A 57,671-nucleotide genomic window follows, 5' to 3' on the forward strand; every position below is an offset into this window, starting at 1 on the left:
TAAATCGAGCTCTGCCCGAGTCACAGCAACAACATGGCCAAGGGCATTGAGCATGGGCAACAGCTCGCTGCCAACCTGGCCATTCGCTCCGATAAGCAGGATAGGAGCATCGATCATGTCTGTCAGTAGACCCTCTCCGAGAGCAATGCCCGCAGGTATTGCCCATAGGAACTCTTTGAGATTTTGTTGGAGAGTGCTTCCAACTGATCGGCGGATATATATCCAAGACGAAATGCGATCTCTTCAGGACATGCGATCTTCAGCCCCTGACGGTGCTCAATCGTTCGAACAAAGTTGGCCGCATCCAGCAAGGAGTCGTGTGTTCCGGTATCGAGCCAGGCCATGCCTCGTCCCAGCAACTCGGTATGCAGTTGACCGCGCTCCAGGTACCAACGATTGACGTCAGTAATCTCCAGTTCGCCACGAGGCGAGGGCTTGATCTGTTCGGCCACCGACACTACCTGCGAGTCGTAAAAGTAGATGCCCGTAACCGCATAGCGAGACTTCGGCTTTAACGGCTTCTCTTCAAGCGAGATGACTTTACGATCGGAGTCAAAGGCAACGACGCCATAACGTTCCGGATCGGTTACCGGATAAGCGAATACGGTCGCGCCCTCCGACTGGCGGCGTGCGTTTTGCAAGGCCTTGACGAAATCGTGGCCAAAAAAGATGTTGTCTCCCAATGCGAGACAGCAGCCATCACCAGCAAGAAACTCCTTGCCGATGAGAAAAGCCTGAGCGATGCCATCGGGGGATGACTGCACCGCATATTGCAGATGAATTCCCCACTGCTCGCCTGAACCAAAAAGCTCCTGGAACCGCGGTATGTCCTGTGGGGTAGAGATAAGAAGGATCTCGCGAATTCCCGCCAACATCAGCGTGGAAAGCGGGTAGTAGATCATCGGCTTATCGTAGATCGGTAAGAGTTGTTTCGAAACGGCTTGAGTCACCGGATGCAGTCGCGTTCCGGCGCCTCCTGCAAGAATAATCCCCTTCATTGAACCTCAGCTTTGGGACTTGCGGTCAGCATAGTTAAGTGAAACCCATTGTTGATAAGCGGTGCCTGTTACAGCTTCAATCCAGCGGCCATTAGCAAGATACCACTCTACAGTCTTGCGGATTCCAGTCTCAAAACTTTCCTCCGGCTTCCATTTGAGCTCTCGCTCAATCTTATCTGCATCGATCGCATAACGGCGATCATGGCCCGGGCGGTCCTTGACGTACGTGATGAGTTGGTTATGAGGCTTATGGGGCGACGAGGGGACCAACTCGTCGAGCAAAGCACAGATCGTTTTCACGACCTCAAGATTGCTGCGCTGATTGCGGCCACCGATATTATAGGTTTGACCGAGGCGGCCCTTTTCAAGCACATCAATAATGGCTCTGCAGTGATCTTTGACAAACAGCCAGTCGCGTACCTGCAAGCCGTCACCATAGATCGGAAGCGACTTGCCGGCAAGAGCGTTGGCAATGATCAAAGGAATGAGCTTCTCTGGAAACTGGCAGGGACCGTAATTATTGGAGCAGTTCGTTACCAGCACGGGCAGATTGTAGGTGTGAAACCAGGCACGGGCCAGAAAGTCCGAAGCTGCCTTCGAAGCTGCGTAAGGACTATTAGGAGCGTACGGTGTCGATTCGGAGAATGCGGGATCGTCAGGACCAAGTGTGCCGTACACCTCATCGGTCGAAACATGAACGAAACGGAATGCTTTCTTCTCATCCTCGCTGAGCGTCGCCATATAAGTGCGGGCCGCCTGCAGCAGTGTGAATGTGCCATCAATATTCGTCTTCAGAAACGCATCTGGTCCCACAATGGAGCGGTCAACGTGGCTTTCGGCCGCGAAGTGTATGACCGCTTTAGGCTTATGAGTAGCGAAGATATTAGCGACAAACTCAGCATCGCAGATATTTCCCTGCACGAAGGTATGATCCGGATTGCCTGCAAGCGAGTCCAGATTTCCAAGATGGCTTGCATACGTGAGTGCATCGAGGTTAATGACGCGCCCTTTGCCTGAGTGGACCCAATGCAAGACAAAATTGGAGCCAATAAAACCTGCACCGCCAGTAACTAAAATTTCCGTATTCATCAACTCTCGAACCACTCGCCTTTCCTGCGAACAAAACGCTCTTTGTTAGTGAAGCACAGGAAGCGGTTCAATAGTCGCCTCCGAAGATGAGGAAACGATTACAGACATGTAGCCTGCCTGACCGCTAGCGGTGCGTCGGATCTGTCGGTGTGTAGTGGGGCCGGGGGGGGGGAGACACGATGTGAGATTTATCCGCAGGAGAGAATGTGAACTTCTCATCCTGCCAGAAGTTCTTTTGCGCTGAAAGAGCCTGCTTTAGAGCTAACGGAAGATATTTTTCGTGAAGGCCAAGCTGATAGCTGCACCACTTGCTTGCATTGCGCAGAGTCGCCAGGGGAATCAGAGAGGGCTTGGTCTTCAAAAGAAATTGCATCTGCGAAAGGACAAAGGTACGCCCCTCGCCACCCGCTCCACCGAAAGCATCCAGCATCCACTGTTCTCTTCCATGGTGCACCCCGATATCGAAGTAACGAGAGAACTCCTGCAACAGGGTTAACGGATGGGAGTGAATCACAGTGGCATCCGATTGATAGGCAACCTTCCAGTCCGCCAACAGCATGCGTGCGACTACCGTCACCTCTTCAGAGACGATGGTGTTCGAGGGGAAGCCACCGACCTCATCAAAGGCCGCACGCCGATAGGCAGCGAAACTGTTGGAAAAGAACGCTGTCTTTATCCCAAGCCGCTCATGGCTGGCAAAAGTCCGTACATCGGAAAGGTCAGGGTAGTTGAACAGGCGCGCATGCTGTTCGATTGGATCTGCCTGTTCGCGCGGCAATTGCCTGCCGTAAGCAGCTCCAACTGCCGGATCATTAAAGGCACACAGCAATGTTTCGATCGAATGATCCCCACAAGGAATGGCGTCCTGTGTCAAAAGAACAAGGAACTCAGCCCACGGCATCGATTCGACCGCCATCTGGCGTGTTGCGCCATGACGGAAACTTTCTTTGGAAACGTTCATTAGCCGATAACCGGCATGGCGAACCAACTCCTGGGTCTTATCCGAGGAGGACGAATCGACGATCAGAACCTGCTCCCTGGCAATGCCCTGCGTCTCCAAGGCGGTTTGCAGGCGCTCCCAATGACGGTTGGCGTTATACGTCGGGATGACGATGCCAGCCCGCTGAAGACAAGTTCCATTCGGAGAAGCATCGTGCAAAGTCTTATCAACAGACATCATCGTGAGCAGCTGGCCCTTCATTCACGCTCAGCATCATGTACAAACAGACTAAGATCCGAGTCGGGCCGAAGAGTTACGATTCTAAGGAGCGGGATCGTTATAGAAGCTCTTCAACAGCGGCAATGTTACGATATCTCGTAAGCGAAATCAAACTGCGGGTTCTGCATCATTGCAGTTCGATGAAGACACATCACAATGGAATTCCTCTACTCGCATCTCCGTCGTGATGTGTAAACACCGTGGAGTACCCAATTGGGGGAAACCGCTAGTTTTGCCTGCTCGTTCAAACGATAAGACCTTTTGAACGTACTCTTTGTGACGACAGCTCTGGAGATGAGCCAATGTCTACACTAGGGAGTTTTCGACGGCTTGTGTCGCTACCAAGTACATATTTCAGTAACTGAGCGTAACGTTGACACAACCTGCGATTTCGACCAGGCTCTCCTGTCAGGAATCAAGGAAGATTCCCCTGCAACATACGGCCAAAATGATCTTTGATGTTGGAAGTAACCGACCATTATCGTCCTACGTCTGATAAAAGGAAGGGATTCCCTCCTCATCCATAGATTTATGAAAAACACGCACAAGAATCCATTTAGTCTGGTTAGAAGCACATCGTTGATGCGTCTAAGAGGCGTTCAGACATCTCATGATGCTGTTGTGCCGGCACTTTCCCTAAAGCCGAGGTCTGGAATTTTGTTTCGCATCAGCACATTTCGATTTATCCCGCTTCTGTCTGTCGTTCTCCTGTTCCCTGCGTTGTCTGCTTTGGCACAAAACTCACAACCCTGTGCCAACCCGTCTTCTCCGGATTGCAGCAACAACTCCTCGAGCCAATACGGAGACACCGTAAATCCCGCGCAGAATGGATCGATTGTTCCTGACAACTCACAAACGCTGCAGACACAGAGGCAGTCCCAACTCCAAAACAATCAGCTCTATATCGATTCGGCCGGCAATACCCGAAACCGGCAGTCCTCTGATCTGAACCGCCAGAACAACTTCTTCCCGCCCGACAGACCAACAGACATGCAGAGGCTGACACAGGCTTCTACGGGTGAACAGCTGTCGATCTTCGGTCGCGATCTGTTTCAAAGAGCGCCCTCTACCTTCGCTCCGGTCGACCAGATCCCCGCCATGTCCGACTACATTGTCGGCCCGGGTGATGAGATTCTCTTGCGTCTTTGGGGACCCGAATCTTTCAATGGACAGTTGACGGTCGACAGCTCCGGTTCGATTTATGTACCCGAGGTCGGAGCCATTCACGTCGCAGGTCTCCGTATCGACCAGCTCCAGAGTCAGATCAGCTCCGATATTCGGCACACTTTCCGCAATTTCAATTTGTCTGTCGATCTGGGTCACCTCCGGTCCATCCAGGTCTACGTGGTGGGTGAGGCCAGGCGTCCGGGCGTTTACACCGTCAGTTCCCTCAGTACCGTACTCAATGTACTTTTCGTAGCTGGCGGACCGAACGTCCAAGGTTCCCTACGACACATTGAGGTGCGGCGTGATGGAAAGGTTGCCGGCGAACTCGATCTATACGACCTTTTATTAAAGGGCGATAAAACACAGGATCTTCGTCTTCAACCCAACGACACAATCTTTATCCCCCCCGTAGGACCACAGGCCGCACTGGCGGGCAGCGTGCATCATCCTGCTATCTACGAGCTTCGCGGCGAAACGACTATCGGGGATCTGCTGAAACTTGCTGGCGGTCTTACGCCCACCGGATCGACGACACAACTCTCTCTGGAGCGTGTCGAAAACGACCACTCGCGCGCTGCGGTGACCGTGAATATCGACGACGCAGGCCGAGCGATGGCACTTCGTGACGGAGACGTGCTATTCGTCAACCACATTACCTCCGCCTACCAGCAATCGGTAACCATCAGGGGCAACCTGGCGAACCCGGGACGATTCCCCTGGCATCCTGGCATGCGGTTGAGCGACATCATTCCAGACCGTAAGTCGCTACTAACGAATAATTACTGGCGGCAACGCAATCGTCTCGGCGTCCCGACGCCACTCTTCGAACCTCTGCGCCCCTCACAAGAGTATTCATGGGGGAAACCGCAACTCCCCACGAGACAAAATCGTACCTCGACCTCTTCATCCTCATTGTCGTCTTCATCTTCATCTTCTCAACGGCTCAATACAATCAATCAGTTTCCTCCCCTCCCGCAACCTGGGGAAGACGAGGACAGTACGACACTCGATCGTTCGCAAGGTTCAAACGTTGGCAATCAAAATACCGACGATCAAGATGCTGAAGATCAAGAGCTTGCCGGAAACACGAATGTGCAGAACCGGGGCACAGGGTCTAACTCAGGATCCAATGCTTCTCTTCCCTCTTCTGACAGGATGATCACGCGAGGGTCGCTGGCCGAAGAGCAACAGGCCGCTGGAAGTCCGAGCGTGGCTAATGTTGGCCCGATTAATACGATTAAGATACCGGCACCAGAGATCGATTGGTCCTATGCCGTCATTGAACGCCTTAATCCGGATACGCTTAAAAGCTCTCTCGTCCCTTTCAACCTTGAGAAGCTTGTTCAAGGCCACGACCCAGCTCAAAATCTGGAGTTGCAGCCTGGAGACATCGTAACCATCCTGTCTCAGGCCGATGTTCACGTTCCGCAAGACGAACGGACCAAATATGTTCGCCTCGAGGGCGAATTCGCGGGTGCGGGAGTCTATAGTGTCGGCCCCAATGAAACTCTTGATGAATTGGTGCGCCGCGCCGGCGGCCTTACGAGCAAGGCCTATCTTTATGGATCCAGCTTCACCAGAGAATCCGCCCGCATCTTCCAACAGCAACGGTTGGATGAGTATGTCTCTTCGCTAGCCATCAGCATGCAGCGTGCGTCTGCGGTGCGATCTGCTTCTTCGTCGGGTACCGTGGTCGACCCCAATGCACTTTATGAGGAGCGGGACACCATCGCCCAGTTGCGCAAATTGCGCGCCACCGGTCGTGTCGTGCTTGAGTTCCGCCCCGATAGCTCGGGCATAAACAATATCCCGGCCATTCCGCTGGAAGATGGCGATGTTTTCCGCATCCCCTCACGGCCACTCACCGTAAGTGTCATCGGTGCCGTTTATGGGCAGAACGTCTTTCTCTACGACTCCAAACGCAGAGTGGAAGATTACGTGCTCCTCGCTGGAAAACCAAATTCTATTGCGGACAGTAAACACGCCTTCATTATCCGGGCCGATGGTTCAGTATTCAGCCGCCAGCGGGCCAAGGGAACATGGAAGAACAGCTTTGACGCAACCGAGATCAATCCAGGTGACTCTATCGTTATTCCTGAAAAGCCGATCCAGGCTTCTCTGATAAAACAGGTCATCGACTACTCGCAGATCTTCTCCCAATTCGCTCTGGGAGCAGCTGCAGTAACCGTCATCAAACAATAGCGAGCTTCGTACTTTAGGCTCGCGCCTCCAACAGGCCAGTAAGATTTATGGCAGGCACCGTAACACCCTGACGAGGAACTCGTGAGTCCCAGACGTACATTGTTTTGTTTGATGGCGGCATCTTTGATGCTGGCCCTTCCGGGCGCAGGCCTTGCACAGCAAAGCTCCAGCGCCGAGATTTCAGGCTCCAGCAAAGACTTTGCGCTGACCCCGCCGGTCAGTGGATTTTTCCATGCTCCTACCGGCACACAGTCATACATCGCATCGGCACGCTATACAGCTCCGCCATCGACCGCCACGAATGACGTGACCTCAGCAGATGCCGGGAGCCGCGACGGTCGCGTCATTGATCCGGATGCTAACGACAACTACGAAGACAGGATCGGCTCCACCAACGTTCCGATGGATAGCTGGATCTACCCTGCTCTAGAACGGCTTAGCTCCATGGGCCTGATCCCCTTCCAGAGTGTCGCCATCCGTCCTTGGACTCGACAAGAGTGCCGCCGGCAAGTGCAGCAGGCGAAAGATATTCTGCTTGGCATTCATGGACACTATTACGACGTCAGCGACAGCATTAAGCTGGAAGCCGAAAATCTTATTCCTGAACTCGACAGCGCCCTGCAGGAGCCAAATGAGTCCTCAGAGGCTGTATTAGAATCCGGCTATGCTCGTGAGGGCACGATTGCCGGACCTGCGCTGACTGACGGCTTCCATTTCGGGCAAACGTGGCGGAACGATTACGGGCGTCCACTCGGACGCGGCAATAGCACCATTGCGGGTTTCTCTGTACGCGCCGTGCACGGGCATTTTTTCTTCTTCGACCGGCAGGAGTTACAACAGGCTCCCACGACACCGGCAATCACAGCGGCAGATTCAGCGCTCTTTTACAGTTTGGATGATACCCCCTTTGGAGTTATCTCGAATGCTCCTCCCATTCCAGTAAGCCCCGCTCTTCCAGCCTATGTACGTCAGCGGCCACTGGAACTGTATGCCGGGGCTGCCTTCGGTGGATTTGCTCTGTCATTTGGCAAGCAGGAGCTCTTCTGGGGACCAACAACCATGGGTCCCCTGTCCTTTTCGAGCAATGCGGAACCAACCTATAACCTGCAGTTGGTTGCAACCCGTCCCCATCCCTTTCCCATCTTCCCAACCCTGGGCACTTATCGTTTTGACCTGGTCTTTGGAAAGCTTTCCGGACATCACTCTCCAGCGCGCCCCTACTTCAATGGCGAGAAGGCAGACTTCACATTCGGACGTACGTTCGAAATGAGTTTTACGCGTTGGTCCATCTTATGGGGGGTGGGTCACCCTATGACCCTGGGGAGTCTCAAAACAAATCTATTTAGTGAAAACTCAACAGGCTGTGGCTTCGGCTATGGGGACCGATGCGATCCAGGAGATCGGAAATCTGGATTTGATTTTCGGTTGCATGTACCCGGATTACGGAATTATGTGACGCTTTACGCAGATTCCTATGCCGACGACGAACCGAGCCCGATCGACGCCCCACGGCGTGTGGTCTGGCATCCCGGCATTTATCTTCCGCGCCTTCCTTATCTCCCACATATGGATTTTCGTTTCGAAGCAGCCAGCTCTGAGGAACTCAGCCAGGACGAAGGCGGCACTCGCGATTTCATCAATAATCAGTACCGCGACGGCAATACCAACAAAGGATTCCTCCTGGGCAATGCGGTCGGGCGCGATGCGCGCGCACTTGAAGGCCGTACAGGTTACTGGTTTTCAGCTCGCACTCGAGTCGAAGCCGGCTATCGGCAAACAAAAACTGGCACACAGTATCTTTCCGGGGGAGGCACCACCACAGATGGCTTTCTCAATGCCTCTTATGCCTTCAATCGGGAATGGTCCCTCCAGGTATTTACCCAATATGAACGCTTCCTGATTCCCGCTTATATGCCTGGGTCTCAGCACAACACCAGCGGCTGGTTCCAAATTACCTGGGATCCATCGCGTTCTATCTTTTCTCACTAACTCCTAATGAATACCTCAACCCCTGGAGCGTAAATACGCTCGCACGGGCTTGTCGTATGCAACCATGACCAGGCATGCAAATGCCACCATCGTTACGACTCCGCAGGTCACGTCTAACGCCAGCGCCGGCCCGCCCGTCGCCAGTTTGTGCTTCTCGGCAAAGTCTCCCCAGATCCAGATCACCGAGTAATGCGTCATATACAACGGATACGACAAGTCTCCCGAAAACCGGCACAACCGCTCCACCTTCGGGGCTACCGTCGCCCCCGCGCCTAGCGCTACCAGCAGCTGGAAATACACCACAATCACCGCCACCTCCCGTATCCATCCACCGTGCGCATAAGGCATCACCAGTGCCAGCAATAGCAAGACACTCAACGCGCCAAAGCCCAGCCGCGTCCGCAGCCGCCACCCCATCCGGTACACCAGCAGCCCTGCCATAAACGAGAAGGCCACCCGCGCTCCGCCGTCCCAAAAGTTCCGCGCACTCCATCCACCCGCTAAGTTTCCAGCCCGATACCCCGCCCAACATAACAGCACTGCCGCCACGACCGTGAGCACTGCCAGCACTCCACGCTTCACCCGGTACAGCGCCAGAGCAAACACCACGTTGGCCACATACTCCCAAAATAAGGACCACGCCGGAGCATTCAGGCTGAACAGGTTCTGACTCCGCTCCTTCATCACCCCATACGGAATCAGCAGCAGCGACGCCACAAACATTAGTGCCACCTTGCCCAGTCCATATCCCGGCGTAATCCCAAACGGATTGGCATAGAACGCGAGCAGCCCCAGCACCGTCCCTAACACCACCAGTGGATGCAGCCGGATCAGCCGTGCCTTCAGGAAGCTCAGGAGACCCATCGTTTTCAGGCGGTCATCATACGCATACCCCATCACAAAGCCCGAGAGGCAAAAGAAAAAATCCACCGCCAGAAAGCCATGCCCAATCCAAAGCTTGCTGTAGTTCCAAATCACCATTTCCAGAAAGTGGAAGGTCACCACCCCCACAGCCGCCACGCCGCGTAACCCATCCAACACTACAAAATGGGGCTTCGTCCGTTGCACCTCTGACGTCCCCACCGTTACTCCGGAACCTTCTGCCATCCCACCTCTCACGCTTTTCATCTTCGGTTTGTCGCCGCAGGCTAACTTCACTCACCCTAAACTCAATCGCGCGATCTGGTACGACTTCTTTCGATTTCCATAACAATTTGATGGGTCTCAGATCGTAGCCTTTGGCTGGCTCGAGCTCTTACGCTTTATCTAGAAGCTCAGTGCGATACTTCGGGGCAAGCGCCTTTGCCCGCTCCATAAATTCAACCATCTGCTGCTCATCCAGTTCTGGTGGAGGCGTTGTACGAGTCGCCACGGGAACCCCGACTTCGAGGAAGAACTCGTCGTTCCCAGAGGGAGAGCAGATACAGATCATTCGGGCAGGCTTGGAAGATGCGTTATGAAACTGGTGCGGGGAGTTGGACGGAACATTGATCGTGTCCCCTGCCCGCACGGTGGACCTGCTGCCGCGGAAGGTCACTTCCATCTCGCCGTCGAGGAGGATAAAGGTCTCCTCGAACTCGTGACGATGCGGAGGCGGGCCACCGCCGGGCGGTACGTGCATATCGATCACGCAGAATCGATTGCCGGTGTGCTTTCCAGCGACGGTAATGGTGTATGTATCTCCGACCAGACCAACGTGTTGGGCAGTTTCGCCATCTGTCTGGGTGAACCCCAATACGCGATTGAGATCGTCGGGAGGCAGAAGTAGATTTCCGGATATCTTTTCAACCATGTGAGTTCTCCTTGGGTTTGCAATAAGTCTTACTGATGGCTCTATGAACTTATTGGTTGGACACGCTCAGGAAACTCCAAGCGTGAAGACAGTTTTGCCCACGGCAAGTCCAGACGGACGCTATAACCGTAAGCGCAGCAGGTTTTGTAAGGGCTATCTTTGAGCCCCAAACGCTCGTTCGTCGCGTCGCTCGATCATCACTGTCACAACCGCGGCCACGAGGCACAGTGTCATCACGACTGCGCTTGCGATTGGCAAGCGCATATAGCCGTACCCGGCGGCCAACACGATTCCACCAAGACTCGCGCCGAGAGCATTCCCAAGATTGAAAGCGCCCTGATTGAGCGTCGATGCCAGATTTGGCGCACCCTTCGCCTGCTCCACGATCCGCGACTGCAGTGGAGCGATTGCCCCGAAGTGCACCATGCCCCAGACAAACACCAACACCACCGCCGGCACCACATGCGGCATGGCTATCGGCATCGCAAGATGAATGGCAATCAACGCAGCCAGCCCACCCAATACCAGAGGCATTGGCTTCCAATCGCCGAGCCGTCCCCCCAGTAAGTTGCCTACGGTGATGCTTACGCCAAAGAGCACCAGCACCCACGTAACGGCGTGCGGTGTGAGACGTGTTACGGCCTCGAGCATCGGTGCGATGTAGGTAAAGGTGCAGAACAGAGCGACCGAAGATACCGTGCTGAGTGTGAGCACCAACTGCACCTGCGGCCGCACCACCGCACGAAACTCTTGCTTCAATACGATGGATTCCGCCTGCTGTTCGGGCACCATGCGATACAGTGCCGCCATCGCCACCAATCCCACCGGAATCAGCGCGAAGAAGGCCGCGCGCCAACCAAAGGCCTGGCCCAGCGCCGTTCCCGCCGGAACACCGAGCACGTTCGCGATGGTCAGACCGCTGAACATCAGCGTTACAGCCTGTGTTCGCTGCTCGTACGGTACAAGCCTGGTCGCCACGATGCTTCCGATTCCAAAGAAAGCGCCATGACAGAGGGCAGTCAACACTCGTGCGCACAGCAGCAACTCATAGTTCGGAGCAAGCGCGCATAGCAGGTTTCCGGCAACGAAGATTCCCATCAGGATCAGCATGGCGCGCTTGCGCTCTGTCCGAGCCAGCAACAGAGCTACCAGCGGCGAACCGAACGTCACGCTCAGCGCATACGCCGATACGAGCACGCCGGCCTTCGGGATGCTGACATGCAGGCTGTGTGACAGGTCCGGCAGCAGACCCATGATGATGAACTCGGAAGTCCCAATTCCGAAGGCAGCTACCGCGAGTGCAAGAAGCGATTTGCGCATCGTTTCATCATCTCAAAAACGTCGCGCAATCGCGTCAACAGAAATCAGCATTCGACCGTTGAGCTTTATTCATCACGATCAAAAGTTCGGGTCGAAGTTGAAGTAGATGGGATTCGATAGCCCGACCATGTTGCCGTTCAGCGCGGTCGACCCGGGAACCTGCGGGTAGGCTGTCGGCGGCCCTTCCACCTCGACGCGATAGTAGGTTCGACCAAGTTCCTGCGGTGTATCGGTAAACTCTGCCATCGTTGTCTTGCCGCCGGTGGCCTGCAGGGTCTTGAACGGGTTGCCGTCTTTCACCACATGCAGGGTGTATTGAGCTCCCGGAACCGTATTCCCTGTCAACTGAATGCGGAAGGTGGCCGGCTTCCCCGTTGCCTTCGCATCGTCGCCCATCATCATGTCCATCTTGCCATCCTGATCGAGGTCGGCATAGAACTCGACGCGCGGAGCATAGGGGTTCGCGCTGACCGCCACCCGTCCGTTCGTCAGGGCGTCCACGACGGCCTGCAGGGTTCGTTCCTTGGCATACACCCAGGTGGTCGGCGTTCCCACATAGTTAGCCTGACGCTGATAAGTGTTCTTGGTCGCCTGCTCCGGAGTATCCGGGGTACCGTGGTGCGAATCGCTCCCACCTCTGCCGGTCAGCTTGCGTCCCGACGAGAGCATGTCGTCCCAGATCATGATCGCGTTGGCGTTCTTCGACCACACCGCTGAGTTCCAGACCTCGATCGAATCCACCATATCGTAGGAGAAACCGAAATGATCCTTGCCGCTCGGATGGTTGGCGGACAGATGAATCCCGAGTTCCTTCTTCACCGCCCCGATCACAATATCGCGCTGATCGCGGACGTCGTATAGCCGCTGATGATCGTAGGGCCGAGCCGAAAATGCATTGCCGTGGCCGCGCGTCGTCGTCCACTCAGCGCCATACAGCAACAGGACGGAGTTCGACTTGAACTCCGTATCGGTCCAGGTGTTGTGCGCGACATCACCCTGAACATGGTTGTCATGATCCGTGATGGCGAGATAGTCCATGCCAACCGACTCGGCGAAGCCGATGATCTTGGCCTCGGAGTTGTTGCTGGAGTCTTTACTGTGCCGGGAGTGCAGGTGCAGGTCGCCCTTGAGCCACACACCGTCACTGAGACTGGAGATCGGCGGCAACGGAGCGACATTGACCGGTGACCACGGGTTGACATGTTCGGTCTGTGCCAGAGCGGCGGAGCTGAGGCTGGCCGTCAGGACCATCGCGCGAAGAAAGAGAGAGAAACGCATCCTTGATTCCTTTTCAAGTCGTGCAGGGTTGAGCTCTATTCGCCGCGATCCGCCGGAGAAGAGGGATCGCGGCCAGCAAAGGATGACCGGCGCTAGTCGTTGTCTTTCGTAATCATGTCGCCTGCATCGATGAGCGGACGGAAGCGGTGTACCGGCGGCGGCATGGGCGAATCAGCACCCTTGATGCTCTTCCAGATGACCTCGTTGAGAGCATGCATCGGCGCGCGGTCCACGTCGGAGAAGTCCATTTTTTTGCTCTCCTCCGATCCATAGTCTCCCTTCTTGTTCTTCGCGTTCACGTCGATCTTCGGCGGGATCGCATCGAATGGAGCTACCTGCGCCTCGGTTCCGAAGGAGGCGTACATCGGCATCGCAGCCGCATCGTATTGGCTCATCGGCGGCATACCGAGCAGCAGCTCAATCGACCGCACCATCGAACTGGTCGAGTACAAAGTGCTATCGATGACGCCACGTTTTACATAAGGACTCAGCACCAGGCCCACGGTGCGTCGCGCGTCCACATGGTCAGGTCCATCCTGTCCGTCGTCTTCGATGATGAAGATCGCTGTGCTCGACCAGTAACGGCTGTGGCTCACCGCATCGACCAACTGACCGATGGCGTAATCGTTGTTCGCCACCATGGCCTGCGGGGTAAACGCGCCCGGCGCCGTCCCGCGGGTGTGGTCTTCGGGCAGGCTCATGATGACGAAGTTCGGCAGCCGCAGGTTGGCATTCGGACTGTCGAAGTGGCTCTCGTACTCATGGAACTCTTTCAGGAAGACCCCGACGTTCGCGGTGTCTCGTTGTCTGCCTCCGAGATAGTTGGCGGCGACGTGACCTACCAGGCCGCCCGATCCAGGTGCGGCATCCATGCCTTCACCGGTGCTGGCGCGGATCGCATACTCGCCGTAGGACCGGTATGTGAGTCCCTTGCGTGCGGCCAGATCCCAGAGGTGACCGGCCGAAGGCACATAAGCCCGGCTACGTTCCGCATCGCTGCGGCCAGCGTACGTGGGCGGCCAGTAGCGCTCGTTGAAGTCGGTCGCGTAGGCCGAGTCCGACCACGAGTGTCCGTCCACGCTCACTTCGCCATCGCAGTAGAGGTTATCGAGCGTTACGTATTGCCGGGCCAGCGCGTGCTGGTTGGGCGTTACCTGTTCGCCGAAGATGGTCAGCCGCGGATCGCCGTTGGCTCCCTTGATATCGCCGAAGACCTGATCGTAGGTACGGTTCTCCTTGATGATGTAGATCACATGCTGAATAGGAGTGGCGACGCCGACCTCGCGGGGCAGGATCGTAGGTTCCTTGGGAGGCCGTGCCTCTGACAGCAGCGAATCGTTGTAAGGGGTGTTCTCGATCACCTCATGGGTCCATTTCGGCAGATTCTGCCGAAGATTGGCTACCGGCAGCACCTCAATGCTGCTCTTTTGCAGCGTCTTGACCGTCTCATCGCCATTCCACTTCGAGGCCAGCGGGCTGCCCACGCTCTTGAGGTCCGGGTGCCCCTCTTCGCCTTTGGCGTTGCCGATGAAAAGCGTATTGTTGTTCTCCGCCAGCGCCAGAGCCGAAGGATACCAACCGGTCGGAATAAATCCGATGACGGCGCTGTGGTCACGCACCGCAATACGGATCACCGTGATCGAGTTGTTATCCGCATTGGCAACGTAGAGCAGCTTGCGCTGGTTATCGATCTCGATCGCATCGGGCGTGGAGCCTTCGGGTGCGAATGGGGTCAGCGTTGTCGAGAGCCTCTCGACTACTTCCAGCTTGTTCGTATCGATGACATGGATCGTGTTGTCGTTCGAGCAGGCGACAAAGAGTCTTCCATCCGCGGACAACTTCATGTCGTTCGGATTCATGCCTACATGCAGCGTGCGGATCACACGGTTGGTCTCCGTATCGATGACACTTACACTCTCACTCGACCAGTTCGAGACGAATAACCTCCGTCCGTCCCGGCTCAACACCGTGGAATAAGGATTGATCTCGACGGGAATGCGGGTGACGATCTTTCGCGTCTTCGCATCGAAAACGACCACATTGCTGGGACCAAGTCCGGTTCCACGATTGGCGGCATAGATCAGATGCTTGTTTGGCAGATAGACTACGCCGGCCCACCATACGTCCTTGGGATCAATCGTCTCGACCAGGCTGTTGGTCGGAGTATCGCTCAAGCGTCCATTGCGATAGGTGAACTCATAGATCGGAGCCATGGTACGGGCGATGTTCTTTGCGCCGGTCGCATTGCCGCCTGAAACATACAACGTGTGACCGTCCGGAGACCAGGCGAGTCCCAGCCATGTTGTCTTCAACGGAATCTCCTGCACCAGCTTCCGCGTCTTCACGTCGATCACGTCGATGCCGTGCGGCAGATAGCCGGAGTGGCTCGCGACCATGATCTTCCCATCGGGAGAGATCACGGTGTTCAGCACGAGGTCTTCGATCGTGGCGATGGCCTTTCCGGCCGGGGTGATGCGCCATCCATTCGGCAGGTTGAATCCGCCGGGAATGTACTGGGGAGTTTGCCGTGTCGCTTCGCCGATGCTGCCGGGAGCAGGAGCTGTCTGGCCTATAGCCATCAGGGAAAAGCTTGCAGACAACAGGGCAAGAGACAGGCGAGTAATCCTAAGCATAGAGAGGGACCGTTCCGTATCGGAATGAAGCTTTGGTTGTCCGCCTGCCAGGGCTTACAGGCAAGCCCTGGCAGACGGTATTGGAGAGAGCAGCTCGTTAGAAGTTGAACTTCGTCGCGAACTCTACGGTGCGATTTTCATTGACCGTCGACGAGATCACGCCGAAGGAAGAAGGAGTTGTGAGGGAGGAACCGGGCACGCTGAAGTTGGGATGGTTAGCGACGTTGAAGACTTCGGCGCGAAGCTGCAGTCTGTAGCGTCCAGCGAGCACGGTGTTCTTTTCAAGGTTCATGTCCCAGTTCTGGTAGTGCGGCCCCCACAGCATGTCATAGCCGGAGTTGCCGAACTTGTACGCCGGAGGTGGCCCGAAGGCCGGGCTGAGCCTCTCATCTCCAGGCATAGTGGCTGCGCCTGGGATCGCCTTATTGAACCACTGCTGACGGGTCTTGACCTTGGGATAGAGCGGCGCACCGAGAATCCGGTCGGCTCTGCCGCTGGCACCGTAGATCTGGGTTCCAGGAGCGGTATAGCTAACCGAGAACGGCTGTCCAGTCTGAAACGAGGTAACGCCGCCCAGCTGCCAGCCGCCGAGAATCCGGTCGGTGAAAGCGCCTGCATTGCCGAACAACATCTTGCCCTTACCGAACGGAAGCCCATACTGGTAGCTCACCTCGAGCGTCTGCGGGGTGATGCTGGAGATATTGCCGTAGGAGTCGCCGATGTTGGTCGGGTTCTGGTGGTTCTCTACGCCCAGCACCCTGATCCACTGGTACTCGGCGTTGATCAGGAAGCCATGGCTGAAGGCTTTGTGTACGCCCACCTGCAGGGAGTTGCCGGTCGTGTGATAGAGCGGATCGAAGGCCTCGGTGATGGTCGAGAACTGCTGGAAAGGACGCTTCGACTGTTCGGTGTAGTCGCCCGGAGGAGCATAGTTGATGTCCGGCTCGGTATTGCCCGGGCCGCCATGGTTGTTCTGGTGGATCGTGCGCTGGCCAACGTACCCGATGCGCAGATCGATCGATCCGGGCAGTTGGTGCTCCAGGGCCAGGTTGTACTGCTCGGTGTATGGAGCGATGGTTTTGTGCTGCGCGATCACCGACGGATCGGCACCCACCGTGGCGCTGCCGGCGAACGGCGCGTTCATCGTAATTGTGGGTGTGTTGGGAGTGTTGGTGTAGTTGACGCTGGTGATGAAGGGCAGGCTGCTGAATCCTCCGCCCACGTAGGACGAGGGCAGCAGGTTGTAGTACTGGCCTACGGCGCCGCGGATTACGGTCTTGGGACGAATCTCGTACGCGAAGCCGAAGCGTGGCGCGATATTGGTCTTCGCCTGACCGAGATAGGCATACATGCTGCTCGGCAGGCCGACCGAAGGAGCCAGGACCGAGTACTTCGTATACAGCGGGTTCGTGATCGCCGGATAGGAGTTCGCGAAGACCACGACCTTGCCCACGCTGGGAACGAACAGCGACTCGGTTCCATAGGGGTTGTCGTACAAGTGCTGCAGGTCGTAGCGAATACCGTAGTTGAGGGTCAGGTTGTGCAGGATCTTCCAGTCATCCTGAACGTACATGCCGTACTGGCCGGAGTTCCAGCGAACGACGAAATCCTGAGGGTTCGAGGTACCGGTCGAGTTCGGGTAGCCCAGCAGGAAGTCGGCATAGGCAACTCCCGTGTAGTTGCCGTTGAAAGAGAAGGACCCATGCCCGGACGAATCCTGCCACGAGGTGTTGTAGAGATACGAGAAACCCGCTTTGACGGTGTGCTTGGGAAAGACCTTGGTAAGCGCCGTGTTCCCTTGATAGGTCTGCTCGAAGTTCTTCGAGCTCCCTTCGGTGATGCCGGTGATGTTGGTGATGTTGATCGTCGGTGCGGCTGGGAGCAGAATCGGGCCCAGACCGGGGATGATCGACGAGAAGTCAGTCTTGTAGTTCTGCCCAATGCGGAAGAGCGGCATGTGCATGTAAGAGACGTAGCTGTCGAGCAGCAGCGTCGGAGAGAAGGTATGGCTCCAGCCCACGACAAAGATGTCGTTGTGTTCGCCATCCTGTGCCACGCCGCCGGCCAGACTCGAAGTCCCTACATCCGCGAAGGGTCCATAAAAAGCACGCAGCCATGTGCCGCGGAGCTGATCATGGTCGCTAATCTTATGATCGAAGCGCAGGTTCAGGCGCGAGACCTCGGTGGTATGCGGGATCAGTTCCTGTGTGTTGGCGGCGAGCGTCTGAAAGGTCGACTGAGGAATGAGGATATTCTGCAGTTGAATGTCAACCGGGTTGAGGGGGACGTTAATGACGTTGCCCGGAAATGGCTGCTTGGTTAGCGGATTGATGATGCAAATTCCGCCGCTGCCCGGTGCGCAACCGCCATTCACCAGATAGGCACTAAAGTCTCCCTTACGCTCGGCCGCAGTCGGCTGAGTGCTGCTGACAGAAGCCGACTGGGTCAGATGGAAACCTTCATAGCTGGCGAAGAAGAAGCTGCGATTACGACCGTCGTAAAGGTGCGGAATGTAGATGGGACCGCTGAGGTTCCCGCCGTACTCATTACGCTGATAGGGGGCACGCGCAGGTGCTGAGGCGCGAGGGCCATTGAACCACGACTTGGCCGCGGTGCCCTTGCTGCGATTGAATTCAAAGCCTTCCCCATGCAACTGGTTGCCGCCGCTCGCGCTGACGACCACGATCTGATTGGGCTGGTTGAACTCCGCCGGAGCGCCCTGGTCGATCACCTTGAACTGGGAGATCGCATCCAGCGAGGGCACTTCGCCCTGCGCGCGCTGCAGCTCAATCTCCATATTCGTAACGCCGTCAAAGGTATTACCCGCGTCGCCATAAGAGTTACGCTGGTTGGTACCAAAGGCCAGCGTGACTCCGCGTACCGGCACCTGATCCTGCGCGGCGACATCCTGTACGCCCGGCGTCAGATTGATCAGGCCCAGGATGCTGACGTGGCCGTTCAACGGCGTGTTCTGGATCGTCGCGCTGTCGATGACCAGACCCACCGAAGAGGTCTCGGTCTGGATGACCGGCGAATCGCTCGTAACCTCGACCGTCTGTTGATCCGATCCGATCTCCAGTCGCGCGTCGATCTGGGCTACCTGATCGATCACCAGCGTGATGTCGCTCTGTTGGAAGATTTTAAAGCCCTCCTTATCCACCCGGACGCTGTATCTGCCGGGCGCCAACTGGGTGACCGCATACGATCCCACGTGCGAGGTAGTAAGAGTGCGGATTGCATTGGTATCGATCTGGCGCACGGTCACCGTCGCACCCTCGATTGCAGCGCCGCTGGTATCCGTCACAATTCCGTTAATGGCCCCGGTGATTCCCTGAGCCAGGAGATTGTGCGGCGTTGCAAGGGTAAGCAGTAAGACCACGCTGCCCACCAGCATCGCAAACCAACTGACTCTCTGGGAGCTTGCGATGCGCTTTGGCTTCTTAAAGAATGTCTTTCTCATAACTCTCCTCATTACGCCTCTTCGGAATACATCCCGCGAGCGTGTTGCAAAGGCTGTCCCGATAGCCCTGAGTATTGGCGAGCTTTTTCATACGCGATAGGGGTTTTCCTTGTGCTCATTCGCTTTGAACCCGTCCCCACCGATATCTGTTTGCGAATCAGGCGAATTGGCGTGTGTATAGTCGCCCGCGAACCCGGTGTACGATCGCCGCTATACCCGCGCATTTACAGACCATTCATCCTGGCCGCCTAAGATTCGATCTAACGAAGGAGAATTCAACAGGCATCTTGCAGATCCTTGAGCCAACGTCTAAGACCGCAGTAGGGTTGCCCCATCGATTGCCGGACACGGCCGATCGGGGACCGCATCTCTCCGCGGATGACCAACGCTGGCAGCTCGCGCTGCGCATCGCTGTGAGTCGCTCACTAGGCCGCTCGCAACTGCTTTCAGACTTTCTTCTCTATATTGTTGAGCGCAGCATCCAGGGCCGCCGCGGTGAGATCACCGAACAGCAGATTGGCGTCGCGGTTTTTGGCCGGGCCGAAGACTACAACTCGAACGACGACAATATTGTTCGCAGCTATGCGCGCAAGCTGCGCAAACGCATCGACGATTACTACGCGAGCGAAGGCAGAGAGGAGACGCTCCGGCTGGAGATTCCACGCGGTGGCTACACACCCATCTTCGTCGAGCACGTCTCGCCCTCGGCGATTGCTCCCGAGACTTCTCTCGACGTCGGGCCTCTGGAAATTGAGCCTCTGGAAGAGGAAGTAGCCGATGAGTTAAGACGGGAACCCCAATTCGCACGGTCTGCCGAGGTCGTACCTGCCTCCACACTTCATCCCAGCCGTTCGTTCACTCCAGGCATGTTCTTTACGCTTCTCCTGGGAATACTCCTCGGCGTTGGCGCGATGCTGCTGAAACAATCCCACCTCTTCGTCTCTCGCGCGGAAGCCACATCGCACACTTTGTGGGCGGAGCTATTCAGCTCCAGGCGCGACACGTTCATTGTTCCCTCTGACGCAGGTCTGGTCATCATGCAGCGGCTTGTCGATCGGCCCGTCCCTCTGACCAACTACGTCAATGGGACCTATCGCACCAAGCTCAAGGCCAACGATCTACCCAACGCCGACGAGATCCTCAAACTCGGCAGCCGGCGTTATACCAACGTTGTAGATCTGGATCTGGCCGCTCATCTGGCGCAACTGCGCGAGGTCGTGCCGGAGCGAATGTTCCTTCGGTATGCTCGCGATCTGCGCATGGACGACCTGCGCACCGGCAACGCGATCCTGATCGGCTCCGATGAGTCCGATCCGTGGATTCAGCTCTTCAATCCGCAACTCCAGCTCTCCTTTGAGTATGAGCCGAACTCCGACCGGCCTTCGGGCTTTGTCAATTCTTCTCCGCGTCCCGGCGAGCCCGCGCTCTACACCACCAACGGACAGGAAGACCGCACCTTCGGCATCATCGCCTACAGGCCCAACCTCACCGGCACTGGCCACGTGTTGATCGTCGCGGGTCTGAATACAGCGGGCACGCAGGCCGCAGCCGCTTTCCTGCTCGATCCATCGACGATGATGCCGACTCTCCAGCGGGCGAGACTGGCTGACGGAACACTTCAGCCCTTCGAACTGCTGGTCAGTGCCGGCAATGTCGCGACCAACGCCTCCACACCCCACCTGGTGATCGAGCGCATCGGTCTGCCTGCTGCGCATTGAGATAGCCAGTCAGGATCGATGTGCGAATGCGGCAGACGGACCAGCGATTGAATCGGCCTCATCCCCGAGGTCCATGGCTGCGATGAGACCGTTCTTCACGGTGAACACATGAAGAACCTCGCTGTCGGAAAGAACTTCTCCTTGAAGGCTCTTGACGAGTTGGTGCACCCTGAAGCGGGTCTTGCCTCCGTCTTCCTCGGTCATTGCAAGCGGTTCGACATGGGGATCGAACTCACTCCATTGTCGAGTCCAATAGCCGCGGATCTCTTCTTTTCCGACAACCTTGCCGCCCTCCGAAGCCTTAGGCCAGCTCACGTCTTGCGTCATCAGTGCTAATGCACCGTCGATGTCCCGCTTGTTGAATGCGGTGTACGCCTGCTCAATAAGGAGCTTAGTGTCTGCCATTCATCCTCCGATAACGATTGCCATGCATTCGATTATTGTCCTTCAATGCGGTAAGGCTACGTTGCTTCTACGGAGACAGGTGACGATCTTGTCAACAGATCAGTTACGGAAGCCGATCATGGGGACAAGGGCTGTCATCAAACTGATATTCGATAGGAAGGTTGAGCCGTGCAAATATCTTCCTAAGGCAAGGCCCGGAAGGGCCGGGTTTCAGCCGGGCCGCAAGAACTGGGCACAATCTCTTTCCTTCCATTCTGCCGAAGGCCGGAGCAAAGGCGCAGCCGAAGCGACTGAATTGCTTTCTTCTATGCGGACGAGACTGTACAGGAATCACCAAGACTGTATTCCGAGGCTGAGGCGGCCTGTTTCGCCACGACTAAGGAAAGCAATTCAGTCGTTGCGGCTACGCCTTCACTCCGGCCTTCGGCAGAGCGGAAGGGATCTGTGCTCCACTTCTACGGCCTGGCTGAAGCCAGGCCCTTCCGATCCCTGCCTCGACAAACTGTTTGCACCCTTCGTTTCCACGACTAGAACAGTTTGATGACAGGCCCTAGGCAGTGGCGAGGTTAATCGAAGGGTGAAATAGTTCTACAAAAGTCCATGCAGGCGACTGCTCGTCCAGTGGGTACATGCCCTTTTCGCGAACCTCTTCTTTGCATGCAAGTGGCACCTTGAAGATCTTTAGTATTCGAGCTTCAGAGAAAACTGAATCTGACGGGAGTTGCCATTCGTTCGATTGATCTGGCCAAAGCCCGCCCCAAGGATTGTGTTCGACGGAAGCCCCATGTTCACGACGTTGAACAGGTTGAAAAACTCAGCCTTGAACTGCAGGTTGGTAAGTTCAGCGCCAGATCGTCTTCTTCCGATCGGCGTGTCTTTGACCAAAGAAAAGTCATAATCGTAATAGGCTGGCCCCCGGAAAGTATTCCGTCCGAGAGTTCCAAAGCTCCCATGATTAGGCCCCGTTCCTCCCGGAACGTTAATGGGTATTGAGAAAAAAGAAGCGTTATCGCTTCCACGCCCGAAGTAGTCCTCTCTCTTGGACCTCGCAGTGGATAGCGATGGCTTTGCAATCTGATTGGGCCTGTCCGTATTGGCCGACCCTGCACCCGTTTGCTGAATTCCCGAATAAACCGTAAAAGGTGTACCGCCAGACAGCGATGAAATGCTGATCAACTGCCAGCCGCGAGTAAGTTTACGGCTCACGTGATTCAACGGGTGGATCGCATCCACCGGAAGAGACTGCGTGAGACTCAGTGAGAATGAATTCGTTGTGTCGAATACGGACGGACCGCGTTCCGGGTGAGTATCGAAAGGATTTTGAGGCGCTGCCTGCGCTATGGCTCCCACGGTGCTGGTGGCGGAGGTCCCGCCAACACTGCTGGTATCGTCGATCGACTTCGACCAGGTGTAGTTCGCCTGGAAGGCAGGTCCACCATGCGGAGTTCGACCCTGCCCTGAGACCTGTAGAGCGTTGTACGAGGAGTGCGAAGTCGCCGTCATCTCGCCTTCGGTTCCGAACCCGCCTACAGCCTGGCCGGCGGCATTGAAGTTTGTGTAAGGTGCAAATTGCGCTGTCGCGCCAGGATAGGCGTTGGGAAAGGCTACGCGGGGAAGCCTATAAGCGGTTGTGCCTATATAAGTGGCAGAGAGCGTCACTTGTCCCACGGACTGTTCCAGGCCAAGGGACCACGTGCCGAGCCCCGCGTTCCCAAAGTTCCTGCTGATTCCCCCTACGTTGAGCGGGGTTGTTTCTCCTTCAGAAGCATCTGCAATTCCCTGCTCCAGACGATCGATATCAACTTCCGTGTTGGCGGGGACATCGTTGGGCCGTCGATTGGCAAAGATGTCAGTACCGTCCGGCGTATAGACGCGGGGTAACTGGGCTGGAGTGAACTGAAATCCGTAGGGGACCAATGCCGTCGGTCCAGCCGTCACCCTGGGGTAGAACACGAACGGCAGATTGCCCGTTATCATGTTGTCTTGCCAGAGATTGGGCGGAATCGTACTCAAAGCCGCACCGGCATGGAGTACCAGGGTCGGGCGCAAGCGGTAGTCAGCTTGCAGACGTGGCGCCCAATTGTTCATTCGCGTACGGTACCTGGGTTCAGGATTAATCAAGAAAACCTGGCCTCCGCCAGGAGATGGATAAAATCCGGAAGTGCGGTGAGCCCGATCCGATATCGGCGTGTAGAGCTCGAAGCGCAGTCCATAACCGATCGTAAGGCGGCTTGTAGCTTTCCAGGTATCTTCCACGTAGGCGGCGATTGACGTTCGGTTTACCCCGGTGGCACCTATATTTTGGCCATTTGAGAAGTAGCTGGGTGCAACAGCTCGTGTGTACGCGAACGCGCTTCCGGTAAGGAACGCTGACAGGGTATCGGGCAGAGGGTCTCCCCTATTGATCGTGTGAGAACCGCTTGCCGATGCGATTTTAACTGCGGAGTACGCTGTTCCTCCGCCAAAGTCATATTCCCCGTTGGGGCTGGATCCGAAATAGCCGGAGTCGCGGTTCAGTCGAATCTCCGCACCAAGCTTGACCGTATGGACGTTGCGCGAGAACGTTACATTCTCTCGAGCCTGGAATAAGTTTCCGTAGTCTCTGGAGACAGAACCGCCTGGGGCATTGAACGGCTCGAAGAGAGCGTCGTTGAATTTGACGGCGGGGTCCGTTGTATTGGGAGTCGGGAAAGAGGGGGTCGTTCGAATAACACTCAGCGACGACTCGAACATGAGGCTCGGCGATGCAGTGTGTATCCAGGTCAACACGCCATTGCGCTGGTGATCGACATATTCCACACCGAAGCTCGGATCTATCACCGTTTGATCCGGATTCGTCGTTGGGCCGCTGAGATTGTCGAGAGAGAATCGCGCCATCCAGTGGTCCTTCGCACCGCTTTGAAAATCAAGCCTGCCGGAAAACTGATCTGCATCCGTGTTCACCTTGGATGAAGTTGCATAGGTGTTCGCACCAAAGGTTCCGGCTGAATAGTTAGGCAGCGGGTATCGGGCCAGTATCTGGCCGATCGAGGAGTTCACCGGAACAAAGAGCGTGTCGCCTGGGAATGCCGTCGTATCCATGCCCGATCGCTGTTCTGCAGTGGGAACAGAAAGAACCTGGGTCGTTCCCAGGACCTGGCGGAAGCCCTGGTACTCGATGAAGTAAAAGATCTGCTTGCTGTTGCCGAGCCAACGAGAGACCGGAACAGGGCCGCCATTCGTAAATCCAAACTCATTTCTTCTGAAGGGTGGGATGCGCCCCGGACTTACCGGGGAAGGATGATCGAAGTAGTTGCGGGCATCGAGCGAGGAGTTTCGCAGAAACTCGAAGAACGATCCATGCAGGTCGCTTGTTCCGGATCGAGTCAAGATATCGGTATAGCCAGAGGCGCCACGCCCTATTTCGGCCGGCATCACTCCGGACGACGATTTCAGGTCAAGTATCGCGTCGACATTGAAATTAGTGAACGTCCCGCCACCCATTTCGGGGTCACTGATGTCCGCTCCATCAAGAGAGAAAGTTGCCTCCACCCCTCGCTGGCCGTTGATCGCGAACTGCTGGGTGAAGTTTGAGGCTCCATTGGTGTCGCTGGACGTTCCCGCAGCGAGTAGCAGAATTTGGCTGAAGTCTCTTTTATTGAGCGGGATTTCACTCACTCCCTTATTCGTGAGTTGATCGGTGTCAACGACTCTTCCGATCTCCGTGTTGACCATCTCCACCGAGCCGTCGCGGCCCAGCTTGAGCGTTACGCCTACAGCCGCTGAGGGGATAGAGACCTGGGTCACGCTGCGGTAGAAGTTCCCAGCGGAACGAACCGTCACGGAGTAGAGGCCGGCATTTACGCTTTGGAACGAAAAAGCCCCTTCTGTATTTACAGCTGCGGAATAGTGATTCGTGCCCGAGTCGAGCAGCACCGTTCCCTCTTTTGCGGGCAGGAACCGGTCCGTGCGAAGGACACCGTTCCAATTTGAGGTGGGCGCCTGCGCCCAAAGGGCAAACGAGCGAGCGTTATTAAAAGGAAGAAGCATTCTCAAAACGACACAAAGAGAGAAAAGAATGCCGATTCTGTATGAGCTGCTGTTGGCTGACATGGGGAATCTCATGACTACTTTCGTTCCGCGGAATCAGAAAGGATGACTCTATTCACTACGGCGCAACGTCATAAGAGCTATCGGGTAGGAACCAATTCATCGCTGGATAGGTGCCTCTTTTTGAAGGACTTACCGCAGGTAGCCAGGGGATCAAAAGGAATGTATGATACCCCCAAATCCTGGTTGTCAATATGGAATAATCAGGGGTTGCTGTTGGTCCCCGGCTCTATGCCGTCGTTGGTAGGTTTTGCATCCCTGCTTTTGCGTGGCAACGCGTCGAGGTGGACGCAGCGCCCGTCTCCAAACCCGAAAAGCAGGAAGAGAATCAGCAGAACTCACGATGCCATTGTTGCCACAATCCGAAAAAGAGGCTGGACAGAGTCTCGCGCCAGATGCCAGTGCGGTCCGCGATCAGCTTAAACGGCTCCTTGCACACCCGCTATTCGCAAACAGCAAGCGCTACCCCGTGTTTCTGGCTTACACGGTCGAGCAAACGCTGCGTGGCAATGCGGGCGATCTAAAGGAACGGACGATAGGGGTCGAGGCCTTTGGACGTGAGCCAAACTACGATGTAAACCTTGATCCAGTAGTCCGTACGACAGCGGCCGAAGTCCGGAAGAGGCTGATCCAGTACTACTACAACACGGATCATGCCGGAGAGCTGATCGTCGAACTTTCGGCGGGCTCCTACGTTCCCTCGTTCCGGGATCCAACGGTCTCCGTGAACCTCGAATCCGGATCGCTGATCGCGCAGAGGAACGGGACGACACCGCAGGGCTCTCCCGCAACCGAGTCTAAATTTGCCGAGGCAGCCCTACCTCCTCCCGTGCTGAGCGGGCAGCGATGGATATCTACCGCAACCTTATTACTGGTGGCCCTTCTCGCAGGATTCGGAATGGGACGTATCCAAATCCCTCGGAAGCAGTCGAACCTGGAACGCTTTTGGGAGCCGGTGACAGCGGCTTCAGGCAAGGTCACATACTGCCTGGGGCAACCGATCGATGCGGTCGATCGAGAGCGCACAACGCCAAACGGGATGCCCCTCTATGGCCGTCTCGATGTCTCGGACGTGATCACGTTGGCGCGATCCATTGTTCCTCTCGTCCCAAAGGGCGGCGATTTTCGCGTTGTTTCCGATTCAGAGATCGGCTATACGCAGCTACGCGAAGGTCCCGTCGTGCTCATTGGCGCCTTCGATAACATTTGGACCATGCGGATTACCCAGGACCTCCCCTTCGGATTCGAGTACGATTCGCAGGTGCGAAGACTCGTAGACCGCAAGAGTCCCGAGAAGAGGTTTTGGACCCTCCAATGGCAGGTGCCTTACACAAAGCTGGCAAAGGACTATGCCATCATCGCCAGGATTCATGACAGAGTAACGGGGCAGCCAGTCATTATCATTGCGGGGATTCTAGGGGAAGGTACCGAAGCTGCCAGCGAGGTCGTCTTCAAGCCTGCGTATCTCGATGAGATGTTGAAGAAGGCGCCTAAGAACTGGGACCAACTCAATCTGGAAGCGGTGATCGAAACGAATGTCATCGAAGGCCACGCAGGCCCTCCCACGGTGCTCGCTGTCGAGACCTGGCGGTAAGGCACTAGAGCAAATCTCCTGTTGCCAGCAAGTTGAATCGGGCGTGCAGTTTGCGCCTGATCTCACCTTCGCGTATTGTCGCCTCAAGCAATTTTGAAGAACCTGGGCGGAGGTTTTGTACGATGGCAAAGATCGTCTATGGATTGCAACAGTCTTTGGATGGCTACGTCGACCATCTTGCCATGAGGCCAGGTCCTTTGCTCTCTCGTCACTTCATAGAACATGTGCGCGACCTGACGGGCGTTGTGTACGGTCGCCACACGTACGAGATCATGCGTTATTGGGAAGAAGACCTTCCGGATTGGGACGCGGAGGAACGCGACTTCGCGGCGATGTGGCGGAACCTGCCGAAGTGGGTTGCGTCGCGCACGTTGAAGTCGGTCGGACCCAACGCCACACTTGTCGGGGATGACATTGAGGCGACGATACGCAGGCTGAAGGAGCAGCAAGCTGGGGAGATTGACGTTGCCGGACCAGACCTGGCTGGAAGCCTAACCGACCTTGGTCTTATTGATGAGTATCGGCTCTACCTGCGCCCCATCGTGCTTGGTCGCGGCAAGCCATTCTTCTCCGGCCCGCGGCCGCCGCTCCGCCTTGTTGCCAGCGATCTCATTGCCGAGGACGTGATCAGGTTGACGTACATTCCTGCTTAGAGCAACTCGCCCGATGGACTGTGCCGCGGCGTGTCTCGCTGACTTTGCCGTATGATACGTGCCCTGTGACGGTCCACCACTCCAACAGTAACTTCAAGATAAGTATATGGTTACGGGGATAGAGCTGTGCTCCTACCCGTTGGAGCTTTTACATCCTCTCCTTCCCATTAGATTCTGCAATCGTAGTCGCCCCTTCTCGCACCGCCGCGATGTCTTCTGGCCTTATTTTTTGCCATCGCAGCATCGCCGGGGCGACCTGGAGCCACGATGCAGAGGTGCAACTCGCTACTTCTCCTTTTGATTGTTACGGCAGCCATCCTTGGAGTCGCCAGCGCGTCGAGATACCTTGCGTTAGCGATTTATACCAGTCGAGTTGAAATCCGAAAGATAAGGAGACCTCTCAAATGAACGACGTAGCAACCCTGGGTCAGACGGGTAGTGCAGTTCGAGTTGATCGGACAAGCACCGGGAAAGAGCACTTTGAGGTGTTGGATGGATTGAGAGGCAGTGCGGCCATTCTGATTGTGATCTTTCACGTCTTCAATTACTCCTTCGGCTGGGATACTCCTCTGAGCCTGATGCACCATGCCTACCTGGCGGTCGATTTCTTCTTCGGGCTCTCCGGCTTTGTCGTTGCCTATGCCTACGATGACCGATGGACACGAATGTCTACCCTCCAATTCTTTCGCATCCGGCTCATTCGGCTTCATCCGCTGGTGCTGGTGGGCGCAACCTTTGGCCTTCTCGGCTATCTTTTCGATCCCTTCGGCAAGGGGATAAACCATACCTCAGCGCCGATGTTACTGCTGGCCTATGTGACTTCGCTTCTCCTGTTGCCTTCTCCGCCAGTAGGAGGCCGGCAGAACGAAAGCCAGGCACTGAATGGGCCAGCGTGGTCCCTCATGCAGGAGTATCTCGGAAATATTGCGTACGCTCTGATTCTTCGCCGACTGCGTGCGCTCACACTCGGAATCATCTTCGGAGTCTCCGGACTGCTGCTCCTATGGACCGCTAATATGAAAGGTTCGCTGGATGGAGGCTGGGGATATCCGGAGATCTGGATGGCACCCCTGCGGCTGACCGTCTCTTTTGTGATGGGTCTTTGGCTGTACCGTATTCAGGCTCGTATCCGCCGTCCTAAAATTGGCCTCCTGATTCTTTCGATTCTTCTTGTGGTCATCTTTCAGGCGCCGAAGTTTCCCAACGCAGGCGGGCTTTCTTTCAATGGTCTCTATGATGCTGCGTGCGTGCTGTTCTTATTCCCGCTCATCATTATTTGTGGCGCGCACTCTGATGCCGGTGCAGGCATGATGAGGTTGTGCAAGTTCAGCGGCAGGCTCTCCTATCCTCTCTACATCACACATATCGCGTTCGTATATATCATTGCGAACTTCGCTCATACGAGACATCCGTCCAGGTCCGTGCTGCTGACTTATATCTTCTTGCTTCTGCCCTTCGTGATTGCTGTAGCATGGCTAGTTCTTAAGTACTTCGATGAGCCTGTCCGTGCGTGGCTGACCCGCCGCTACGGTATAAAACGAGCAGCAGCATAATGCCCGAAATAATCACAGCATAGAAGCCGATTTATTTTCAGAAAACGGAGGACGAAAACATGATGTTGAAGAAATATTCTGCAATCACTCTTTTTTGTGTCGCAGTCTCTGGTGTCATTGCCGCCGGGGCACAGACAAGTCCCTTCAGTGCTGAAGCCAAACAGAAGGCCGAGTCTCTCCTGAAGCAAATGACTCTCGACGAAAAGGTCGGTCAACTCAATGAATCGTCCGGTCTAGTGGCGCCTGGCATCGCTAAAGAGAAACCAGACGATCTCATTGCCAACGGCGGAGTAGGCTCGATTCTTTGGCAGATGGACGTCAAGGAGATCAATCGCCTGCAGCATATCGCGGTCGAAAAATCACGTCTTCATATTCCAATCATCTTTGGCTTTGACGTGATTCATGGATATCGAACCGTCTTTCCAGTACCGCTGGCGATGGCCTCTTCGTGGGATCCCTCGGTCGAGGAGCAGGCACAACATCTGGCCGCACAGGATGCACGCGCTGCCGGGATTGATTGGACTTTTACGCCGATGGTCGATATTGCGCGTGACGCTCGGTGGGGTCGCATCGTGGAAGGTGCCGGAGAGGATCCAGTTCTCGGTTCCGCAATGGCTCAAGCACAGGTCCGCGGATTTCAAGGCACGAAGCTTGGACAGAACAGCGTACTGGTGACCGTAAAGCATTTTGCCGGCTACGGTGCAGCCGACGGCGGCCGTGACTATGACTCTTCCTATGTGCCGGAAGAACTGCTTCGCAATGTTTACCTGGTTCCTTTTCACGCAGCGGTTCAGGCCGGGGCCGGTGGAATCATGAGTGCCTATATGGATCTGAACGACGTGCCGGCGACTGGCAACCATTGGCTCCTAACCGACGTTCTCCGAAAGGATTGGGGGTTCCAGGGCATTGTGCTTTCGGATGCCTTTGCAGTCGGAAACCTCGTTACCCATGGTTACGCGAGCGATAGCGAAGATGCGGCCTATAAGGCGATCACTGCGGGCCTGAACATGGATATGGCGAGTCTCACCTACACACACAATCTTGCAAAGGTAGTGAAAGAGGGCAAAGTCAGTGAAGCCTATATCGACCAGATGGTGTTGCCGATTCTGGAGGCGAAGTTCGATCTAGGACTCTTCGAGCATCCCTACGTCGACGAAGCTAGTGTCGATGCGGTCCTGGACCGCTCCGAAGGTATCGCGCTCGAGCGCAAACTGGCGGGGCGTTCCATGGTCCTGCTTCGCAATGAGAACCGCACTCTTCCCCTGTCGAAGGGGCTGAAAAAGATTGCTGTGATTGGCCCTCTCGCAGATGCGGCCCATGATATCGAGGGCGGATGGACGGTGGAGGGCCTCTTCGGAAAGGGGTCCAAGAGTCGCCCGGTGACTGTGCTTGCCGGTATCAGGAACAGGCTGGGTTCCGATACGCAGATCACACTTGTCGCCGGGCCGCTGCCGTCGAAGGTTTATACCGGGATGTTGGATCAGTTTCTAGGTACGAAGGCTTTACCTCCACCTACTCCTCAAGAGACCGCCGACTGGATTGCCAAGGCCAAGGCAGCGGCCGCCGACGCTGACCTCGTCGTGGCCGTCATGGGTGAAACGGCGAACATGAGTGGCGAAGCAGCTTCGCGAGCCAGCCTGGATCTGCCAGGAATCCAGGAGCAGATGTTAGAAGCTGCTGTTGGCGTTGGCAAGCCGGTGGTGCTCGTGCTTGAAAATGGCCGCCCTCTCGATATTCACTGGGCCTCTGAACACGTGCCGGCCATCCTCGAGGCCTGGTACCCAGGTACACAAGGTGGCAATGCCGTAGCCGACGTACTCTTCGGAGATGTGAATCCTGGCGGGAAGCTGCCGGTAAGTTGGCCGGGCGCGTCGGGCGTCGAGCCACTCTACTATAACCACACTTTGACCCATGATCCCGAAGATCGCCCTGGCTTCACGTCACGCTATTGGGATGTCGCCTCCAAGCCGCTTTACCCTTTCGGATACGGCCTCAGCTACACGGCGTTCAAATTCTCCAACCTCCATCTCAGCAAGAACAGTATGAGCGTGAGCGATAACAACGAGGTAAGCGTCGACGTCACGAATACGGGCTCTATCGCGGGGGATGCTGTTGCACAGATTTATATTCATCAGCGCTATGGTTCGGCCTCTCGCCCCGTTCGCGAACTCAAGGGATTTGAGCGGGTTCTCCTCCAGGCGGGAGAGACCAAAACTCTCACGTTTCCTCTTGGAACGGAACAACTGCATTTTTGGAGTCCGCAGTCGAAAACCTGGGTGGTGGAACCCACCGATTTCGATGTGTGGGCCGGAGGAGATTCAACGGCAAGTCTTCACGCGGAATTTAAAACCACGCAATAAACGTTCGGTGCACGTTGCTTTGCTACTGCCACCGTGCGTGATCCTCTTCGCGTGGGTTGCAGTGAAGTATTTCGATGAGCCGATCCGCACCAAGCTCCGTCACTACAGCCTTCAGAAGAGGAACGTCCAGCTCTAAAGAGGACACTATGCAAATCCGGTATGCCCTTGTCGACGCCTTCACAGAACGCCCGCCGGGAGGGAGCCCCGTCGCAATTGTTCCTCATGCCGAGACGCTGGATGAACCAACCATGCGGCGAATCGCGGGAGAGCTTAATCAGGTCGCGACGACATTTATTCTTCCGCCCAAAAATGATTTCGCGGATTGGAGGTTGAGATCTTTCACCACAGATGGCCACGAGGTCTTCGGCGCAGGACACAATTCGCTCGGTGCGTGGTGGTGGCTGGCGAAGTCTGGAGATCTTATGCTGGATGAAGGCCGCAATCACTTCATGCAGGAGATTGGCGGGGAGCTCTTGCCTGTGGAAGTTCGCTGCCAGCACAGCCAGCCTGTCACGGTTGCCCTTACGCATATGTCTCCTGTATACGGAGCTGTTTGTGAGGATTTTCCGAAGCTTGCCAATGCCCTTGGAGTAGAGGATGAGGACATCATGTTGTCTTTGCCGGCACAGGTAGTTTCGACGGGAGTAGCTCATCTGCTTGTCCCGGTAATAGATCGAGAGATCGTAGCCAAGGCTCAACCAGACCCTCAACAACTCAAACGCCTCCTTCAAGAAGTAGACGGGGAGGGGTGTTACCTCTATTGTCTGGATGACTCCGAGTTCCCATCCTCCGTCGCGCATGCTAGATTTTTCAATTCAGCACAAGGGATTGTCGAGGAGGCCGCTACTGCGACTGCTGCTGTACCTCTGGCCGGCTTCATGCTGAGATACGGAATCGCCGGGAACAGGAAAACCCTTTTCATTGAACAAGGATATGAGATGAAGCGCCCATGCGTTTTAGAGGTTGAGATTGAAGACGATGTTTTGCGACTGGCAGGTCGAGCTATCACGGTAATGGAAGGGATGCTTCACCTCTAGTCTTGCCTGATGCTGTTCGTCGCAGATTATCGCCCTTTCAAGCGTATGTCTCGCGAGGAGGAGCCCACGTAGGCGGCGGCGTCCGGAATATACCGCCAATCGGCGGCGGACGTGTCCCAAACGCTTTGGGTCCTGGGCGAGACCGTGATATCGACCTGTTGGCTTGCTCCAGGCTTCAAATGAATCTTGCTCCAGCCACCCAATCGCAGAGGTGGTTCCCCAGCGTAATCAATTCCAAGGTAGACCTGCGGAACTTCTGCCCCTTCAACAGTGCCGTCATTCTTGACCGTGAACGACACGTGGAGAGTGTGATCCGGATCGTGTTTCAGGGAGAGGTCCGAGTATGCAAAGTGGGTATACGACAGCCCATAGCCGAACTCAAAAAGCGGTGCAAGTTTCTTCGCGTCGTACCAGCGATAGCCTATATTGAGTTTTTCGGAATAGACAGGATCTTTAGAAAGGGCGCCGGTAGCGCCCCAGGTGGGAGTATCCTCGTCCCGGGCAGGAAACGTAAACGGCAGCTTGCCGGAAGGATCCACCTTGCCAAACAAAACATTGGCGATTGCTCTGCCTCCCGCTTCGCCTGGATACCAGGCTTCGACGATCGCCGCGACCTTATCTTTCCACGGCATCAGAACCGGATTACCACTCTCGATCACAACGATCGTATGAGGGTTGGCGCTTGCAACAGCCTCTACCAGTTCATTCTGGTTCGAGGGGTTCTGCAAACTGAGAGTCCTCAAATCTCCGAAGTCTTCCCCGGCGGGCTGCGCGACTACGACAATCGCGAGGTCTGACCGGCGTGCCAGCGCGACGGCGTCGGCGATTTCACCCGGACTATAGGCGCGGAAGGGAGCGTGCTCGTCCTGGACCCCAGAAAATTCGACTTCGCTGGCCGGCGATAGTTCGCGAATGGCTTTTGTCAGAGGAACAGGAACCTTCAGCCACGGATTGCGCCACCATCCGCAGCCATTATGGTCGACGAATTCCAGACCTTCACACCCAGTGAACGAGCCCGTCACCGGATGCATCGTGTCTCCAGAACCACCACCGGACATCACGGCTACGTCTGCATGGGAGCCGACGACTGCAATACGCTTCAGCTTTGAGGCTGATAGCGGAAGCTGCTGACGATCGTTCTTGAGCAATACGATGGATTGTTCCTCTACGGATTGTGCGAAGGTCCGCGTTGCATCGAAATCGATCTTTTCTCCACCGAGGGGAGGATGATCCATAACGCCGGAAGAGATCATTGCGTAGAGTTTGCGGCGCACCATATCGTCGACCCGCTCCTGGGTGATGTCATGGTTGGCCAACGCGAACAGGACTGGGACACGCCCGAAGTAAGAAGGGCCCGCATCGCTTCCCTCTTCTTCATCAAGGCCGGCGTTGATCGCCTTTGCCGTCGTGTGAGTCGCTCCCCAGTCCGACTGTACCTGGCCCGCAAAGTGCCATTGCGTTTTCAGAATGTCCGTAAGAAGCACGGAATTCTCGCAGGCATACTCGGCATTCAGCCGGTTATAGCTGCACATAACGCTTGCCGGATGGCCCTGTTCAACGGCGATTTCAAAAGGTAATAAATAAAGCTCTCGCAGGGTGCGGTCATCGATGCGGCTGTCTCCACCTATGCGGTTTGTCTCCTGTTCATTTCCCGCAAAGTGTTTGATCGACGCCATCACCTTCTGGCTCTGCGTCCCGTTCGTGCGCGCCACCAACAGTTCCCCCGCAAGGAGTGGATCTTCGCCTAAGTACTCGAATGCCCTGCCTCCTCTGGGCTCTCTTGTGAGATTCGCACCTCCGCCAAGACCCATTGCGAATCCCTGGGCTCGCAACTGGATCGCTATTTCACTCCCGTAGTTATAAGACAACTGCCTGTCCCAACTGGCAGCAAGAGCAATGGTCGCAGGGAAAGTAGAGCTCGGCTGGGTGGTGCTCCCTGAACCCGTGGCCGAATCGGAGATATTGATGCCGGGGATATGGAGCCTAGTTACACCCTCGATATATCCGCCTCCGCCACCTGGTGAGGCATTGGAGGGATACCTGGAGAGAATCAACTGAAGCTTCTCGTCGAGAGTCAACTTCTTCAGTAGTTCATCTGCACGCCGCCAGGCAGCGTCATTTGGTGTCCCGCTCTCCTGGGCCTCGGCCGTTATCGTGAGGGAAACGGCAAAAGACATCACCAGAAGCACTGCGATCCATACGCGATTAGGCTGCATGTCATTCCTTCGCATTCTCAATGAACTTTCCCTCAAATCCAAAGCTTCGGTTCTTTCGACCGCAGCGATCGTCGCTATGTCATGAAGCCGAAGAGTATCCGATCCAATGCTTTGTATAGAGCTCTTCCTGTCCGCATGGTGTTCCAGCGTGATCGCCAACTATCACAATACTTCCCCCTTCAATTCTGGATAAGCACCATCGCGTATGGAGCAGACCGATGTCGCGCAAGCCCCTGTTGCGACAATCACTTAAGCCTGGACTCAGCGCCTGTATGGACGGCTGTATGCTACAGCGCAACGGCGATGGCCTTGCCCTCGGGCCTCCGTTCGGAGGCTGCGCGGCAGAAAGACGACCGCGTCCGCTTCAAAACACTCTGGGGGCATGAGCTGAAGTCGGCAAGTTTTTTTGCAAATTCAGGGAACCATCGAAAAACTCCCTTCGTATGAGTCTACGTAAGCAGCAATGAGATCGCTAAGCGGCAAACAACGCCAGGCGAATCACCCACAACCGAAAAGTTGAATGCTTTTCCACCAGCGGTCGCGGCCCCCGTGCGCGACAAAGGAGATCTACCCATGTACTTAGCTATCACGACAATCGTCCTCGCCCTCACCGTGTTCGTTCCGTCCTTCATCGGACTTCGCGCAAGCACCAATGCCAACTGGCGCTCGCTGTAGTCGCAAACGGAACACAACAACAACATCCAACCATTCACCCCATAAGGAGATCCACCATGTACTTCGCGACTGAAGTTGCCGTTCTTGCTCTTACCGTTCTTATCCCCTCACTCATCGGCCTGCGCGACCGCACCAATTCGGACTGGCACCACAACAACTAGACAAACCAGATCAACATCCCGTAGTTTGCGCAGATGGGCCGCCCCAAGGGTGGCCCTTGGTGTGTCCGGACCCTCAAACACGCTTCTCGCCGCCAACCGTTATAGACAAGAAACCGGCGCCCCTCGAAGAATCCGAATCGCAGAAGCAATGATTTCGTGATCGACGCAGATCGGTAATCCGCGTTGCCTGGAAGTGCCGGAATGCCGCTTCTGCGATGGTCATGAAACCTGAGACATTCACAGCGGTCGTATCCCTATTGCCAAGGAATATCCTAAGCGTCCGCTACCGTCACCTGATCTAACAACGGCTACGGGATAATAGCTTATGATTTTTATTCCTGTTCTGCTCAGCGTCGTGATCTGGGCGTGGCTACTGGTTGGACATGGGGTTTTCTGGAGGTCCGGACCCGTTCTAGGAGCTGCACACCCGACGCGGCGGCTCAAAGTGACGGTCGTGATCCCAGCCCGGGATGAGGCCGAGCATATCGCAGACACTCTGAGAGCTCTGCTCATTCAGCAGTTCGACGGCGAGCTAAAGATCGTGCTGGTAGACGACAACAGCTCAGATGGAACGGGAGCCCTTGCGCGTGAGTTGGCGGTAACGGACGGACGCCTCAGTGTCCTGGACGGAGAGCCGCTGAAAGCCGGCTGGACCGGCAAGATGTGGGCGGTCTCGCAAGGTTTACGGCAGGTGGAAACGCTGGCGGCGGACTATGTTCTGCTCACCGATGCCGATATCGTGCACGGACCAGGACACTTGGCTTCCCTTGTCTCCCGTGCAGAACGAGATCAACTCAGTCTTGTGTCGGAGATGGTTCGTCTGCGGTGCGAGAGCCTTGCCGAGCGAGCTACGCTGCCGGCCTTTGTCTTCTTCTTTCAGATACTCTATCCCTTTCGCTGGGTTTGCGATCCGGGGAGAACGACAGCTGCGGCTGCGGGCGGTACGATGCTGGTATCTCAGGAAGCCTTACGAAAAATTAATGGCGTAAACAGAATCAGTGCGGCACTAATCGACGATGTGGCTCTGGCGCGAGAGATCAAGCGTGAAGGCTACAGAATCTGGCTTGGACACGGCGACCAAGTGGTCAGTAAACGGAGATATGCCGGATTCAGCGACGTATGGGAGATGATTGCGCGAACAGCCTACGTGCAGCTTGAGTACTCGCCCTGGGTCCTCATAGGAACATGCGTCGGCATGCTGCTGGTGTATGTTGAGCCGGTACTGGCCGGCATCTTCGCAACTGGCGCGCTGCGTTGGAGTGGGGTGGCTTGCTGGATCGCCATGGCCTTAGCCTTCCAACCCACACTTTGGCGTTACCGGCGTTCTCCCGCATGGGGATTGCTACTCCCGGTGATTGGGCTGTTCTATCTGATGGCGACAATCGGTTCAGCAGTGCGGTTCTATCAGGGACGAGGCGGGGAGTGGAAGAATCGGAACTATCCGGTTCATCAGTAACGAAGCCTTTCTGATCTGGATGATTCTCACCGACCGCATCTCTCAGCCTACTTCGCTTATTGTGGAACAGGCAGTACTGGCAAGAACGCAAGAACAACCACAATTCTGTCATCGATGAAACACATACAAATGGAGAATAGAACCCATGCACTTGCAATTCGATCCGGCATTTCACATGTTGCTCGTTGAAAGTTATGAACGCCTCACCGGACAAAGCCTGGTTCCGAGTGGATTGAACACTGAGGAGTCTGCAAGATGGCTGTATACAGATGCGCCATTTGCCGTTCTCGCCCACAATACAGCGCCAGATGCGGTCTTCATTTATGGGAACAAAGCGGCACAGCTGCTCTTTGAGTATCGATGGGACGAACTCACTGCATTGCCCTCACGTTTATCTGCCGAACCGTTGGAACGTGAGGAGCGGCAACGATTTCTGGAACGTGTGGAACTCGACGGGTTTATTACGGGTTATTCTGGCGTCCGGGTCACGAAATCGGGAGCGCGCTTCCAGATTATGAACGCAACTGTCTGGCAGTTAATAGACGAGAACGGAAGCCATCAAGGACAGGCGGCAATGCTTCCTCAATGGAAGCCTCTTTGAAATAGAACACTCGCTACTCTCAATGCATATTTTCAGATATTCGGAGTGGATGGACAATCAAAATGAGTCTTCGCATAGCAAAGATCTTCCTGCTCATCGCAGTTGCGTTCTACTACACGTTGGTCGTCTTCAATAATTTGACAGACTACGGATCAAATTATGCGTTTGTGCACCACGTTCTCCTCATGGACACAACCTTCCCAGGCAACCGTGGCCTGTGGCGCGCAATCCATTCAACGCTTGTGCAAACGATGTTCTATGACGGGATTATTGGTTGGGAGGGGGCGACCGCGTTGCTGACATGGATCGGAGTTGTCCAGTTGCTACGTGCCGTTCGCAAACAGCCGTCCGTCTTCAATGCCGCCAAGCGGTACTCGATCATCGCTCTTACCCTGGGCATGCTTCTGTGGTTTACCGCATTCATCAGCGTAGGCGGCGAGTGGTTTCTCATGTGGCAATCGAACATCTGGAATGGAGAAGACAAAGCATTTCATATATTCGTTGTGCTCGGAATCATCTTGCTGCTGGTCGCACTTCCGGACACGGAGGCTCAGCAGTAAGTTAACTCGCACCGTCGATATGCCAGGAGCATGAATGCACCGTCGAAATCGCACAACTCGAAATACTTGCATCACAAATCATTCAGGTAGGCCACGCCTGCATCGCCCTGGCCACGATACGGTAGAGATCTCGTTTGCTGGCACCCGACTGCGCCTCCACAGCTAATCCCCATCCGATGCTCATGACGTACCGTGCTAGCTCCTCAGGATCGGAATCGCGGGGGAGATCTCCCGATGCAATGGCTGCTTGAAAATGTCTCTTCAATTTCGCCCGACGAGCCTTACGCTCTGATGCGAGTTCCTGCCGCACCTGGACGGCTGTCTCCGAACTTGGCAGTGAGCAGTTCATGATGAGACAGCCACGTGGATTTGCAGGATTGCTGTAGACGTCGGCACATCCATAAAGCATCGTTTCCGCAACGCCACGTGCAGTCGGTTGCCGAAATGCCTCTGCCATAAAGCCGAGATAGGTGGTTACGTAGTGCTTGACCACTTTCCTGAAGAGGCCGTCCTTACTCTCGAACGCAAAATAGAAGCTGGGAGGGGTGATGCCCATCTCCTCCGTCAGATTCGCGAGAGAGGTTTGTTCGTAGCCATTCTTCCAGAACATGACGGTGGCCGTCTGAATGGCCTTTTCTATATCGAATACGCGTGGACGCGCCATATAGCCTCTTTTCCAATTCAGCCAGCCCGATATCGAGCCAGTCAAATCTCATCAAATTTTGCCGCATATATAGCATTCACTATACAACACTGCCAAGTTTCACTATAAATATAGCTATCGCTATACAAGACGCCGGTAGGTGATAGATAGTGGAAGGAGTCGGCATGGAATTTGATCAGAAATGGGTGATGCGATGGATTGCGCTGATTCGAATTACCACGACGCTCCTTGAGATTCGCATTCTCGGGGAGCGCACGTAGCAAGAAAATGGAGAGATGATTTGGCAACGTTTGTTCTCGTACATGGAGCCTGGCATGGAAGCTGGTGTTGGAAGCGCGTGCGCCGCATACTGCAGGCGGCCGGCCATGAGGTCTTTACCCCTACGCTCACCGGTCTTGGCGAGCGCTCTCACCTCAACGCACCGAGTGTCAATCTTTCCATCCATGTATCGGACGTGGTCAACCTCATCCAATGGGAAGAGCTATCGAATGTGGTTCTGTGTGGCCACTCTTATGGCGGTTGCGTGATCAGCGGCGTGGCCGAGCAACTGAACGACTCTATCCGTGCCCTGGTGTACGCTGACGGTTTTGTCCTCGAAGACGGCGAGAGTTTTATGGACTTGTTTCCTCCGGAGCAGGTAGAACAAGCCCGGCTGCAAGCACAGACGATTGGCGATGGTTGGAAGTTTTTTCCTTTTCCCTCCAGCCTTCTTGGTACGAATCCGAAAGACGTACCTTGGGTCGACGCGCAATTCACGCCTCAGCCTATCGCTTCCTTCGAAGAGCCACTTCGACTCACAGACAAGGCATCTTCGATAAAGGATGTCGTGCACCTTCTCGCGACCGGTTACGAGTCGCCGCTTCCGGTTGCCGTTGCGCACGAACGCGCTAAAAGTAAGGGCTGGACGGTTCGCACCATTCCCGGTGGACATGAGATTATGCTCGACCGGCCGGATGAGTTGGCATCCCTGCTTTTGGAATTCGCCTGACGTAATCTGAAAGAGATAAGAGCTATGGATCGCCCACAAATGCCTGACAGGATTTTGAAAACTATTATTTCACGCGCGTATCGCAAGCATTATCGATGGATACGGTTGCAGCTCTTGATTGCGGCGGTAAGTGCTGCCTTGATACCGCTGGCGCACGCAACGCAGCAGGATTCTTCGCAGAGCGAAACCGCAGGAGTCGAAGCGTTGATGGCCCGCGTCGGACCACCCTCTCAGCGGGCTATCCAGGAATTCAAGAATGCGGGGATGGAAGCTATCAAACCACACACGTTGACGGCTTCCGAACGAACAAAGGTAGAGATCGCGCTTGCTTCGCTCCCTCGCCTGCACAAGCGTGTTCTCGAGAAGAAACTACATTACCTGGCGTTCGTCGACGGCATTCCGGGTATAGGCACCGGACTTACTTCCCTGGATGAGAAGACAGGGCTTTATGACATCACACTTCGCGCCAGCATTTTGGACGAGCCGCTCTCGACTTTTCTGACGAATAAAGAGCGCAGAGTGTTTACCGATGATGGTTCCGGGCTTACCGTCACGATGAGTGGCACAGGCACCGATGCTCTGACCTACATACTGCTGCATGAGTCCACGCATGTAGTGGATAAAAGCTGCGGCATCACGGCGGACCCGCACAGCAGGTTCACTGCGGATATTTGGGTGAGTCAAAAGAGCATGGTCCCACCATTGGCTTCGTCGGCTGTGGCAACAACGACCTTCCGCGGAGGACACCCGCTTGGAGTTGGGCAGGCTACAACCGTGTACGGTGCGCTAGCTCAGAGTCCCTTTGTGAGCTTGTATTCAACGGCCGCAGCCACGGAGGATCTTGCGGAGCTCGTTGCCTGGCGGGAGGTCCTGATCCAACATCAGGGGAGCTTGGTCATCGAAGTGAATGATGCCAGCGGGAAGACCTTGAGGCAGTGGGAGCCGTTGACCTTCCCTGGAGTGCAGAAACGCTTTGAGGATGTAGACGAACTTCTTGCCTCTCCAGCTACCTGCCGTAATTTGGCCTAAGGAGCACACGCGGTCGCTTCTACAGCGGCGAATAGTGGTAAGAACAGATACAAAATGGTCATAGGCTGTACAAATGGGCAAGCCCTTGTAAGTAGGGTATGGGTATGACAACTACTACAATCGATCAGTTCATCCAAGACCTCCGCGAAAACGTTGAGGGAAAAGTTTATGGTTCAGCTGATGAGTCTTTCGGATCTCTCGTCAAAGTCTGGAATGGAGCGATCAGTTCCAAGCCGTCTGCCTTAGTCCGCTGTGAAAGCGTATCTGACATTCAAGAAGTCGTTCTTCTCGCATCACACTATGGAATTCCCGTCTCTGTTCTCGGTGGTGGCCATGATTGGGCCGGACGAGCCTTTTGTGAGGGTGGAGTGGTGATTGATCTGCGATCTATGCGGGATGTTCGGCATGATCCAGCGAGCGAAATTGTCGAATCGCAGGGAGGAGCCACTATCGGCGATCTGCTTGCCGGGCTTCCTGATGACACCGTTATCGTCACCGGAACGGCCAAGCAGGTTGGACTGGCTGGTTTCACCATGGGCGGTGGTTACGGCCCTCTGAACGGGCAGTTCGGTCTGGCTTTGGATAATCTTGTTGAAGCGACTGTCGTCCTGGCAGATGGTTCAAGCGTCACGGCAAATGAATCGGATCATGCAGATCTTTTCTGGGCGATTCGTGGTGGCGGTGGAAACTTCGGAGTACTTGCTTCGCTTAAGACGAGAACACACCGCCTGAGTGAGGTTCAGGCTGCCTTTATCCTGTTTCCAATATCCGAAGCTAAGACGGCCCTGGGCCGCTATCAGGAGATACTGGACAATGCTCCAGATGAATTGGGTTTGATGACCGGCTTCCTAACGGGCCAGGACGGAAAACCGATGCTCTTTATCGCGTCGCACTGGAGTGGGGACAAGACGCAGGGTGATGCCCTGCTGGGTCAGATAACAAGCCTGAAAGGCGCTATCACGGTCAGTCATGGATCTTCACGCTATGCCGATTCCATGGGTATCTTCGATCCATTAGTTGTGAATGGCCGACATCATTACATTGAAACCCGCAACCTGGATCGTTTCAATGTTGAATCGATTGCCGCGCTTGTTGACGGGGCAGAACAGATGAGCTCTCCGTTCTCAGGGATTGTTATTCACGATTTTCACGGCAAAGCAACCCGCGTATCTCCGAATGCGACTGCATTTCCCTTGAGGAAGGCTCATTTGGTTGTGGAGATCGTCTCCGCCTGGGACAAAAGCTCGGAAGATCTGGATGCCAAACATCGCAACTGGGCTACAGCTCTCTCGCAAAATCTGGCGCCGCACTCTCTTTCCGGCGGCTATGTAAACCTTCTCACCGATCAAACGCGCGTTGAGCAATTCTATGGAGAGACGGCAACGCGCCTTCGCGAGGTCAAGCGCCACTACGACCCGAACAATATGTTTAGGTCGGCACCTGGATCAATCTACCAGTCCGAATAACTGCCATGGAAGTTGTTGCGGTAGATAGCTCCTATGTTATTTGAGCTATCTACCGGACAGCTCGGTCATCGTTATCCAAGAAGGTTCGCGCGGTATCGGCTGGGTGTAACGCCTACTACTCTACGAAATATGCGGGACAGATGATGCTGATTGGCAAATCCGCTGCTCAATGCAATTTCAGTCAGCCCGAGGCGTCTATCCCGCATCATCGATTTAGCTCTCTTGGTGCGTAGCTCCAGGACGTATTGGTATGGACTTTTGCCCGTGCTTTGACGGAAGCTGCGGATCAAATGCGAAGGGCTCATTCCAGTTTCGCGGGCAAGATCGTCAAGACGGATGGATTCAGTAAGGTTCGCTTGAATAAAGTCGATACAGCGCCGGAGTGTCGACGGTGCCAAGCCGCCTGTCAGGGATACCTTCAGGGGCAGCGTAGCTGAATATCTATTAACGAGATAGGACGATAACGCTGTAACCATGCTGTCGAGAAAAAGAGCTCCGGCCTGAAAACGATCTCGTCTTTGTTGCAGCAGGATGGTCGTCATCTGGAGTAGCGTCGCATCTTCCAGGATGTCGAAAGTCATCAGCTCTACCCTTTTGATTCCGCAGTCTTGCAGAACGGGTGCAAACAAATCCTCGTTGAGCGTTATGTGCCCAAAGGCTGTCTCCTCTGCGAATTCAAAGACTCGTGAATCATTCATCCGGCAGATAGAGATGTTGCCAACAGGCGTATTCTTCGGATACTGAGCAGTAGGCTTTACCTGAACTGCTGAGGTCGGCTTCAACGTAATAGCCAGACTAATTTGCGAGGAGGCTGGAGTCTTCCATTCGCCAGCACTCACCGCAATCTCAGAGATCGTCACATTTGCGTCTCTATCCCTGAGACTATTCATCTTTGTTTCTGATGAATCGAGCATGTTCATACAGTGAAACTCCGTCAACTTGATGGCCGATGCACGCGTGTCGACCCACCCTCCTATTGGATGAAACAAATAAGGAGACGACTCTCTGGATCCAGCGGGCTACCGCGGAAATCTTTGGCATATCCAACCAAACCCGAAGAGTCTGGACGGCAATCTACCATGTGGACCGCCGACGATTGCTTCTTGCCAGCACTCTCAAGAAACAACCCCTCCAGGGACAAATTATTCCCCTCTTTATCGAGAGGTTGCTCGGTTTTCGTCGAGCGCCTCCCGTCCTATCTGCAGGAATGAAACCTCTCCGACAGGCCCTTGGCGAAAACACTTTTAGTGTGAGTCCGGAAATGAAACTTCTCGGCTAAACCCTTCAGCGAGAATCGCCCTCTCATGGCGATTTCAGATACATCGCAGATCAGCTGCGCGTGTAAAAAAACTACATGGAAAAGATCGATACAAATACGACCGCCCCCGTTGACGACCGAGGCATGGCGCGCCTGCTGGGAAGCGATACGTGGACACGTTGTGCACCATTGCTCACAGACGCTGGAGCTCAATGCTACGAGTTGTCACACATCCTCAGCGACACGATGCCTTCATCGCCCTTCGCTCAGGAATTGAAAGTTGCGGCAAGTCCTACGACGGGAATCCCGGGAACCCGGCATGTTGGAAATAAAGAGATGCTGACGGGCGATTTTACTCAGCAGGGCACGCATTTAGATGCACTCGGACATTTTGGGGTATTGCCGGAGGTGTGGGCCGGGCTAGAGCCACTGCCCCTCGCTGACGCAACTTATCATGGCGGGCTGACGCAGGCTGAGGTGAAGCCGGTGCCTGAGAAACGGTTGGCCCGTTTGGGCGTTGAAAACGTACCTCCAATCTTTACCACCGCGATCCTTCTCGATGCAGAGCGGGAATTCGGCGCGGGTGCTCCTCTATCTGCGGGCTTCTCGATTGATGCCGAGCACATTGAGACGATGTTGCGCGCTCAAGGCCTCGCGCAACGGGGAATACGTCCCGGAGACGTTGTCTATATCCATACCGGCTGGGGTAAATTCTGGGAGGACCCTGTCGCTGAAAACTCGGATTATTATCGGAAAGGCCCTGGACTGGGGTTCTCCGGCGCCGAGTATCTTGCCAGCAAGAATGTCGTGTTGGTCGGGCTGGACAATCCCTTTACCGATCCAGTGAATGGCGGCCAACTGAGTGGTCTCGCGTCGCCACCTGCGGATATGCCTGAAGGTCTTCCCTTTGGAACACATCATTTCAATCTGGTGAAAGCGGGCGTTTTGCAGATGCAAAATATGCGACTTCATGAGCTCGCTCGAGATCGTGTGTGGATATCCTGTACCGTTATACTTCCTCTCCGCTTAGAAGGTTGTTCTGGATCCCCTGTCCGGCCCATTTCCATCGGAAAGCCGTCACTCTAGTTGGCAGATGATTAGTCTCCTGTACTCAAAAGCACAGGACTATTTTCAGCCTGGTTGTTGTGGCAATCTGGTGAGGAGGGAACATGTCGAAGCTAACGAATGATGTTAAGTGTGAAGTCATCAAGCGGGTAAATCATCCTGGACAATCGGTTGCACACCGCTTCGATCACCTAGAGCGTGTCATGCGGAACGCCCGTAAGATTGCTGCAACCATCGAAGGAGTGGATTACGAGATTCTCGAGCTCGCTGTGCTCTTACACGATGTTGACCAACCGGCTGGAAGGAAAGCTGAACATGTGGAATTGAGCTTGCGAGCTGCAGAGGAAATTCTGCGGCAAGCAGGTTGTCCTAGTGATCGGGCAAACGCAGTTCTCGCGGTGATTGCTGAACATTCCACGGAGCATGTCCGTACTGTCAAGCCATCTACAGATGAAGCAAGAATTCTGTTTGACGCCGATAAAGTCGATGGCCTGGCGGCGATGGGTATCGCTCGTGTCTTTTCACTATTCGGACAGATGGGATTCGCACCTTCTGACGCAATACGGTGGTATAGGAACAAGATTGAAGTTGCTTTGGAATATATACAGACCGACGAAGGACGCAGACTTGTTCTGTTGAGATTGCCCTACGTCCAACAATTTCTCTCTGAAATGGAATTAGAAGCTGGAGCAGGCGCGGATATTTGGGAGTCGTGATTCAAGAATAGTTGCGCCTCATGTAACAAGGCTTATGCTATGCCAGTTTCAAAATGCGAATAAGTTGAGAGGCCCCCAGGGCAGAAGATCTCAACCAGGTAATCCTGGTCGGTAAGCTATTCCATCACCACGACCAAGGTGCGTTGAAGATCGTCATCTGCTACGGGCGCGGTGTCGACGGAACGAACAAGAATATATGTCAGAAGTCCGGTGAGAGTAGCCACTGCGGCTGCAACCAGGCTTGCCGCAGCAAATCCTCCCGAGAACGCTGCCCATCCAGCAGCGTGAACCTGCGCCTGAAGTCTTGCGGGAACGTCGGTCATCACGCCTGTCAGGTCGCCTGAGGCGACCTGCTTCGCGGCACGGGCCGCAAACTTTGGCTCAAGTCCGAGAGTTACGCCTGCGCTAATGAATTGGCGCGAAACAACCCGAGCCAGCACCGCGCCAAGCCCTGCAACCCCTAACAACAGGCCGACAAACCGAGTGGTCGATGCCAATCCCGATGCCATTCCGGCACGCTGCGCGGGAACCGCGCCTTGCATGACTTTGGCGGTCTCACTATTCAGGAGGCCGGCGCCCACTCCCGCCACCAGCATGCCGACGAGAAAGACGGGGTAGCTCATCCCAACGTGAGCGAAGCCATAAAGAAGGAGGTTGCCAAGCACAGTCGTCATGAGACCAAAGGTGAGAAGCGCGCGACCCGAATAGCTCTTCGCCAACCGGCCACCGAGACGCGGAGTCAGAAACATGGGCAGCGCAAACGGGATCATCGCAAGACCCGCCTTGGCGGGCGCGAATCCATAGGCGTTTTGCAGGTACATTGGCAGGTAGAAAATCATTACCTGAGCGCCACCGGCATATCCCAACATCGCAAAGGCCGATCCCAGAAAGGTCGGCTGGGCAAAAAGCGCGAGGTCTACCATCGGACGCGTTTGGCGGACCTCCACGACGACGAATGCGATGAACAAGCCCGTAGCCGTAACGAAGCGCCAGATGATGGCGGAGTTTCCCCATCCAACGCTGTTCCCGTCGATCAGCGCCCAGATCAGCAGAAACAACCCTGAGCTCAAAGTCAAGATACCCGCAATGTCGAGATTCTTGGCCTCATGATCGCGCGACTCCTCCACGATCACAACAGAGGTTACAAAAAGCACAGCACAGAGAGGAAGGTTTACCAGAAAGGTCCAGCGCCATCCGAGGAAGCCGGTGATCGCTCCGCCGATGATCGGTCCGCTCGTGATAGCAATACCAATGCAAGCACCCCAGAAGGCATAAGCTTTTGCCCGCGCCTGTCCTACATAGGCATGATTGATGACTGCAAGGGCCGCAGTCAGCAGAAGGCTGGCGCCAATGCCCTGCAAGGCTCTTGCCAGATTGAGCATCAGTGCAGAGTGCGTCAACCCGCAGAGCCCTGACGCGAAAGCAAAGATAGCCAGGCCGACAAGCATCGTGCGCTTCCTGCCATGGCGGTCCGCATAAGAGCCTGCGGCCAGCAATAGCGCGGCAAAGGGGAGCACATAGGCGCTCACAACCCATTCGATATCCGTGAAGGAAGCGCCAAGAGATCTCGCGATTGTAGGCAGCGATACCGCGACGATATTGGCGTCGAGCATGATCAGAGAACAGACGAGAGAGGTCGTCAACAGGATCACGAATTTGCGCTGTTCCGAAGACGTCGAATTCGATATTCGAGAAGGTTTGGTCATAGCGGAGTCCTCCCTAGCGAGTAACAGGGTTGGGGGTTGGCGAAGTAAGAGTTGCATCGGCCGCAATGCCAAGCAAAATGCCACGAAGCTCAGCCGCTTTCGCAATCCCAAAGTTTGTCTCGAAGAGGACCTGGGCAGAGTGCCACAGCTTATTTGATTCGGCGAACGCGGCCCGGCCCTTCCGTGTCAGCACGACATATTTCCGACGCCGGTCCGTCTCAGCAGCTTCCAATGAGACGAGCTGATCTCGTTCAAGAGGGCGCAGGTTGTGCCCAAGCGTCGAGCGGTCCATCACGAGCGCATCAGCAAGTTCACGCATTGTCGGCGGCTTTTCTCCTAGACGACGGATCTCCGAGAGGATGGAATACTGTGTGGACTTCAGCCCAGAAGGCGCGAGAACACTGTCATATAAGTGCGAAAGACGTCGGGATGCCTTGCGCAACGCAGTACAGTTGCAGTGATTCTGGGTATCGATAGAAGTTGGCGGCGAAAGGATGTCCTGAGTTCGGGGCATATACCCCTAATTATACAGGTACGTGCCCGGCTTGATTTGCGCCAATTCCCTGCTCTCCGGAGATTGATCGTAGAAGTTCGGGAGACACTTCTTTGGTGGCCTTCGCGAGAGCTTCCAGGCCTCACTTAGATGTCATATGTCATAGAGCAGAATCCCTACCACTGTCCCCCGGAAAGAGCTTAGGAGTAACGCTTTTCTTGGGGAAAAGCGCCGTCTAAAGGATTGCCTTTGGGCATACCTATAGGGATTCTGCTCTAGCCCTTCTCGTCAGCAGAGCCTTGACATTTTGATCGGCAGGTATATCGTGGTTACTTAATTGTTCGACCTTTCGGCTAATTGTTCTGCGTTTTGGAAGCGGAAGGAGTGTTCTGCGTGACCAACAATCTGCAGGTGACAGGCGCGACGCCGAAGGAGACGTAACATGAAAGCCAGATATGTTATTGCTGTTTTGCTTTGTGCACTTTCACCGTTGAGCCTTTCGGCGGCGGACAACTCGAACCTGAATGCCCGTATCAAGGACGCCACCGATGTCATTCGCCAAATCATGATGACTCCGGATAAATCGATTCCCAACAGCATCGCCCGCCAGGCAACGTGCGTTGGCGTCATCCCGAGCGTGAAGAAGGCAGCTTTTATCGTAGGCGGCTCATACGGGCAGGGCGTCGTCACTTGCCGGACACGCAAAGGCTGGAGCGCTCCCGTCTTCATCCGGCTGGCAGGCGGCAGCGTAGGGTTCCAGATTGGCGGCCAGGCGACGGATCTTGTCCTGGTCGCAGTTAATGACAAAGGCTTTCAGGACCTGTTGCGGTCCAAGTTCAAGATCGGCGCAGATGCGGCCGCCGCTGCCGGTCCGGTCGGACGGAATACTGCCGCAGCGACCGATCTGAGGCTTAATGCGGAGCTCCTGACGTATTCGCGCTCCAAGGGGCTCTTCGCCGGGATCGACCTCAATGGAGCCGTGGTTTCACAGAACAACGACGATACGAATGCCTTCTATGGGGGCACGGTGGAAAATTTTGACAAAGTGCTGCATGGATCTGTGCCCGTCCCGGCGGCAGCTCAACCGTTCGTGCGTGCGATCGGCAAGTACTTCGTGGCGGCCCACGCCAACTGAGCAGCCCTTCTGCAAGGCATTGCCTTCCAGTCTGCGCGAATGGATCGACCTCCGTTGCCGGGAGGATATTTAATATCATCGAGCGATACCTTGTGGCTTCACCTATACGGTGAAAACATCGCCGCTCCAGAGGAATCACTTCCGGCAATGTGTCGGGTACACGACAGACAAATAGTGCGGACGTTTCTTAATATACCGACTCCTATGGCTCCCACTGATCACTTCGTATATCGAACTAATGCTGACGGCTCGCACGATTCTATATGCGTCAAATGTTTTGCCACGGTCGCCACATGCTTGTCCGAAGCAGAGCTGGAAAGAGGGGAGCGCATCCATGTCTGTTACGTCACAGAGACCTATCTGGAATCTCCAAACGTCGCCCGTTTCGGGGCGCATCGTTACTCGCTCACCGAAAAGCGCGTTTCACACCTTTAGAGCAAATCTCCTGTTGCTGGGTAGTTGAATCGGGCGTGCAGTCGCTATACACCTACAGGAAATTTGCTTTAGTCCGCGCCGGAAGCCGCCAACAAAGCTGTCGCTGCAAATAGTAAGGTATCGCCCACATAGTTGACCCCTTCCACTGAGAGTGGAGAGTGAATCTCCGTTATGAGGATCGGAACGTAGAAGAAGATGGTGAGTAGCAGAAGCACCGTACCCACACCGGCGGCGGCGATGCTGCGAGTGCGGCGAATCATCAGCCCTACGCCTGCAGCGAGCAAAGTGATTCCGACGAAATAGGCAATCAGCGTCGGCGCTGGCACCCAGGCCGGCGTCAGCTTTTCCAATGGAACACCGGGCACGAACCGGGGGAAGAGAAAGTGCTCGATTGCATAGAAGATGAAAGCACACACGACAAATAGCCGGCCTACGATACGGAGCGTGGCGCCTGCCAATCGCCCGCGTGGCCACAGGCTGCCAGCCAGCACCATCGCTCCTCCGGCGAAAGACATCTCCCGCACCGTGAGCGTCCAGAACAGCCGCTCATGTACATGCTGCGGCAGGTTGGGCAGGTCAACTGTGGCGACGATGATCAGGAACAGCAGCGCAAGCAAAAACGCTGACCAGCGCACATAGCGCCACGCGATGAAGCTGACAGCTGCCGCCAGCAGAGCCGCACCGACAAAATAGGTCCAGAACAGAGGCCCTGGCAGCCAACGCGGCACAATGCCCATGAGATCGCGTGCTGCCAGAAAATGTTCTGCGGCAAAGATTGCCAACGCGACGGCTTCAAAGACGGGCCCGAGAACCAGAATCCTGCCGGCGCCGGAAGCTGCCGCGAACCGCGCCCGGACTAGAAAGAGTCCAGCAGCCAACGCGGCGATCCCCGCTCCAATCATCCCCCAGGTCTCTACAGACATAGACGGCTCCTATGATCGAGGATCGACCAGAGGCCAGATGGAGGCCTGTCCATCCCGGTCGCGCGAATGCAAGAGAATATTACAGCGAAGAGGTTTGTCGGATCTGGAAATTATGGCAACCCCAAAGTGAACTCAAGATCGGTAATGAAAAATGGGCTTGCGTTTACTTATCAAATTCATGGAACGGACACCGCGAAAATCACACGCCCTTGCAGACCTTATGCGTAACAGCCACGGCTTTCTCGTCCAAGCTCTTCGAACCTCAGCCATCCATTTCTCAAACACTATTCCAGCACTACTACCTCGTGGTCTAAGACAGACTTCACCTCGAATTGGACCCAGCCGCCCTTTTGGTGCACCGGCATAACGGTTTCAGCCGATACGGTCAGGAGGAGCCGCTTCCAGGTCACCTCTTCAGGAACCTTCATCCTCACGGTTAAAGGTCCTACCGGAATAAGCTCCTCAACCGGAGTCCGCCAGGTCCCTGCGCTGGTCAAATTGACAAGGTGCAGGACGAGACGATCCTGCTGGCGATAAAGATGACAGTCGATCAGCCCCGGTCCCCTCACCTCAAGCGGAATGGTGTCCTTAGCCGCCCAACGCACAACGTTCCCAAGTAGGTCCCCATGGTCGGGAATGTTTCCCTGTTCATAGCGTCGATCAATGTCGGCCGGCAAATAGGCGATTCGAGCCCCCTTCTGCTCTCGGACGAGTAAGCCAGGAATCTGAGTGCGCGGCGTCCGCATCCAGGAGTTCTCCGGCGGGTTCGTCGGAAAGACCGGGACAAACGTCAACAATACGGTCGTGTCCTGCGCCGGCTTCACCTCATGCAGTACGCCGCCAAACGTCAGAATATTGGTCTCTTCGAAACCCCGCAGTGCCGGATGTCGAGCGGCCGACCTGGGGGGCTCGTTTCCATGGCGCGGACCGTCTACATCCTGTCCCGCATCCGGCGTCAAACGCAGATAGCTATGGTCTAGACCAGACGCATTGTGCGGACCGACTCGCTTTCCCGTGTATTTCGCCCCAAAGACATCGCCTAGGGCAAAGTCGGGTCTCCGGTCGCCATACTCGTCATAGAGGCTAGTCTCGTCCGTCGCAACCAGCGATCCCCCCTTACTAACAAATCGCTGTACCGATTCCACTTGTGAATTCGACATGGACGCCAGGTTTGGCAGAACCAACAGCGAAACCTTGTTTGCGTCACGATCGATATTGTCGGCGTGCACCGCAACGTAGGGTATGCGAGCCCGGATCAGTGCCTGGATCATGCCATTGTAAGGAGCAAGGGCCAGGTAATTGCCGTCGTCCCGGCCGTACCACTCGAAGTTACGCTCCGAATAAACAATGCCGACCGTGGCAATCGGCTCGCGATTGATCAAATACTGTTGATGCTTTGCATACCATTGGAAAAAAGGTGCGGTGACGAGGAACTGGCGCCGATCCTCCTGATAGCCGCCCACATGATGCCACCACGGTGCAATACCGCCTGCGACGCCTTCCACCATCCACATACGAACCTCTGGAATAGGGCGCGCGGCCTTTCGCGGTCCATAGGTGGCCATACTTTCCGGCGCAATCTTGTCCCAGCCGCCCAGCCCGTGGACTCGCTTGCCGGTATCGCCATTTTCCTGAAATCCCCCATTGAGACCGGTGCCCGGCGGCCCAAATCCACTGCTGGCCCGCCCCTGTTGGTCCAGCATGATAATGTCTGCCCGCTCGCAGAGTTCTTTCATGTCCCTGAAGCTGCTGGCAGCCTGAACGAAATTGCCACTGAGCATGCCGCTCCAGATGCAGTCAGGACCGCCTGCAGCTTTGGTCGTGTTGGTGAACAGGTCCCAGGTCTCCAAGCGTCGCTTGTGGCTCCACTCAATCCACTGCCGATACACCGGATCGTTCCAGTCCTTCCTGGCCGGCAGATCCTTTCCACTCGCCTGCCGGAATTTGCTCTTGCAGTTGACGCAGTAGCACATGCTATCCCGGCCCTGGCCCGCCCAGTGATTATCGGTAAATCCGTCGGGCTTCTCATGGGCGATAATCTCACGCAGGATCTTGGGGATGTATTCGTCGTAATAAGGGCCATTGATGCACGTGGTGTAGAGCACCACATCGTCGTCCTCTCCCGGAGCCATACCTACAGCCGGATCGCCTCCGCGGCCGCCGACAACATAGGGCTTTCCTTCGACAGTCATCGCAAACCAGTCCGGATGCGCTTTGTAGAATGGTTCGAACGCACTCCCGCAATCCATCCGGGCGAAGACAGTTAACCCATCCGCGCGAGCCGCCCTCACCAGATCCCCATAGAGATCGCCACCATTCAAAAACCTGGCTTGGTGATGAAGTGGATCTTTGCTTGGATAGAAGGCCACGATCCCCCCGGCGTTGATGATGACCCCCTGAATCTGTGTGCGCTTCCAGTAGCTCCGCCACCATTGCATGTCGTAGTGCAGCGGGTCCTGTTCGTTCAGGTTGATCTGTCCCCACCGATACGTTCGCTTGTACCAGGGGCCACCTGTACTTCGTGCTGCCTGGCTATGCGCCTCACCAGGCATAAGGCCACCCACACTCGCTGCCAACGAGGCTGCTGCTGTCATCTTGAGAAAATCTCGGCGTGACTCCAATTCGACATTTTTCTTCGTTGAATCCACGATCGACTCCTTCTTTCTCAATTGGAGAATGCAAATCATCTCCAGAGAATTCAGCTTCGCAGAATGCGGTTTATGAAATTCGTCAACGTTGGGCTGGATTGGTAAACAGAGTGTGTCTTCGGCAACTACGAACAGTTCTGATCAGTGTCCATTGGTGATAGATCCCCGATGCACTCAGCGAGTGCGGACAACTCTTAGCCAAGCCGTAAGGGACGAGTTGCCCACAACGTGGGAAACGGCAAACGAGACTTGCGATCCAATTTGAGCGCAATGGCCCGCAATACTTTCGAAGCGCATCGGCTTATGGCAATTCATCAGGCAATATCGACATGGTCCTGCAGAAAGGCATTTTGGAATTTCCCCTTCGGATCAAAGCTCTTCGCGAGAACGAGGAAGTCTTTCAGACGTGGGTAGAGAGGTGCGACGTGGCTGCTCTTCATGGTGAAGACCTTGGCCCAGTGCGGACGTGCGCCAAAGGGAGCAAGCTTGGCTTCGATCTGAGGCAGTAGCTTCAGGACCGCGTCGGTCTCGGGCTTCCAGGTGAAGTGGATGGCGAGGGAGGGCCTCTGGTAAGCCATGCTCATCCATAGATCGTCGGCGGCGACGGCACGGAGTTCCGTGATGTATAGATGCGGTGTGATCACGTCGCGGAGTGTCTCGACAGCCCGGATGGCATCGTAGCCACGGTCAAAGGGAACGAAGAACTCTGTCTGCAATTCCTGGCCGCTGGAGGGCGTGAAGTTCAGCTTGAAGTGGGGCAGTCGCTCGTACCAGGGGCCGACGGTATTGAGCTGATCGGTGCAGGCTTCGGCTGGATGGTCGAGGATGGGGTGGAGCTTGGTGGTTGCCAGGGTCGCATTGAAGAAGCGGGCTGGCGGCGCGGAGGCTCCGCCCTGATCGACGCGGCGTTTGATCCAGACCTCACCGGCGCGACCGTTCTGCCAGTCGGTGAAGAGGGAGACGCTATAGCCTGCACCCATAATCTCGGGCAAGTGGTGCTCGAGCTCACTAAAAGGCAGATCCCGGTAGACAACCTGGGTCATCTCGAATCGTGGCTGTACCTGGAGTGTTAGATGAGTGACGACACCAAGCGCTCCAAGACCTACAACACTTCCGGCAAAGCGATCGCCGTCTCTATCGCGAGAAAGCGTGTGGACAGAGCCATCGGCGGCGACGAACTCCACGGCCTTCACAGCGGTCGCGAGATTGCCATTGCCCATTCCAGAGCCGTGGGTTGCGGTCGCGCATGCTCCGCCGACCGAGATGTGCGGCAACGACGCCAGGTTATGGAGCGCGAAGCCCTTCGCATCGAGCTGGACAGCCAGGTCTCCGTAGCGGATGCCCGCACCTACGGTGACGGTGGAGGACTTCGCGTCGAGGCTGACGTCCTTGAGTTTCAAGGTAGAAATCTGGGCAATCTGCGAATCGGCGATGCCGTTGAAGGAATGCCGGGTACCGAGGGCACGGACCCCGGCAACACTGCGAACCGCGTCCTGAGTTTCGGCGACCGATGCAGGCTGCAGGACCTTATTGGTCGAGTAGTGATAGTTCCCGGACCAGTTGGTTCTGGGAACAGAATCATCCGCGAATGCCTTGCTCTCGTTCAACCCCATCATTAGAGCCACAGCAGTGGTGGCTGACCCCTTAAGAAAGTCTCGCTTGTCCAAAAGGCCTCCCGAGTACAGGACCGATTGTAAGCCTGGCAGAGTCAAAGAAGTCAATCCGTCCCCAAGCCGTATAGGAAGAGGTGCCGACCAACCTATCGCGTGACGCGTCAGCTACCGGACCCGCTGCGGGACGAAGTTCCGTCCATCGAAGATTTGAAGCATGTCGTCGAGAAGCTGCGACCGGAAATGAGTGAACTACAAGCGGGGCGAGATTCAGACCAGTCGAGCCTACGCAAACCTCCCACGGAATCGACACGAGGAAAATAGCGACCACTTCCTCATCTTCCGAACGCCCTCCTTAAAGAAGATTCTCTTGTCGCTGTCGAGAGAATTGCCCATATAAGCGGATTCGGTTTCTGCTCTTTATCCTATTCAGGCTTGCCTACGGAGTGCTCTTTGTAGGTCTTTTCGAGTAGTTCGAAGGCCTGCTTTTTCTTCCCGTCTTCGGAGATCAATCCTTTACGGTTGTATCCATCCTGCAACTTGGGGATGTTTCGCGTGGGCGAACGAAAGTCCACAAGTATCCATGGGCTGATGCCGCGGAGCTGAGGGATTTTATTGAGCATGACGAACTGGTGCTGGAGGACGTAGACCTGTTGCTCTTCAGTCCAGCGCTGGTTGGTCTCGCCGTGGTTACCGTACTTGGCTTCGGCACCGAACTCACTCATAATGACGGGCTTTTGCGGGAAACTCCAGTGAATTCTGTCAGCGTCTTCGGGCGATCCATCATACCAACCGACGTACTCGTTCTGGCCAATGACGTCGAGCGCGTCGCAGAGTGGATCATTGTTGGCCATTTCATTCCCATCAAGTCTGGGTCCGAGAATCGCGGAGGTAATAGGGCGGGTGGGATCAAGCTTGCGTGCTTCGTTGGCTAAGTCGGTGAGGAACCTGGTACGAGTGGGGTTGTTGGATGTCTCGTTAGAGATGGACCAAAGGATGACCGATGCCTTGTTGCGGTCACGTCGGATCATCTCTTTGAGCATAACGACGTCTTTGGCATAGACCTCGGGTTTATCAAAAGAGATGTGCTGCCAATTGGGTATTTCAGACCAGACCATGATGCCATCGCGGTCGGCCTCGCGCTCCATCCGCTCGTCGTGAGGATAGTGTGCGAGACGAACAAAGTTCGCGTTCATGTCCTTCAAATAGTTGAAGATGGTGGTGACGTCTTCGTCGGTGTTGACGCGACCTCCACGAATGGGAGCCTCTGCATGCATATTTGCGCCCTGCAGAAAGATTGCCTTGCCGTTGAGCAGGATGCGGGTACCATCGACGCGAATATCGCGGAACCCTATGTCATCGGTCAGACTATCGTCACCAGAAGTCAGGATGACTTTGTAGAGCTTTGGAGATTCGGGCGACCAGAGTGTGAGCTTGGGAGCTGTAACGCTAAAAGGCGCGTTGCCTTCGGCGTCGGTCTTAACGGTGGTTTTAGCACCTGCCTCGGGGATGTTGATGGCGACGGCTGTTCCGGCTGGAGCGTCGAGAACATGGACGTAGCCAGAGATCTCGACGTTGCCAGGCTCGAATTTCGGACGATGGGCAAGGTGTACATCGTAATCATCAATGAAGGCTTTGGGGACGGTAACGAGAGACACATCCCGAGTCAGGCCACCATAGTTGAACCAGTCGATGCCGACAGAGGGAATGCCATCGACGAGTCGAGTAGCGTCGACAGCGATGACAACGAAGTTGGAACCAGGATGCAGTACCGCAGTAACTTCGCAATCGAAGGGAGTGTAGCCGCCTTCGTGATCGCAAACCCGCTTCTGATTGACCCACACGTGAGACCGATAGTTCGCGGCGCCAATATGGAGAAAAGAACGGGTGCCGGGTTTAGGTTGGGCATCAAAATCACGTTGATACCAGACGACACCCTCGTAGTTGAAAAGTGCTGGAACCTGGGTGTTCCAGTCGCCGGGGACTTTCAGAGTTGGCGCGGTAGCGAAGTCGTACTCCTCGTTGTGGACGCCGACGATGTGGGGGTGGGTGTTCATGGCATAGCTCTTGTCGTTGATCCCCCCGTTCGAAGTGTAGAGAGCGCGGCCAGGAGACTGATCCACGAGGTAATGCCAGTCCCCGTCGAGACTAGTGACAGTGCGGCGATCGAGGCCAACAAGAAGAGTTTGGAACGGTTGCTGGCTGAAAGCAGGGGTCATCAGTCCCAACCAGCCAAGTAAACAGCAAAGAGCGCAACAACTTCGCAGCGAACGAAATGTGCTGCCTGAATACTCAATCATGCTAATCAGCACCTCGCCTTGAGCCTACAGTCTTTCGGTCACATCAGGCGACTACTAAATTAGTCAGAGAGAGCGCGGATGCTGGTTCAGATTCGAAATCTCAACGCTCCGAAAGCAATTTGGTGAAATTTGGTGAAGTTTAGGAGAGGAGATATGGCAAGTGCTTGATAAGAATGGCTCCTGAGGTAGGACTCGAACCTACAACCCTTCGGTTAACAGCCGAATGCTCTGCCATTGAGCTACTCAGGATCAACGCGGGACGCGCTAGGCAACCGGACGGCTGCGCTCTCACTGTTATAGCAAAATGGAGGGTGTTGGTCAAAGTGTGAATATCCTCCAAGCTCCGCAGTATCATCCGTTAGTGAATGGAGGTGTACCATGCCACGCATCAGCCGACTCGACCGCTCCGAAGTTTCTCCCGAGCTCACCACGATCTATGACCGCTATCTGCAGGAACGCGGCAATGTTCCCTACTTCTTCCGGACCGTTGCCCATCGGCCACAGATCTTCGAGACCATGATTGCGCACATGGAAGCCGTATTGCGCACCGGAACACTTTCGACAAAGCTGAAGGAGCTGGTCGTCGTACGGACGTCGCAGTTGAACTGCACGGCGTACTGCCTGGCCAGCCACACCGCCATCAGCCTCAAACTCGGCTGGACCACGGAGCACCTGGAAGCACTCAAGGACTGGCAAACGAGTTCGCTCTTCAGTGAGGCGGAGAAAGAGGCGATCCACCTTGCCGAAGTCATGACCTTGCGCTCCCATGAGTACAGCGATGAAGACATGGCAAGGTTGCGGCGCTTCTACTCGGAAGGAGAAGTTGTGGAATTGATGGCTTCCGTTGGTCTTTTCAACTATTTCAATCGCTTCAACAACATGCTCCGCATGGAACCCACCCAGCCTGCAACCGCCGAGGAGTTGGCTGAAGCCGGCGTTGAACCTGCCCACGCCTAACATTAGGGATAAAGCAACACCACGATATTGAAGTAACTAAAAGATTGAACATC

The 57,671-nt window shown here is 55.4% G+C and carries 40 protein-coding genes and 1 tRNA gene (2 of these 41 only partly in view); 18 read left to right on the forward strand and 23 right to left on the reverse strand.

Going from position 1 to position 57,671, the window contains the following annotated elements; translation table 11 throughout:
• The 4 genes from rfbD to ACIX8_RS13055 all read right to left on the reverse strand — a co-directional run.
• A protein-coding gene (gene rfbD / locus ACIX8_RS13040; protein ID WP_014265810.1) for a dTDP-4-dehydrorhamnose reductase crosses the window boundary here: on the reverse strand, positions 1–117 show its beginning. The gene continues 816 nt to the left of window position 1, outside the view; only the first 117 of its 933 coding nucleotides appear in the window; the start codon lies at positions 115–117; its stop codon lies beyond the left edge, outside the window.
• A gap of 5 nt (positions 118–122) precedes the next feature.
• A complete protein-coding gene (gene rfbA, locus ACIX8_RS13045) occupies positions 123–998 on the reverse strand; it encodes a glucose-1-phosphate thymidylyltransferase RfbA (RefSeq protein ID WP_014265811.1) in 876 nt (291 codons plus the stop codon).
• Between the two features lie 6 nt (positions 999–1,004).
• The gene (gene rfbB / locus ACIX8_RS13050; RefSeq protein ID WP_014265812.1) at positions 1,005–2,087 is read right to left on the reverse strand and encodes a dTDP-glucose 4,6-dehydratase; all 1,083 of its coding nucleotides are present in this window, start codon (positions 2,085–2,087) and stop codon (positions 1,005–1,007) included.
• 124 nt (positions 2,088–2,211) lie between these two features.
• Positions 2,212–3,288 (reverse strand): glycosyltransferase, encoded by a 1,077-nt coding sequence (locus ACIX8_RS13055; protein ID WP_014265813.1) that lies wholly within the window; start codon positions 3,286–3,288, stop codon positions 2,212–2,214.
• A gap of 747 nt (positions 3,289–4,035) precedes the next feature.
• Here ACIX8_RS13055 and ACIX8_RS13060 point away from each other — a divergent pair.
• Both ACIX8_RS13060 and ACIX8_RS13065 read left to right on the forward strand, forming a co-directional pair.
• Positions 4,036–6,675 carry an SLBB domain-containing protein gene (locus ACIX8_RS13060; protein WP_223295323.1) on the forward strand — a complete coding sequence of 880 codons (2,640 nt, stop codon included), beginning with the start codon at positions 4,036–4,038 and terminating at the stop codon, positions 6,673–6,675.
• Between the two features lie 306 nt (positions 6,676–6,981).
• On the forward strand, positions 6,982–8,664 hold the full coding sequence (locus ACIX8_RS13065; RefSeq protein ID WP_223295324.1) for a capsule assembly Wzi family protein: 1,683 nt from the start codon (positions 6,982–6,984) through the stop codon (positions 8,662–8,664).
• 15 nt (positions 8,665–8,679) lie between these two features.
• On the opposite strand, the gene ACIX8_RS13070 is transcribed toward ACIX8_RS13065, so the two are convergent.
• From ACIX8_RS13070 to ACIX8_RS13095, 6 genes are all read right to left on the reverse strand, one after another.
• Positions 8,680–9,792, reverse strand: a complete 1,113-nt coding sequence (locus ACIX8_RS13070) for an acyltransferase family protein (protein WP_223295325.1) — start codon at positions 9,790–9,792, stop codon at positions 8,680–8,682.
• A gap of 127 nt (positions 9,793–9,919) precedes the next feature.
• On the reverse strand, positions 9,920–10,456 hold the full coding sequence (locus ACIX8_RS13075) for a cupin domain-containing protein (RefSeq protein ID WP_014265817.1): 537 nt from the start codon (positions 10,454–10,456) through the stop codon (positions 9,920–9,922).
• 153 nt (positions 10,457–10,609) lie between these two features.
• Complete coding sequence (locus tag ACIX8_RS13080) at positions 10,610–11,776, reverse strand: MFS transporter (RefSeq protein WP_014265818.1); 1,167 nt, start codon at positions 11,774–11,776, stop codon at positions 10,610–10,612.
• Between the two features lie 78 nt (positions 11,777–11,854).
• Positions 11,855–13,054, reverse strand: a complete 1,200-nt coding sequence (locus ACIX8_RS13085) for a CehA/McbA family metallohydrolase (RefSeq protein WP_014265819.1) — start codon at positions 13,052–13,054, stop codon at positions 11,855–11,857.
• A 92-nt stretch (positions 13,055–13,146) separates the two neighbouring features.
• The gene (locus ACIX8_RS13090) at positions 13,147–15,687 is read right to left on the reverse strand and encodes a beta-propeller fold lactonase family protein (RefSeq protein ID WP_014265820.1); all 2,541 of its coding nucleotides are present in this window, start codon (positions 15,685–15,687) and stop codon (positions 13,147–13,149) included.
• A 97-nt stretch (positions 15,688–15,784) separates the two neighbouring features.
• Positions 15,785–19,147: a TonB-dependent receptor gene (locus tag ACIX8_RS13095; RefSeq protein ID WP_014265821.1), complete on the reverse strand. Its 3,363-nt coding sequence runs from the start codon at positions 19,145–19,147 to the stop codon at positions 15,785–15,787.
• A gap of 287 nt (positions 19,148–19,434) precedes the next feature.
• Between ACIX8_RS13095 and ACIX8_RS13100 the strand changes: the two genes are divergently transcribed.
• On the forward strand, positions 19,435–20,865 hold the full coding sequence (locus ACIX8_RS13100) for a hypothetical protein (RefSeq protein WP_014265822.1): 1,431 nt from the start codon (positions 19,435–19,437) through the stop codon (positions 20,863–20,865).
• Between the two features lie 9 nt (positions 20,866–20,874).
• Here ACIX8_RS13100 and ACIX8_RS13105 read toward each other — a convergent pair whose 3' ends face one another.
• Positions 20,875–21,270, reverse strand: a complete 396-nt coding sequence (locus ACIX8_RS13105) for a nuclear transport factor 2 family protein (RefSeq protein ID WP_014265823.1) — start codon at positions 21,268–21,270, stop codon at positions 20,875–20,877.
• A 681-nt stretch (positions 21,271–21,951) separates the two neighbouring features.
• Positions 21,952–25,299, reverse strand: a complete 3,348-nt coding sequence (locus tag ACIX8_RS13110; RefSeq protein WP_044176720.1) for a beta-sandwich domain-containing protein — start codon at positions 25,297–25,299, stop codon at positions 21,952–21,954.
• Positions 25,300–25,702: 403 nt separating this feature from the next.
• Here ACIX8_RS13110 and ACIX8_RS13115 point away from each other — a divergent pair, with 403 nt between their 5' ends.
• The 5 genes from ACIX8_RS13115 (at position 25,703) to ACIX8_RS13135 (ending at position 32,556) form a co-directional block, all read left to right on the forward strand.
• Entirely contained in the window at positions 25,703–26,953 is a 1,251-nt protein-coding gene (locus ACIX8_RS13115) for a hypothetical protein (protein ID WP_014265825.1), read from the forward strand.
• Positions 26,954–27,075: 122 nt separating this feature from the next.
• A complete protein-coding gene (locus ACIX8_RS13120; RefSeq protein WP_014265826.1) occupies positions 27,076–27,606 on the forward strand; it encodes a dihydrofolate reductase family protein in 531 nt (176 codons plus the stop codon).
• A 404-nt stretch (positions 27,607–28,010) separates the two neighbouring features.
• Positions 28,011–29,159 (forward strand): acyltransferase family protein, encoded by a 1,149-nt coding sequence (locus ACIX8_RS13125; RefSeq protein ID WP_014265827.1) that lies wholly within the window; start codon positions 28,011–28,013, stop codon positions 29,157–29,159.
• Positions 29,160–29,218: 59 nt separating this feature from the next.
• Complete coding sequence (gene bglX, locus ACIX8_RS13130; RefSeq protein ID WP_014265828.1) at positions 29,219–31,519, forward strand: beta-glucosidase BglX; 2,301 nt, start codon at positions 29,219–29,221, stop codon at positions 31,517–31,519.
• Positions 31,520–31,665: 146 nt separating this feature from the next.
• Positions 31,666–32,556: a PhzF family phenazine biosynthesis protein gene (locus tag ACIX8_RS13135; protein WP_014265829.1), complete on the forward strand. Its 891-nt coding sequence runs from the start codon at positions 31,666–31,668 to the stop codon at positions 32,554–32,556.
• Positions 32,557–32,582: 26 nt separating this feature from the next.
• Here ACIX8_RS13135 and ACIX8_RS13140 read toward each other — a convergent pair whose 3' ends face one another.
• On the reverse strand, positions 32,583–34,772 hold the full coding sequence (locus ACIX8_RS13140; protein ID WP_014265830.1) for a beta-glucosidase: 2,190 nt from the start codon (positions 34,770–34,772) through the stop codon (positions 32,583–32,585).
• A gap of 1,161 nt (positions 34,773–35,933) precedes the next feature.
• Between ACIX8_RS13140 and ACIX8_RS13145 the strand changes: the two genes are divergently transcribed.
• The 3 genes from ACIX8_RS13145 (at position 35,934) to ACIX8_RS13155 (ending at position 38,225) form a co-directional block, all read left to right on the forward strand.
• The gene (locus ACIX8_RS13145) at positions 35,934–37,064 is read left to right on the forward strand and encodes a glycosyltransferase (RefSeq protein WP_014265833.1); all 1,131 of its coding nucleotides are present in this window, start codon (positions 35,934–35,936) and stop codon (positions 37,062–37,064) included.
• Positions 37,065–37,209: 145 nt separating this feature from the next.
• Positions 37,210–37,665 carry an MEKHLA domain-containing protein gene (locus ACIX8_RS13150; protein ID WP_014265834.1) on the forward strand — a complete coding sequence of 152 codons (456 nt, stop codon included), beginning with the start codon at positions 37,210–37,212 and terminating at the stop codon, positions 37,663–37,665.
• A gap of 62 nt (positions 37,666–37,727) precedes the next feature.
• Positions 37,728–38,225 (forward strand): DUF2165 domain-containing protein, encoded by a 498-nt coding sequence (locus tag ACIX8_RS13155; RefSeq protein ID WP_014265835.1) that lies wholly within the window; start codon positions 37,728–37,730, stop codon positions 38,223–38,225.
• Positions 38,226–38,307: 82 nt separating this feature from the next.
• Here ACIX8_RS13155 and ACIX8_RS13160 read toward each other — a convergent pair whose 3' ends face one another.
• Positions 38,308–38,889 (reverse strand): TetR/AcrR family transcriptional regulator, encoded by a 582-nt coding sequence (locus ACIX8_RS13160; RefSeq protein ID WP_014265836.1) that lies wholly within the window; start codon positions 38,887–38,889, stop codon positions 38,308–38,310.
• A gap of 280 nt (positions 38,890–39,169) precedes the next feature.
• Between ACIX8_RS13160 and ACIX8_RS13165 the strand changes: the two genes are divergently transcribed.
• The 3 genes from ACIX8_RS13165 to ACIX8_RS13175 all read left to right on the forward strand — a co-directional run bounded on the left by ACIX8_RS13165 (position 39,170) and on the right by ACIX8_RS13175 (position 42,372).
• A complete protein-coding gene (locus tag ACIX8_RS13165) occupies positions 39,170–39,877 on the forward strand; it encodes an alpha/beta fold hydrolase (protein WP_014265838.1) in 708 nt (235 codons plus the stop codon).
• A 105-nt stretch (positions 39,878–39,982) separates the two neighbouring features.
• Positions 39,983–40,906, forward strand: a complete 924-nt coding sequence (locus tag ACIX8_RS13170; RefSeq protein WP_150110597.1) for a hypothetical protein — start codon at positions 39,983–39,985, stop codon at positions 40,904–40,906.
• A 98-nt stretch (positions 40,907–41,004) separates the two neighbouring features.
• Positions 41,005–42,372, forward strand: a complete 1,368-nt coding sequence (locus ACIX8_RS13175; RefSeq protein WP_044176723.1) for an FAD-binding oxidoreductase — start codon at positions 41,005–41,007, stop codon at positions 42,370–42,372.
• Positions 42,373–42,443: 71 nt separating this feature from the next.
• On the opposite strand, the gene ACIX8_RS24595 is transcribed toward ACIX8_RS13175, so the two are convergent.
• Entirely contained in the window at positions 42,444–43,292 is an 849-nt protein-coding gene (locus ACIX8_RS24595; RefSeq protein ID WP_014265841.1) for a helix-turn-helix domain-containing protein, read from the reverse strand.
• 434 nt (positions 43,293–43,726) lie between these two features.
• On the opposite strand from ACIX8_RS24595, the gene ACIX8_RS13190 reads away from it, so the two are divergent.
• Positions 43,727–44,716 (forward strand): cyclase family protein, encoded by a 990-nt coding sequence (locus ACIX8_RS13190; RefSeq protein ID WP_014265842.1) that lies wholly within the window; start codon positions 43,727–43,729, stop codon positions 44,714–44,716.
• An 83-nt stretch (positions 44,717–44,799) separates the two neighbouring features.
• Positions 44,800–45,411 (forward strand): HD domain-containing protein, encoded by a 612-nt coding sequence (locus ACIX8_RS13195; RefSeq protein WP_014265843.1) that lies wholly within the window; start codon positions 44,800–44,802, stop codon positions 45,409–45,411.
• A gap of 116 nt (positions 45,412–45,527) precedes the next feature.
• Here the strand turns inward: ACIX8_RS13195 and ACIX8_RS13200 are convergent, their stop codons facing one another.
• On the reverse strand, positions 45,528–47,117 hold the full coding sequence (locus tag ACIX8_RS13200; RefSeq protein ID WP_014265844.1) for an MFS transporter: 1,590 nt from the start codon (positions 47,115–47,117) through the stop codon (positions 45,528–45,530).
• A 13-nt stretch (positions 47,118–47,130) separates the two neighbouring features.
• Positions 47,131–47,631, reverse strand: a complete 501-nt coding sequence (locus ACIX8_RS13205) for a MarR family winged helix-turn-helix transcriptional regulator (RefSeq protein ID WP_014265845.1) — start codon at positions 47,629–47,631, stop codon at positions 47,131–47,133.
• A 421-nt stretch (positions 47,632–48,052) separates the two neighbouring features.
• Between ACIX8_RS13205 and ACIX8_RS13210 the strand changes: the two genes are divergently transcribed.
• On the forward strand, positions 48,053–48,745 hold the full coding sequence (locus tag ACIX8_RS13210; protein WP_014265846.1) for a lipid-binding SYLF domain-containing protein: 693 nt from the start codon (positions 48,053–48,055) through the stop codon (positions 48,743–48,745).
• 503 nt (positions 48,746–49,248) lie between these two features.
• On the opposite strand, the gene ACIX8_RS24600 is transcribed toward ACIX8_RS13210, so the two are convergent.
• From ACIX8_RS24600 to ACIX8_RS13235, 5 genes are all read right to left on the reverse strand, one after another.
• Entirely contained in the window at positions 49,249–50,103 is an 855-nt protein-coding gene (locus ACIX8_RS24600; RefSeq protein ID WP_014265847.1) for a DoxX family protein, read from the reverse strand.
• Positions 50,104–50,387: 284 nt separating this feature from the next.
• A complete protein-coding gene (locus ACIX8_RS13220) occupies positions 50,388–52,790 on the reverse strand; it encodes a twin-arginine translocation signal domain-containing protein (RefSeq protein ID WP_150110598.1) in 2,403 nt (800 codons plus the stop codon).
• 275 nt (positions 52,791–53,065) lie between these two features.
• Positions 53,066–54,418 (reverse strand): D-arabinono-1,4-lactone oxidase, encoded by a 1,353-nt coding sequence (locus ACIX8_RS13225; protein ID WP_014265849.1) that lies wholly within the window; start codon positions 54,416–54,418, stop codon positions 53,066–53,068.
• Positions 54,419–54,786: 368 nt separating this feature from the next.
• Positions 54,787–56,580: a glycoside hydrolase family 2 protein gene (locus ACIX8_RS13230; RefSeq protein ID WP_044176729.1), complete on the reverse strand. Its 1,794-nt coding sequence runs from the start codon at positions 56,578–56,580 to the stop codon at positions 54,787–54,789.
• Positions 56,581–56,835: 255 nt separating this feature from the next.
• Positions 56,836–56,910, reverse strand: a tRNA-Asn gene (locus ACIX8_RS13235).
• A 129-nt stretch (positions 56,911–57,039) separates the two neighbouring features.
• Here ACIX8_RS13235 and ACIX8_RS13240 point away from each other — a divergent pair.
• Positions 57,040–57,618 carry a carboxymuconolactone decarboxylase family protein gene (locus ACIX8_RS13240; protein ID WP_014265851.1) on the forward strand — a complete coding sequence of 193 codons (579 nt, stop codon included), beginning with the start codon at positions 57,040–57,042 and terminating at the stop codon, positions 57,616–57,618.
• Between the two features lie 2 nt (positions 57,619–57,620).
• Here the strand turns inward: ACIX8_RS13240 and ACIX8_RS13245 are convergent, their stop codons facing one another.
• A protein-coding gene (locus tag ACIX8_RS13245) for a CAP domain-containing protein (protein WP_014265852.1) crosses the window boundary here: on the reverse strand, positions 57,621–57,671 show its 3' portion. It continues 729 nt past the right edge of the window; the window shows 51 of its 780 coding nt (coding positions 730–780); the start codon falls outside the window, past its right edge; its stop codon occupies positions 57,621–57,623.

This window comes from Granulicella mallensis MP5ACTX8, assembly GCF_000178955.2.
GTDB classification, from domain to species: domain Bacteria; phylum Acidobacteriota; class Terriglobia; order Terriglobales; family Acidobacteriaceae; genus Granulicella; species Granulicella mallensis.

Bases quoted from the DNA above. Each gene is read 5' to 3' on its own strand.
- ACIX8_RS13230 (WP_044176729.1), bottom strand. From the start codon at position 56,580: ATGACCCCTGCTTTCAGCCAGCAACCGTTCCAAACTCTTCTTGTTGGC.
- ACIX8_RS13090 (WP_014265820.1), bottom strand. From the start codon at position 15,687: ATGCTTAGGATTACTCGCCTGTCTCTTGCCCTGTTGTCTGCAAGCTTT.
- ACIX8_RS13200 (WP_014265844.1), bottom strand. From the start codon at position 47,117: ATGACCAAACCTTCTCGAATATCGAATTCGACGTCTTCGGAACAGCGC.
- ACIX8_RS13195 (WP_014265843.1), top strand. From the start codon at position 44,800: ATGTCGAAGCTAACGAATGATGTTAAGTGTGAAGTCATCAAGCGGGTA.
- ACIX8_RS24600 (WP_014265847.1), bottom strand. From the start codon at position 50,103: ATGTCTGTAGAGACCTGGGGGATGATTGGAGCGGGGATCGCCGCGTTG.
- ACIX8_RS13210 (WP_014265846.1), top strand. From the start codon at position 48,053: ATGAAAGCCAGATATGTTATTGCTGTTTTGCTTTGTGCACTTTCACCG.
- ACIX8_RS13115 (WP_014265825.1), top strand. From the start codon at position 25,703: ATGCCATTGTTGCCACAATCCGAAAAAGAGGCTGGACAGAGTCTCGCG.
- ACIX8_RS13145 (WP_014265833.1), top strand. From the start codon at position 35,934: ATGATTTTTATTCCTGTTCTGCTCAGCGTCGTGATCTGGGCGTGGCTA.
- ACIX8_RS13125 (WP_014265827.1), top strand. From the start codon at position 28,011: ATGAACGACGTAGCAACCCTGGGTCAGACGGGTAGTGCAGTTCGAGTT.
- ACIX8_RS13055 (WP_014265813.1), bottom strand. From the start codon at position 3,288: ATGAAGGGCCAGCTGCTCACGATGATGTCTGTTGATAAGACTTTGCAC.
- ACIX8_RS13140 (WP_014265830.1), bottom strand. From the start codon at position 34,772: ATGCAGCCTAATCGCGTATGGATCGCAGTGCTTCTGGTGATGTCTTTT.
- ACIX8_RS13205 (WP_014265845.1), bottom strand. From the start codon at position 47,631: ATGCCCCGAACTCAGGACATCCTTTCGCCGCCAACTTCTATCGATACC.
- ACIX8_RS13240 (WP_014265851.1), top strand. From the start codon at position 57,040: ATGCCACGCATCAGCCGACTCGACCGCTCCGAAGTTTCTCCCGAGCTC.
- ACIX8_RS13120 (WP_014265826.1), top strand. From the start codon at position 27,076: ATGGCAAAGATCGTCTATGGATTGCAACAGTCTTTGGATGGCTACGTC.
- ACIX8_RS13220 (WP_150110598.1), bottom strand. From the start codon at position 52,790: ATGATTTGCATTCTCCAATTGAGAAAGAAGGAGTCGATCGTGGATTCA.
- ACIX8_RS13155 (WP_014265835.1), top strand. From the start codon at position 37,728: ATGAGTCTTCGCATAGCAAAGATCTTCCTGCTCATCGCAGTTGCGTTC.
- ACIX8_RS13160 (WP_014265836.1), bottom strand. From the start codon at position 38,889: ATGGCGCGTCCACGCGTATTCGATATAGAAAAGGCCATTCAGACGGCC.
- ACIX8_RS13135 (WP_014265829.1), top strand. From the start codon at position 31,666: ATGCAAATCCGGTATGCCCTTGTCGACGCCTTCACAGAACGCCCGCCG.
- ACIX8_RS13105 (WP_014265823.1), bottom strand. From the start codon at position 21,270: ATGGCAGACACTAAGCTCCTTATTGAGCAGGCGTACACCGCATTCAAC.
- rfbA (WP_014265811.1), bottom strand. From the start codon at position 998: ATGAAGGGGATTATTCTTGCAGGAGGCGCCGGAACGCGACTGCATCCG.
- ACIX8_RS13190 (WP_014265842.1), top strand. From the start codon at position 43,727: ATGGAAAAGATCGATACAAATACGACCGCCCCCGTTGACGACCGAGGC.
- rfbB (WP_014265812.1), bottom strand. From the start codon at position 2,087: ATGAATACGGAAATTTTAGTTACTGGCGGTGCAGGTTTTATTGGCTCC.
- ACIX8_RS13150 (WP_014265834.1), top strand. From the start codon at position 37,210: ATGCACTTGCAATTCGATCCGGCATTTCACATGTTGCTCGTTGAAAGT.
- ACIX8_RS13080 (WP_014265818.1), bottom strand. From the start codon at position 11,776: ATGCGCAAATCGCTTCTTGCACTCGCGGTAGCTGCCTTCGGAATTGGG.
- ACIX8_RS24595 (WP_014265841.1), bottom strand. From the start codon at position 43,292: ATGAACATGCTCGATTCATCAGAAACAAAGATGAATAGTCTCAGGGAT.
- ACIX8_RS13075 (WP_014265817.1), bottom strand. From the start codon at position 10,456: ATGGTTGAAAAGATATCCGGAAATCTACTTCTGCCTCCCGACGATCTC.
- ACIX8_RS13095 (WP_014265821.1), bottom strand. From the start codon at position 19,147: ATGAGAAAGACATTCTTTAAGAAGCCAAAGCGCATCGCAAGCTCCCAG.
- ACIX8_RS13070 (WP_223295325.1), bottom strand. From the start codon at position 9,792: ATGAAAAGCGTGAGAGGTGGGATGGCAGAAGGTTCCGGAGTAACGGTG.
- bglX (WP_014265828.1), top strand. From the start codon at position 29,219: ATGATGTTGAAGAAATATTCTGCAATCACTCTTTTTTGTGTCGCAGTC.
- ACIX8_RS13175 (WP_044176723.1), top strand. From the start codon at position 41,005: ATGGGTATGACAACTACTACAATCGATCAGTTCATCCAAGACCTCCGC.
- ACIX8_RS13110 (WP_044176720.1), bottom strand. From the start codon at position 25,299: ATGCTTCTTCCTTTTAATAACGCTCGCTCGTTTGCCCTTTGGGCGCAG.
- ACIX8_RS13085 (WP_014265819.1), bottom strand. From the start codon at position 13,054: ATGCGTTTCTCTCTCTTTCTTCGCGCGATGGTCCTGACGGCCAGCCTC.